Genomic DNA, 56733 nt, shown 5'->3' on the forward strand with positions numbered 1-56733 from the left:
ACGGACATGGTCCGCATCTCCGACGCCCGGATGAGCGGCACCAGCTACGGCACCTGCGTGCTGCACGTGTCCCCGGAATCCTTCGCGGGTGGCCCGCTGGCACTGGTGCGCGACGGCGACCTCGTCGAGCTCGACGTGCCCAACCGCAAGCTCGATCTGCACGTCGATGCCGCGGAGCTCGAGCGCAGGCGCTCCGAGTGGCAACGACCGGAGCCGACCTTCGCCCGCGGCTACGGCAAGTTGTTCGGAAAGCACATCACCCAGGCGGACAAGGGCTGCGACTTCGACTTCCTCGAGGGAAGCGGCGGAGCCCCCGAACCGGCCATCCACTGACTCGGGAGAGCTGATGACCAACAGCGTGCAGGCGTTGCGCGGGGTCACCGCGATCACCGTGACACCGTTCGACGGGGCGGGCGCACCGGACTGGGACGCCTACGCGGCGATCGTGGCGCGGATGGCCGGGGCGGGCGTTCCGGTGATCACCCCGAACGGCAACACCAGCGAGTTCTACGCCCTCTCCCGCGCCGAATGGCAGCGAGCCAACGAGGTGACCGTCAAGGCCGCGGGCGACTCCGCGGTGATGCCGGGCATCGGTTACGACGTGGCCACCGCCAAGGACATGGCCGAATCGGTGCACCGGCTGGGCGCGCAGCTGGCGATGGTGCACCAGCCGGTGCACCCGCACCAGTCGGTGGCGGGCTGGGTCGCCTACAACCGGGAGATCGCCGAGTCCGCGCCCGGACTGGGCTTCGTGCTCTACGTCAAGGACGCCCGCATCGACGCCGACATGCTGGGGTTCCTGTTCGACGCCTGCCCGAACGTGGTGGGCATCAAGTACGCGGTGCCGGATCCGCTGCGCTTCGGCGACATCGTGGCCGAGATCGGGCCCGACCGGGTGGCCTGGTCCTGCGGGCTCGCCGAGCGCTGGGCGCCTTCGTTCTGGCCGCTGGGCGCGGCCGGGTTCACCTCGGGCGGGGTCAACGTGGCACCCGAGCTGTCGATGGACTACCTGGCAGCGCTGCGCTCCGGTGATGCCGAGCGGGTGCGCCGGCTGTGGGAACTGATCTCGCCCTTCGAGCGGATGCGCAACGCCGACGCCACGGCGGGCAACGTGGCCGTGGTCAAGGAGGCACTGGCTCAGCGGGGCCTGTGCACCGGCACCGTCCGGCCACCGGCGGGCACGCTGACCGCGCAGCAGCGCGAGCAGGTCGGCGCGATCCTGGCGGACTGGGCCGCTGCCGGGTACTGAGCGCCGAGATGCGCGGTGGTCGCACGAATCCGCCGCGCACGCGGGAAGCACGAGAACCGTGTGCGGCGAGCCCCCAGCTCTCGCCGCACACGCCCGTCCCGCAGGGTCGCCGCCCCCGAGCAGCGCCTGCGGGTGCTTCCTTCCCGCCCCTAAGACGCTCGCCACTACCGGCGGGTTGTCACCTCTTGCCGCTTTTCTCGAAAACCACGATCCGGACGAACGCAACAGCGGGCCGCCCCCGCGTGGGAGCGGCCCGCTGCAGCGACCCCTGGCTATCTGCCGTAGTGATAACGGCAAGCCGCGATCCGGATCTCGTCGTCCGCGATCTTGTAGACGAGCCGGTGTTCATCGGTGATACGACGCGACCAGTACCCCTGGAAGCCGTGCTTGAGAGCTTCCGGCTTGCCAATGCCTTCGTTCCCGTTACGAGCAATATCCCTGATCAACGCGTTGATGCGCTTGAGGACCTTGCGATCCTCCGTCTGCCACCAGACATAGTCTTCCCAGGCAGCCTCGTCCCAGAGGAGTTTCATTCGTCCTCGACGAGCTCGTGGTGGCTACCGCCTCCGGACTCAAGGCGCTCGATCGACCCGATGAGGCGCTGAGCGTTCGCCGGACTCCGCAACAAGTAGGCGGTTTCCCTGAGTGACTCGTAATCGTCCAGGGACACGAGAACGACCGGCTCGTGACCAGCACGGGTGATCACGACCTCTTCACGGTCATTAACGACCGAGTCCAGTGTCTCAGCATAGTGCGCCCGAGACTCCGAGTAGCTGATCGTACGCATACGCACCTCCCTTGTACAGAAAACTGTACACCTCGGAGGCTCGGGCTGCAATCGGCGTCCTGACAGACAAACGCAAAGGCGGGCCGCCCCCGCGTGGGAGCGGCCCGCCTTTGCGTGGGTGGTCAGCCGAGTTCGATGATGAGGTCTCCGCCCTCGACCTGCTGGACCTTGCCGATCGCCAGGCGCTTGACCTGGCCGGACTGCGGCGCGGTGATCGCGGCCTCCATCTTCATCGCCTCGATCGTGGCGATCGTCTGGCCCGCCTCGACCTTGTCGCCCTCGCCGACCGACAGCGTCACCACACCTGCGAACGGCGCCGGGACGTGGCCCGGGTTGGAGCGGTCGGCCCGCTCGGCGGCGGGCAGCGCGCTGGCCACCGACCGGTCGCGAACCTGGATCGGCCGCAGCTGGCCGTTGAGCGTGGCCATCACGGTGCGCAGCCCGCGCTCGTCCGGTTCGCTGATCGCCTCCAGGCCGATGAGCAGCCGCACGCCCGGTTCGAGGTCCACCGAGTACTCCTCCCCCGGCTGCAGGCCGTAGAAGAAGTCCTTGCTGCGCAGCAGCGAGGTGTCCCCGTAGGCCTCGCGGTGCTCGGTGTACTCCTTGGTGGGCTTGGCGAACATCAGCCGGTTCAGCGTCGCGCGCCGGTCGTTGGTCAGGCCCTCGATGTCCTCATCGGACAGTTCGGCGATCTTGCGGGTCGCGGTGCGGCCTTCCAGCGCGCGGGTGCGGAACGGCTCCGGCCAGCCCGCGGGCGGCTCGCCGAGCTCGCCCTGCAGGAACCCGATCACCGAGTCCGGGATGTCGAACTTGCGCGGGTCGGCTTCGAAGTCGGCCGGGTCCACGCCCGAGCCGACCAGGTGCAGCGCGAGATCGCCCACGACCTTCGAGGACGGGGTGACCTTGACCAGCCTGCCGAGGATCCGGTCGGCCGCGGCGTACATCTTCTCGATCTCTTCGAACTTGTCCCCGAGACCGAGGGCGACCGCCTGGGTGCGCAGGTTGGACAGCTGACCGCCCGGGATCTCGTGCGAGTAGACCCGGCCGGTCGGCGAGGCCAGGCCCGCCTCGAACGGCTTGTAGACCTTGCGCACCGACTCCCAGTACGGCTCGGTGTCGCACACCGCCCGCAGGTCCAGGCCGGTGGGACGCTCGGTGTAGTCGGTCGCCGCGACCACCGAGGACATCGCGGGCTGCGAGGTGGTTCCCGCCATCGACGCGGTCGCGGCGTCCACCGCGTCCGCACCGGCCTGCACCGCAGCCATGTAGGTGGCCAGCTGGCCGCCCGGCGTGTCGTGCGTGTGCAGGTGCACCGGCAGGTCGAACTCCTTGCGCAGCGCGGAGACCAGCTTCGCGGCCGCCGGCGGGCGCAGCAGGCCCGCCATGTCCTTGATGGCCAGCACGTGCGCACCGGCGTCGACGATCTGCTCGGCCAGCCGCAGGTAGTAGTCCAACGTGTAGAGCTTCTCGTCCGGGTTGGACAGATCAGCGGTGTAGCACAGCGCGACCTCGGCGACCGACTTCCCGGTGTTGCGCACGGCCTCGATGGCCGGGCGCATCTGCTCGACGTCGTTGAGCGCGTCGAAGATCCGGAAGATGTCGATGCCGGTGTCGGTGGCCTCCTGCACGAAGTGCTCGGTCACCTCGGTCGGGTAAGGCGTGTAGCCGACCGTGTTGCGACCGCGCAGCAGCATCTGCAGGCAGATGTTCGGGATGGCCTCGCGCAGCTTGGCCAGCCGCTCCCACGGGTCCTCGGCCAGGAATCGCAGCGCCACGTCGTAGGTCGCGCCGCCCCAGCACTCCACGGACAGCAGCTCGGGCGTCATGCGCGCGACGTGCGGGGCGACCGCCAGGAGATCCTTGCTGCGCACGCGGGTTGCCAGCAAGGACTGGTGGGCGTCGCGGAAGGTGGTGTCGGTGACGCCCACGTTGTTCGACTCGCGCATCCACCGGGCGAAGCCCTCCGGGCCGAGCTCGGTGAGCTTCTGCTTGGATCCCGGCGGAGGTGCGACCGTCAGGTCGGTCTCCGGGAGCTTGCTGCTCGGGTCCGCCGCGCTCGGGCGCTCGCCGTTGGGCCGGTTGACGGTCACGTCGGCGAGGTAGTTGAGCATCCGCGTGCCGCGGTCGGCGGAGTGCCGCGCGGTCAGCAGCTGCGGGCGCTCGGCGATGAACGAGGTGGTCACCCGCCCCTCGGCGAAGTCCGGGTCGTCCAGAACCGCCTGCAGGAACGGGATGTTCGTGGCGACACCGCGAATCCGGAACTCCGCCACCGCACGACGCGCCCTGGACACCGCGGTCGGGAAGTCGCGGCCGCGGCAGGACAGCTTCACCAGCATCGAGTCGAAGTGCGCGCTGACGCTGGTTCCCGCGAACGCGGTTCCGCCGTCGAGCCGGATGCCCGCACCGCCCGGCGAGCGGTACGCGCTGATCATCCCGGTGTCCGGCCGGAACCCGTTGGCCGGGTCCTCGGTGGTGATCCGGCACTGCAGCGCGGCGCCGCGCAGCCGCATCTGGTCCTGGGTCATGTTCAGCCGCTCGAGGCTCTCGCCACCCGCGATGCGCAGCTGGGACTGCACCAGGTCCGCGTCGGTGACCTCCTCGGTGACCGTGTGCTCGACCTGGATGCGCGGGTTCATCTCGATGAACACGTGGTTGCCGCGCTCGTCGACCAGGAACTCCACGGTTCCGGCGTTGATGTAGCCGATCTTGCGGGCGAAGGCGACCGCGTCGTTGCAGATCCGCTCGCGCAGCTGGGGATCGAGGTTCGGCGCCGGGGCGATCTCGACGACCTTCTGGTGGCGCCGCTGCACCGAGCAATCGCGCTCGAACAGGTGGATCACGTCGCCGTGGGCGTCGGCGAGGATCTGCACCTCGATGTGCCGCGGGTTGACCACCGCCTGCTCGAGGAACACCGTCGGGTCGCCGAAGGCCGACTCGGCCTCGCGCATCGCGGCTTCCAGCGCCTCGCGCAGCGCGTCCGGTTCGTCGACCCGGCGCATGCCGCGGCCGCCACCACCCGCGACGGCCTTGACGAACACCGGGAAGGTCATCTGCTCGGAGGCCGCCAGCAGCCCCTCGATGTCCCTCGACGGTGCCGAGGAGTCCAGCACCGGCACGCCCGCCTCGCGGGCGGCGGCAACCGCGGTGGCCTTGTTGCCGGTCATCTCGAGGATCTTCTTGCTGGGACCCACGAAGGTGATCCCGGATTCCTCGCACGCCTTGGCCAGCTCGGGGTTCTCGGACAGGAACCCGTATCCGGGATAGATCGCGTCCGCGCCCGCTTGGCGCGCGGCGTTGATGATCTCCTCGACGGAGAGGTATGCCCGGACGGGGTGACCCGGCTCGCCGATCTCGTAGGATTCATCGGCTTTCAGGCGATGCAGCGAGTTGCGGTCTTCGTGCGGAAATACCGCAACGGTTCCCGCTCCCAGCTCGTAGGCGGCGCGAAACGCCCGGATCGCAATCTCGCCGCGGTTTGCGACGAGCACCTTGCGGAACATGCCGGCTCCCTCGGAGTACAGGTGTCGGTCGGTGTTCAGACACTACCGCGAAAATTCCCCGTAACGGGAGAACCCGCTGGGTGACGAACGCCTCGGCCAGCTCTATGACCAGCCTAAACAGCCAATCGACACAAGCGGTAACCGAAAGAACTAATGCCAAAATTTCCGCACGGAGAAGTATCGATCACCTATTCGGGCGAGCTGCGGCCCGCGACCGCCCCGATCCCCCGAACCGTGGCACGATCACGCCGGATCCGCCCGGCGAGCGTGGCTGAAATTCCGACACGCCCGAAGGCGCCAACCCTTCGAAAACCACTCGCACAACCGGACGATGCACGTCGGTTTCGGCTGCTGCGCCGCCGCGCGACGGGCGATCAGATCTCGTAGGTCGCGTCCGGGCGAGCGAGTTCCACCGGACCGGAGTACGTTTCCCTGGCCTCCGCGAGGATCGCCTGGTGATCCGTCCACGGGACCAGGTGGGTGAGCAGCAGCCGCCCCGCGCCCGCGTCGACCGCCGCTCGAGCGGCCTGGTGACCGGACAGGTGCACGCCCGCCGGCGCCGTGGGGTGCTCCTCCCAGGAGGCCTCGGCGAGGAACAGGTCCGCGCCCTCGGCGAGCTCGGCCAGTTCGCCGCACGGACCGGTGTCGCCGGTGTAGGCCAGCAGCTTGCCCTCGGCCTCCACGCGATATCCCCAGGTCGGGCACAGATGCGCCATCGGCACCGCGGTGACCTTGAACGGCCCGATGCGCACCGGTTCCTCCGGGATCGGGCGGAACTCGTAGACATCGGAGAGGTCGGTCTCGGCGAGCTCGGCCGCGGTCGGGGCGTACAGCTGCGCGAACCGCTGCGGGGCGTACTCCGGGGCGATCACGGGCAGCCGGTGCTCGCGCGTGTCGTACGGCGGGTTCGGCCGGTAGCGGCGCAGCACCGTCAGCGCGCCGAAGTCCGCGCAGTGGTCCGGGTGCAGGTGGCTGAAGAACAGCGCGTCCATCGCGAACGGGTCGAGATGGCGTTGCAGCGCACCGAGCGTGCCGTTGCCCAGGTCGAGCACGATGCGGGTGTCACCGGATTCCACCAAGTAGCCCGAGGCCGGCGAGTCCGGGCCGACGATGCTTCCGGAGCACCCGAGAACCGTCAACCTCATGCCACCGACTCCGTCCGCAGCGGCCGCACCGAATCGGCCGTCGGGGCACCGCCGAGGAACCGGCGGGCCAGCTTGGCGAAGCGCTCCGGCTCGCCGGTGACCTGGAACTCGTGGGCGGGAACGCTGCCGGTCTCGGCCAGCAGGTCGCCCTCCGTGAGCATCCGCACCACGTCCTTGGCGGTCTCCTCCGCGCTGGAGACGAGCGTGACGTGCTCGCCCATCGTCAGCTGCAGCACGCCGGTGAGCAGCGGGTAGTGCGTGCAGCCGAGCACCAGCGTGTCCACGTCGGCCTGCTGCAGCGGATCCAGGTAGTTCTGCGCCAGCCCGAGGACCTGGCGTCCGCTGGTGATCCCGCGCTCGACGAACTCGGCGAAGCGCGGGCAGGCCGCGGTGGTCAGCTCGATGTTCGGCGCCGCGGTGAAGGCGTCCTCGTAGGCGCGCGAGCGGATGGTGGCATCGGTACCGATCACGCCGATCCGCCCGTTGCGGGTGGTCGCCGCCGCGCGGCGAGCGGCGGGGAGCACGACCTCCACCACCGGGATGTCGTAGCGCTCGCGAGCATCGCGAAGGCAGGCCGACGAGGCCGTGTTGCACGCGATCACCAGCATCTTCACCCCGTCGGCGACCAGCTCGTCGGCGATCGCCAGGGTGCGCGAGCGGATCTCGGCCAGCGGCATCGGACCGTAGGGGGCGTTGGCGGTGTCCCCGACGTAGCGCAGCGTCTCGCCGGGCAGCTGATCCATGATCGCGCGGGACACGGTCAGTCCGCCGACGCCGGAATCGAAGATCCCGATCGGAGCGTTGGTCACCCGGTCAGTGTGCCAGGCTCTCGCCGCGAATCCCGTCGCCGAGTGCTGCGCGCCACCAGCCATGTGGCCAGCACCCCACCGAGCGCGCCGGACAGATGCCCCTCCCAGGAGATCCCCGGCTGGCCGGGCAGCATGCCCCAGAGCATCCCGCCCCAGTAGACGAACAGCACCACCGCGACCAGGATCTGGGCCACGCTGCGCTGGGCGAATCCGCGCAGCAGCAGGAAGACCATCCAGCCGAAGATCAACCCCGAGGCGCCGGCGTGGTAGCCGGGGACGCCGATCAGCCAGGTGCCCGCACCGGCAACCAGCCACACCACCGCGGTCACGCCGATGAACTGCCGGACACCTCCCGCCAGCACCAGCCAGCCGAGCACCAGGAACGGCACCGAGTTGCTGATCAGGTGGCCCCAGCCGAAGTGCAGCAGCGGCGACCAGGCGATGCCGTCGAGCCCGTCGACGGTGCGCGGCAGGATGCCGTTGTCGTCCAGGCGCTGCGGGGTGGCGGCGTCGTAGAACTCGATTCCGTAGAGCACCGCGAGCGCCGCGATCATGCTGAGGGCGGACCCGAGCGGGTTCGCGGGCAGCACGCGCGGCTTGCGACGTTCGATGGGGCGGTTCACACCGCCGAGCTTACGACTTCGAAGCGCGGCTGAGGTCGGGGACAACCCGTAGATTGGTGACGAATCGCCAGATCAAGATCACCTTCGCCCGCGCCGGACGCGTCCGCGCACCACCGTCGCGATATGGTTCGGCTCCGTTGCCCCGAACGGTTGAAAGGTGAAGCGTGCAGGCCCAGGTCGAGATCGCACTTTCCGCGGCCGCGCGTTGCGGGCACGCGCCGACTTGGGACATCGGCACCGGCACGCTGCTGTGGACCGACCCGCCGACCCGCTCGGTGCACCGCTACCGGCCCGGTAACGGCAACGCCAGCTTGCAGGTCCCGCAGCAGGTGGGTGGCGCCAAACCGCGCAGCCGCGGCGGCATCGCGCTGCACCTGCAGGAGGGCGTCGCGCTGTTCGACGCGCACGGTGAGACCCGCACCTGGCTGGCCTACTGGGCCAGGGACGGCTTCGTCGGCGGCGGCACGGTGGTCGACCGCCGGGGGCGGTTGTGGGCCACCACGGTCCGCGACGACGAAGGCGGTCAGGGCTGGCTCGTTCGCGTGGGGCCCGACGGATCGACCGGTGTGGTGCTCAGCGACCTGCGCGCCTGCCTGGGGTTCGGGTGGAGCCCGGAGGACACCCACCTCTACATCGCCGACGCGGGCACCGGGCGCATCGAGGTGCTCGACTTCGAGCTGTCCACCGGCGCGGCCGGGAACCGTCGCGTGCTCTGCGAGGTGGGCGGCCAACCGGCCGGCCTGGCGGTCGCGGCCGACGGCGGGATCTGGACCGCCGTGCGCGACAAGGGCGAACTGCACCACTACGCACCCGGCGGCGAGCTGATCACCACGGTCCCGCTCCCGGCGCAGCGTCCCACCGGCCTCTGCTTCGGAGGCCCGGACCTGACGGACCTCTACATCACCTCGGCCACCGAGGACATCCCCTCGCCGGCGGAGGCCGACGGCGCCCTGCTGGTGCTCCGCAACGCCCCGGAGGGCCTCCGCGCCTACGCCTTCACGGGCTGACTGACAGTTCTGCCTAAAACTGTCGCAGGATCATGTCCGTTTTGTCCGCACAGTTCTAGGCAAAACTGTCACGCCCCCGAAACGCAGCGAGCCCCCGGGTGTGGTCCCGGGGGCTCGGTGAGCGGGTCAGGCCCAGAGCTGGCCTTCGAGGCGTTGGGCGGCTTCGTCGATCGAGCCGCTGTAGGCGCCGGTCGAGAGGTACTTCCAACCGGCGTCGGCCACCACGAAGGCGATGTCGGCGGACTCACCCGCAGCCGCCGACTTCTCGGCGATCGTCAGGGCCGCGTGCAGCACACCGCCCGTGGAGATGCCCGCGAACACGCCCTCGTTCTCCAGCAGCTGCCTGGTGCGCCGGAGCGCGTCGTAGGAGCCCACGGAGAAGCGCCTGCTGAGCACGCTCTCGTCGTAGAGCTCCGGAACGAAGCCCTCGTCGAGGTTGCGCAGCCCGTAGACCAGCTCGCCGTAGCGGGGTTCGGCCGCCACGATCTGAACATCGGACCGCTGCTCGCGCAGGTAGCGCCCGACGCCGACCAGCGTCCCGGTGGTGCCCAGCCCCGCCACGAAGTGCGTGATGTTCGGCAGGTCGCGCAGGAGCTCGGGACCGGTGCCGCGGTAGTGCGCGTCGGCGTTGGCCTGGTTGCCGTACTGGTAGAGCATCACCCAGTCCGGGTTCTGCTCGGCCAGATCCTTGGCCATCGCCACCGCCTGGTTCGATCCGCCCGCGGCCGGCGACGAGATGATCCGCGCTCCGTAGGCCTGCAGCAGCTGACGCCGCTCCTCGGAGGTGTTCTCCGGCATCACGCACACCAGGCCGTAGCCCTTCAGCTTTGCGGCCATGGCCAGCGAGATACCGGTGTTGCCCGAGGTGGGCTCCAGGATGGTGCAGCCCGCGGTGAGCCGGCCCTCCTTCTCGGCCGTCTCGATCATGCTCAACGCCGCGCGGTCCTTGATGGACCCGGTCGGGTTGCGGTCCTCGAGCTTCGCCCACAACCGGACGTCGGGAGCGGGCGACAGGCGCGGCAACCCCACGAGCGGGGTGTCGCCCAACGCGTCCAGCAACGAGTCGAACCGAGCCACGAAGCTCTCCTTTTCAACTTGCCTGCGAAGCCGGAACCGCCGCGAACGAGAAGCACCGCGAGCGGCGAGTTCGCCCGGCCCGTAGCGCGGCTCGCACAGCGGCGGGATGCTCGGACGCTCCGGAACGGGTGCTCGCGCGGTGTTTCGGACCTGCACCGACGAGAGCACCCGCGTCCCGGGAGACGTCCGAGTCCGCTACCGGCACCGCCACGCAGGGCGGATCAGCAACAGGTCTTCAGCCCATGCCGCCGGCGACGGCGGGCAGGATCGTCAGGTTGTCGCCGTCGGAGACCTGGGCCTCGAGACCACCGGCGAAGCGCACGTCCTCGTCGTTGACGTAGACGTTCACGAACCGGTGCAGGTTGCCCTCCTTGACCAGGCGGTCCTTGAGGCCGTTGAAGTTCGAGTCGAGGTCTTCGATGACCGCGGCGACGGTCTCGCCCTTGGCCTCGACCGACTTCTTGCCGTCGGTGTGGGTCCGCAGGATGGTGGGGATGGAAACGTTGACTGCCATGAGGGGAACCTCCTGTCCACAAAGGACTTGATAGGGAACGCGAACAACGGAAGGGGCGAGCCGCGGGTCAGCCGCGGTCGGGAACCTCGTCGCTACCGGTGTGGGCGAACATGTACGACTCCACGACCTCCACCGGCTCCTCGGTGACCTCGCCATCGAGAATCCGGTAGGAACGCAGCTCATGGGTCTCGGGGTCCCGCGTGGACACGAGCACGTAGTGCGCGTTGGGTTCCGAGGCGTAGGAGACGTCGGTACGCGACGGGTAGGCCTCGGTCGAGGTGTGCGAGTGGTAGATGACCACCGGCTCCTCGTCGGCGGAGTCCATCTCGCGCCAGACCTTCAACTGCTCGGCGCTGTCGAACCGGTAGAAGGTGGGCGACCGCTCGGCGTTGATCATCTCGATCATCCGCTCGGGCCGGTCGGACCCCTCCGGTCCGGCAATCACGCCGCACGCCTCGTCCGGGTGGTCCCGTCGGGCATGCGCGACCATCGCATCCACGAGGTCGCGTCGGATCACCAGCACAGCAACCATCCTAGTAGGTGGGGCACCGTGCTCTCAGCATGTGAAATGCCGAGGTCGGTGCGGGTTCGTCGTCCGGGCAAACGCCGAACCACGATGATTCATTCCACGGCCGAGGGGTAGAGGCGCGTGTAGGACGTCACCTCGGCGACCGGCTCCGCGGCGAGCACCCCGCGCACGATCGCCCTGCCGACGACCTCGGCGGCCGCGGCGGTCACCTCGTCCAGGCGCACCGCCCAGCCGGGGTCGCCGGGCTCGGGCAGCTGCGCACCGGTACCGGTGGCCAGGCCGAACATGGTGTCGCCGTCGACCAGCAGGTGCGCCGGGCGCACCGCGCGGGCCAGGGCGTCCTGGGCGGCCACGGTCAGACGCCTGCACTCCGCCTTGCTCAGGTTCAGATCGGTGGCGACCACGCCGATGGTGGTGTTCAGCGGCCGCGCGATCGGCCCGTGCCTGCCCGGCCGGACCTCGTGCGCGGCGCGGGCGGCCTCGACCTCGGCCGCGTCCGGCGCGCGCAGCCCTTCCACCGGCAGCCAGGGCAGGCCGCTGTCCGGGTCGACGGGAGAGCCGGAGGAGTTGACCGCGACCAGCGCTCCGATGGTGCTGCCGTCGGCCAGCACCCCGCTCGCGGTGCCGATACCGCCCTTGACCGGCCCCGCCACGGCTCCGGTACCTGCCCCGATGTTGCCCCGCCGGGCGTCCTGACCGGCGTTCTCGCAGGCCAGATAGCCGAGCTCGGCGTCCGGCCAGTTGCCCCAGTCGTTCATCGGCAGGTCGAAGATCACTGCGGCGGGCACCACCGGCACCACTTGTCCCGGCGCTCCCACCGGGACGCCGTGCCCGCGCTCGCCGAGCCAGCGCATCACGCCGTCGGCGGCGGCCAGGCCGTACGCGCTGCCCCCGGTGAGCGCCACCCCGTGGATCCGCTGCACCAGGTGATCGGCCACCAGCACATCGGTCTCCCGCGTGCCGGGCCCGCCGCCGCGCACGTCGACCGCACCAGTCGCACCGCCAGGAGTCAGCACCGCGCTCACCCCGGTCGCCCAGTGCTCGTCGAGCCGCTGCGCGTGTCCCACGGACAGCCCGCCGACGTCGATCAGCGCGTCGTGCTCCCCCGGCTGCAAGCGCATCCATCCTCCTCGGCGCGGCGCACCCTCGGTCACGGCGGACGGTACCGCGCGACGCGCGCGGACCGGGCTACTCCAGCAGCGCCGAGACCATGCTGTCCTGAACCCAGGTCAGCCACTGGTAGACGCCGAGGTGCTCCCTGCGGAGATCGTCCTCGGGCAGCTCTTCGGGCATGTCCTCTTCGATGTCGAGGGCCGTGCCCAGCGCCAGGCGGACGTCGTTGATCGCCGAGAGCCAGCCGTCGGCCTGCTCACCGGTAAGCTCGACCCTGCCGCCCATCTTCGGGCAGGTCTCCAGCACCAGCGCGGCGTTGCCGGTCTTGGCCTCGAGCAGCTCGGGCTCGTGCAGCGAACGCATCGCACCGGCCGCGTCGGCCTCGTCCTCATCGGTCTCGCCGGTGGCGGGGTCGTTGCGGTAGAAGTCCGGCAGCAACCGCTCCAGTACCCGGTCCTCCGGCGGAGTCGTGGGACCGGTGCGGATTCCGGTCAGCTCGGCGAGCTCGTCCTCGGGCGCCTCGTCGGCGCGGGCGGTGAGCATGTCCTTGATCTGCCCGACCAGCCCCCGGATGACCGCGGCCTCCTGCTGGGAGAGCTCGGCCAGCACATGACCGTTCTTGCGGGTCCAGCCGTCCACTCACGAATCCTTCTGCATCGTTGCCCAGAGCCCGGCGGCGTGCAGCTTGGCCACATCGCCCTCGACCTTCTCCTTGGAGCCGGAGGACACCGCCGCTCGTCCCTTGTGGTGCACGTCCAGCATCAACTTCGTCGCGTGGTCCTTGGAATACCCAAAGACCTTCTGGAGCACGTAGGTCACGTAGGACATGAGGTTCACCGGGTCGTTCCACACGACGGTGACCCACGGCTTGTCCTCGGTGCCTGCGGCATCCGGCTCGAGTTGCGCGCGCTCGGCTTCAGCGGGCGAGGTCATGCCTCCATGTTCGCACGGCCCGGTATCGGGCGTGTCGAGTGCACCGGCGCAGTTGATTGACGCTCGGGGGCGGCGTCCCCCACGCGAACGACGTCACTCCGGATCTCCCCGCCCGCGAGACCCGCACCGCCAAGCCGGACGAGCGCGGGGGAAGAACTAATCTTGCGCCATGAGCTCTAGCACCGCGCTGCTGACCGACCAGTACGAGCTGACCATGCTCGCCAGCGCATTGCGCGACGGCACGGCCCACCGCGAATGCACCTTCGAGGTCTTCACCCGGCGGCTTCCGCACGGGCGGCGCTACGGGGTGACCGGCGGGATCGGCCGGGTGCTGGAGGCCATCGAGAACTTCCACTTCGGCGAGGCCGAAATCGCCCAGCTCGCCGACAACGAGGTGGTCGACGATCGAACGATCGAGTGGCTGCGCGACTTCCGCTTCTCCGGGCAGGTCGACGGCTACCCCGAGGGCGAGCTGTTCTTCCCCGGCTCGCCGCTGCTGACGGTGCGCGGCACCTTCGCCGAGGCCGTGGTGCTGGAAACCCTGGTGCTGTCGATCCTCAACCACGACAGCGCGATCGCCTCGGCCGCGGCCCGGATGGTCTCTGCCGCCAACGGGCGGCGCATCATCGAGATGGGCTCGCGGCGCACCCACGAGGAGTCGGCCGTGTCGTCGGCGCGGGCGGCCTACCTCGCCGGGTTCACGGCGACGTCGAACCTGGAAGCGGGACGCCGGTACGGCATCCCCACCGCGGGAACCGCCGCGCACGCCTTCACCCTGCTGCACGACTCGGAGCGCAGCGCCTTCGAGTCGCAGGTCGCCGCGCTGGGCACCGGTACCACGCTGCTGGTCGACACCTACGACATCTCCAACGGGATCCAGCTCGCGGTGGAGGTCGCCGGACCGGACCTGGGCGCCGTGCGCATCGATTCCGGTGACGTGGGCGTGCTGGCCAGGCAGGCCAGGGAGCAGCTCGACGACCTCGGCGCCACCGGTACGCGCATCGTGGTCTCCGGCGACCTGGACGAGTACGCGATCGCCTCGCTGCGCGCCGAGCCGGTGGACGGCTACGGCGTGGGCACCTCGCTGGTGACCGGCTCGGGCGCGCCGACCGCGGAGATGGTCTACAAGCTGGTCGAGGTCGAGGACCGGCCCGTGGCCAAGCGCAGCTCGCACAAGGAGTCCCGGGGCGGGCGCAAGGCCGCGATCCGCCGGTACAAGAAGACCGGGACGGCCGTCGAGGAGGTCGTGTTCCGCCCGGACTCGGCCGCCGAACTCGGTCCGCACGACCGGTTCCTGCAGATCCCGCTGATCCGCGACGGCAAGCGGGTCGAGGGTCTGCCGACGCTGGAGCAGGACCGGCAGCGGTTGCGGCACGCGCTGGTGACCCTGCCCTGGGAGGGCTTGAAGCTCTCGCACGGCGAGCAGGCGATTCCCACCACCTTCCTGCAGTCCTGAAACCGGGGCAGAATCGGGCATATGACCGCAAAAGCCTTGATCATCGTGGACGTGCAGAACGATTTCTGCGAAGGCGGCGCGCTCGCCGTCGGCGGCGGTGCCGGGGTTGCGGCGGCGATCTCGGAGCACGTGGCCTCGACGTCCTACGACCACGTGGTGGCCACCCGCGACTACCACGTGGACCCGGGCGGGCACTTCAGCGACGAGCCGGACTTCGTGCGCTCCTGGCCGCGCCACTGCGTCGCGGGCACCGCGGGCGCCGCCTTCCACCCGGACCTGGACGTCGTCCCGGTGGAAGCGGTGTTCTCCAAGGGCCAGTACAGCGACGGCTACTCCGGTTTCGACGGGTCCACCGGCGAGGAGTCCCTGCACGACTGGCTGACCGAACGGGGCGTGACCGAGGTCGACGTCGTGGGCATCGCCACCGACCACTGCGTCCGCGCCACCGCCCTGGACGCCGCCGAGCGCGGCCTGCGGACCGACGTTCGCCTGGACCTCACCGCGGGAGTTGCCCGCCGCACGGTCGACACCGCCCTCGACGACCTCGCCAACGCGGGCATCACACTCCTCGGCACCCCGGTCGTCCGCACCTGACCCGACGATTCCCCTGGAGATCGGGGGTCGGAACCACCTGGGAGTCGTTGCCTCGTTCTCGGGGGTTTCCGGGGTCGTGGTGGTGGCGGAGGGTGACGGGGGTGCGCGGTAGGTTTTGGCCGTGCCCACCTCTGTCCCGCATTGGAAAGACCCGGACGCGTTCGCGGCGGACGCCGACGACGAGCTGCCCCCGGAGATCGCCGCCGACCTGGCGAAGGGCGGCACGTCCTCGCGGGACGAGCCTGCGTTGCCGCTGGCCAAGAAACCGCAGGACATCCCGGACCTGGAGACCCTGCTCAAGATCGCCGTCTCCTCCGTCGGCGGCACGCCGCGCGACGGCCAGGCGAAGATGGCCTCGGCCGTGCAGCACACGATCGGCACCGGCGAGCACCTCGCGGTCCAGGCGGGCACCGGAACCGGCAAGTCGCTGGCCTACCTGGTGCCCGCGATCCGGCACGCCGTCGCCGAGGGCAGCACCGTCGTCGTGTCCACCGCGACCATCGCCCTGCAGCGCCAGCTGGTCGACCGGGATCTGCCGCGCCTGTCCGAAGCGCTCAAGGACGCGCTGGGCAGGCGTCCGACCTTCGCGATCCTCAAGGGTCGCCGCAACTACCTCTGCCTGAACCGGATCCACGGCAACGCGCCCGAGGAACCGGACGAGGACGCGCTGTTCGACGCCTTCGCCGCCTCCGCGCTGGAACGCCAGATCAAGCGGGTCCAGGAGTGGGCGACCGAGACCGAGACCGGTGACCGCGACGAGCTCGTGCCCGGCGTCACCGACCAGGCGTGGCGGCAGCTGTCGGTCACCGCCAAGGAATGCCTCGGCGTGCACCGCTGCCCGGTCGGCGCCGACTGCTTCGCCGAGAAGGCCCGCGGCGAGGCGGGCCGGGCCGACATCGTGGTCACCAACCACGCGCTGCTGGCCATCGACGCCCTCGACGACCGCCCGGTGCTGCCCGAGCACGACGTGGTGCTGGTCGACGAGGCCCACGACCTCGTCGACCGGGTCACCTCCGCGGCCACCGGCGAACTCACCGGCGGCGCGGTCAAGCAGGCCGCGCGCCGCTGCGGCCGCGCCATCGACGAGCAGACCGCCGACAAGCTCTCCGAGGCGTCCGAAGGACTCGAACTCGTCCTCGAGGACGCCTCCCCCGGACGCCTGGAGGAGATGCCGGAGGCCCTCGGCGGCGCGCTGACCGCGGTCCGCGACGCGGCGTGGGCGTGCATCAACGCGCTCGGCCCGGAGCGCAAGGAGGACGCCGACGGCAGCACCGCGCGCAAGCTCGCGCACGCCGTCACCGAGGAGGTGCACGACACCTCCGTGCGGTTGCTGGAGGCCTTCGAGTCGGACAAGGCCCACGACGTGGTGTGGGTGGCCGCCGAGCCGAACCGCTCGCCGGCTGTCCGAGTGGCACCGATCGGCGTCGGCGGGCTGCTCCGCGAGCGCCTGTTCGGCCAGCGCACCACGGTGCTCACCTCGGCGACCCTGGAGCTCGGCGGTTCGTTCGACACGCTCGCGAAGCAGTGGGGACTGCCACCGCAGCAACGGGCCGAGCCCACCGAGGGGATGGCCACGGCCAAGGAGGCCCCGTCCGACAGCGGCCCGCTGAAGTGGACCGGCCTCGACGTCGGATCGCCGTTCGAGCACCAGCGCAGCGGCATCCTCTACATCGCCCGCAAGCTGCCGCAGCCCGGTCGCGACGGGATCCCGCCGCAGGTGCTCGACGAGCTCACCGAGCTGGTCGAGGCCGCGGGTGGCCGGACGCTGGGGCTGTTCTCCTCCAAGCGGGCGGCCGAGCAGGCGACCGAGCAGTTGCGCACCCGGCTGTCCACGCCGGTGCTGTGCCAGGGCGAGGACACCACCTCGCTGCTGGTCCAGCGCTTCGCCGACGACCCGGCGACCTCGCTGTTCGGCACCCTGTCGCTGTGGCAGGGCGTGGACGTGCCCGGTGAGTCGCTGTCGCTGGTGGTGATGGACCGGATCCCGTTCCCGCGCCCGGACGATCCGCTGGCCTCGGCTCGTCAGCAGGCGGTCACCGAGCACGGGGGCAACGGCTTCCTCACCGTGGCGGGCACGCACGCGGCGCTGCTGCTGGCCCAGGGCGCGGGTCGCCTGCTGCGCTCGGCCGCCGACCGGGGCGTCATCGCGGTGCTCGACCCCCGCCTGGCCACCGCCCGCTACGGCGGTTTCCTGCGGGCCTCGCTGCCGCCGTTCTGGACCACCCACGACGGGGACGTGGTCAGAGGCGCGCTCCGCCGCCTGACCTCGGACTGACGCAGCCTCCTGGCCCGCGCGGACCGCGTCGCGGGTGACGCACGACTCAGACCGGAGCTTTCTGCTCCCGCCGGGCAGCCGGGTAGGTTGTGCGGGATTTGGTCGGGCCGACCTGACGAGAACCGCTGATCGATCCGCTTGGGAGATGCCGTGCCCACACCGACCGCGCCGGCCGCGAACCTGGCTCGCACCGTGGTGTTCGCCGCGTTCATCGCCATCCTCGGACTCTTCCCCGGCTTCTACCTCGGCGCGGCGGCCGTCCCGATCGTGCTGCAGAACATGGGCCCGCTGCTGGCCGGCAGCATCCTCGGCGCGCGCCGGGGGACCAGCGCCGTGCTGCTGTTCCTGGCGCTGACCGCGCTCGGCCTTCCGCTGCTGTCCGGCGGGCGGGGCGGGATCGCCCCGTTCTTCGGCCCCAGCGGCGGCTTCCTCCTCGGCTGGATCCTGTCCGCCCTGGTCGTGGGCCTGATCGTGCGGCGCTCGGCGAAGCCGGGCGTTGCCGTTCTGCTGCTGGCCAACCTCGCCGGGATCGCCGCCGATTACCTGATCGGCATCCCCTACTGGGGTCTGATGATCGGCGATATCCCCTCGGCCGCCGTCCAGTCGCTGGTGTTCCTGCCCGGTGACGCGGTGAAGCTCGTGGCGGTGTCGCTGATCGCGGTCGCGGTGCACCGCGCCGTGCCGCAGGGCCTGACCGGAACGGCGCGGCAGAGGGTCGAGAGCTGACGGTGTTCCCGATCCTCGGGCGCGAGCCCACCTCCGGCATCGCGGGCGAGCTGACCGCGTCCCAGCTGGCGAGCACCGCGCGACGCGTCGGCAGGCGGCTGCCGCCCGGTTCTCGAGTGGCCATCTCCGGCACCGACGAGACAGCGCGGCTGGTCCACTTCCTCGGCACCGACCTCGCCGGGTGCGCTGCGCTGCTGGTCGATCCCGAATGGCCCGATCCGGCCGCGGTGCTCGCCGACGCCCGCCCCGACGTGTGCCTCGACGTGACCGAACCGCTCGGGGAAGACCTGGGCACCGAGCTGCCGGTGGGCGACGAGTCGACCCGGTTCTACCTGCCGACGACCTCGGGCAGCACCGGCAGGCCGAAGGTGCTGGCCCGCTCGCGGCGTTCCTGGCTGCGCAGCTTCGAGGCGCTGGACGTCGAGCTCGCAGCCGATGATCGGGTGCTGATCCCCGGCCCGCTGAGCTCCTCGCTGTTCCTCTTCGGTGCCCTGCACGCCCTGCGCGGGGGCGCCGAGTTGCGGCTGCTCGCTCGCTGGTCGGCTTCGGCAGCGGCCGAGACCGCGCGGGAGGCGACCGTGACGCACCTGGTTCCCGCCCAGCTCTCGGCGCTGCTTGCGGTGCTGGAGCGCGACCCGGTGCTCCGCGCCGAATGCCGGCTGCGGCTGGTGGTCTGCGGTGGGGCGAAGGTGGATCCGGGGCTGGCGGATCGGCTCGCCGAGGTGCTGCCGGACTGCCGCCTCGTGGAGTACTACGGCTCGGCGGAGCACTCGCTGATCGCCCTCCGGCGCGGCGATCGGCTGCTGCCGGTGGTCGACGTCGAGGTCAGCGACGGACTTCTGCACGTCCGCTCCGAGCTGTCCTTCGACGGCTACCTGGAAGGCGGCGAGCTCGTCGCGCCCGAGACCACCAGCACCGGTGACCGGGCGATCCGGCATCCGGACGGGTCGCTGGAGATCCTCGGCCGGACGGCGGGCGTGATCGACACCGGTGCGCGCCTGGTCTCGGCCGAGCGGGTGGAGGCGGTGCTGCGCGAGCTGGACGGCGTGCTCGACGTGGTCGTGACCGCGACCGCGCACCCGCGCTTCGGATCGCTGGTCACCGCCGTCGTCGAGGGCGCGCCGCAGCTGTCCGACCTGCGCGCCGGGGCGCGCGAGCGGCTGCATCCCGGCGAGTTGCCGCGCCGCTGGTTGACCGTCGAGGCGCTGCCGCGCACCGCCTCCGGCAAACCCGCCCGCGCGCTGATCGACGAACGACTCCGCTCCGGGGAGCTGCCGTGCCCCCGGTGATCATCGCTGCGCGCCGCACGCCCATCGGCGAAGCGGGCGGAGCGCTCGCCAACCGCACGGCCGACGAGCTGGCGGCACCGGTGCTGCGCGCGGTCCTCGACGACGTCGGGATCGAACGCGTCGACGACGTGCTGCTGGGCAACGTGCTGGGGCCCGGTGGAAACCCGGCCAGGGTCGCCGCGCTGCGGGCAGGACTGGGCGAGTCGATCCCCGGCATGACGATCGATCGGCAGTGCGCGAGCGGACTCTCGGCCATCACCACCGCTGCCTCGATGGTCGCGGGCGAGGAGTTCTTCCTGGCCGGAGGCGTGGAGAGCCCGTCCACCGCGCCGTGGCGCGCGTGGCGGCCCCGCACTCCCACCGAACCGCCTCGGTTCTACCAGCGCGCACCGTTCGCCCCGGCCGAGATCGGCGACCCCGACATGGGACCGGCGGCTGATCTGGTCGCCGCCGAGGCCGGTATCGGCAGGCATCGGCAGGACGCCTTCGCCGCGCGCAGCCACGCCCGCGCCGTGGCCGCCCGGGACGCGGGCCGCTTCGACGACGAGCTGGTGCCGATCGGTTCTTCCGACGCGGACGAACGGCCGCGCCGGGGATTCACGCCGGAACGCCTCGCCCGGTTCCGCCCCGCTTTCACCCCGGACGGCACGACGACGGCGGCGAACTCCTGCGGTATCAACGACGGTGCGGCCGCGGTGCTGATGACCAGCGAGGAGCAGCGCGCGAGGCTGGGCGTGCCGGGCCTGCGGCTGCTGGGCGCGCGGACCTCGGGCGTGGACCCGAACCGCCTCGGGCTCGGTGCGGTGCCCGCGATGCGCGCGCTGCGCGAGCGGCACGCGCCGGAGGTCGTGGAGTTCAACGAGGCCTTCGCTGGGCAAGCGCTGGCGTGCCTGGACGCGGCCGGCATCGACGAGGAGATCGCGGGACCGGACGGCGGTGCCATCGCGCTCGGACACCCCTGGGGCGCGTCGGGTGCTGTGCTGGTGGTCCGGTTGTTCAGCCGGATGGTCCGCCAGGACGGGCCGCGAATCGGAATGGCCGCGTTGTCCTCGGGCGGCGGGCTCGGCGTGGCGACGATGTGGGAGCGAGTGGGTTGATCGAGTTCGAAGGCGTCGGGCACGACTACGACGGGCGCACCGTCCTGGACGGGGTGAATCTCGAGCTCGCCGAGCGGCGGGTGGCCTTCGTGGGCGCCAACGGCTCCGGCAAGTCCACGCTGGCCCGGATGATCAACGGCCTGGTGCGTCCCGGGCGCGGCCGGGTGCGGGTCGACGGGGTGGATCCGGTGCGCAACGGCCGCGAGGTGCGGCGTCGCGTCGGGTTCGTCTTCACCCACCCGGACAGCCAGATCGTGATGCCGACCGCGGGCGAGGACGTGGCGTTCTCGCTGCGCAAGCAGGGCCTGTCCAAAGCGGAGCGGACCCGGCGGGCGGTGGAGGTGCTCACCGAGCACGGGCTGGGCGGCTACGCCGAGCATCCCGCGCACCAGCTCTCCGGCGGGCAGAAGCAGCTGCTGGCGCTGTCGTCGATGCTGGCTCTGGAGCCGGACGTGCTGGTCTGCGACGAACCGACGACGCTGCTGGATCTGCGCAACAAGCGGCACTTCGCCGAGGTCCTCGCCGGGTTGCGCCAGCAGGTCGTGCTCGTGACCCACGACCTGGAGCTGCTGGCGGACTTCGACCGCGTGGTGGTGCTCGACTCGGGCCGGGTGGTCGCCGATGACGAGCCGCGCGCGGCGGTGAGCTTCTACCGGGAGCTGGTCGGGTGAACCCGCTCGGCCTCTACGAACCCGGCGGCAGCATCGCGCACCGCCTCGGTGCGGGCTGGAAACTGCTGTCGCTCCTTGTCTTCGCGGTGCTGACCTTCGCGCTCGGCTCCCCCATCGGCCTGGCAGTGCTGGTCGCGGTGGTCCTCGCCGGTTACGCGCTGGCCCGCATCCCGCTGCGCCGCTGCTGGCAGCTCGCGCGGTTCCTGGTGCCGGTGACCGTCATCGTGTTCGGGCTGCAGTGGTGGATGCTGGGCTTCGATCGCGCGACGGTGATCAGCCTGCGGCTGTTCGCGGCCCTGGCCGCGGCCAACCTGTTCACCCTGGTCACTCGGGTGGACGACCTGGTCAGCGCGGTCGAGCGCGCCTTGGGGCCGCTCCGCCGCTTCGGCGTCCGCCCGGAGTCGGTCGGCCTGCTGGTCGGCCTCACCCTCCAGGCGGTGGCCGCCCTGTCGACCATCGCGGCCGACGTCCGCGAGGCCCAGCGTGCCCGCGGCGCGGACCGCTCGGTCCCGGCCTTCGCGGTCCCCTTCCTGGTCCGCACCCTCAGGCACGCCGATCACCTGGGCGAAGCCCTGGCAGCCCGAGGCGTCGGCGACGAGGACTGACAGTTTTGCCTAAAACTGTGAGGCGCCAGAGCCTCACAGTTTTAGGCAAAACTGTCGCCGCCGCCGGGCCACTGGGCCAGGACTGTGACCGTGCCCGGGTCCACCTCGGTGAAGCCCGCGTCGCGGACCATCGCGACGCGGTGGTCGCGCCAGGTCGTTTCCGGGTCGTCCGCGGGGCGGAGCTCGGACCACGTCGCCGGGTCGGCCCGGCGGACCGAGCACCGGTAGCCCGCGTCGGCCCAGGTGCGCAGCTCGGCATCCATGCCGTCGCCGTGCAGCAGCGCGGCCAGGATCATCGTGGCGTGACCGACCTGCGCCGCGGACTTGCCCGCGCTCATCGGCACGTCCGGGTGCAGCCACAGCACCGGCGCGTCCGCGGCCACCGGGCCCGGGTCGTCGGCCTCCAGCTCGCTGCCGGAGATCTGCAACCTGCTGAGCTCCTTGGGCATGTCGGCCACCCGCATCGGCAGGAACGCGCGGACCTGCGCGCCGCCCACCGCGACCGTCCTGCCCGGCAGCTGCTGGACCGCCTCCCAATGCGCCCCGCGAGCGCGCCGGGCGACCTTGCGGATGCGACCGGAGATCCAGCCGTGCATCGCCTCGTGCCACTCGCCGCCCTCGGCGCAACGCTCGTCCAGGCACACGGCCAGCGCCGCCGCCGCAGCGGCTTCCAGCAACGCCGTGCGGTCCGGCGGGTCGTTGCGCTCGATGCGCAGCACCATCGGCATCAGCACGACGTCGTCCGGGTCCTCGTCGGAGGTGTCCGCGGTGGCCGCGCCGGACAGCGACAGCCACGAGGCGTACCGGGCGACGAGCGGGTCGAGCACGTTCAGCGCGTCCGGCTCAACCCCGCTCGCCGCACCGGTGTTCCGAACCTCGGCCAAGGTCACAGCTCCAGCGGAACGCGCCGCAGCTCGCCGTCCTCGGCATCGGCGGCCTCGATCTCGGCGCGCGTCAGGCCCAGCACGAACAGCACGGTGTCCAGGAACGGGTACGACAGCGCGGTGTCGGCGACCTCGCGCAGCGCGGGCTTGGCGTTGAACGCCACACCCAGGCCGGCCGCCGAGAGCATGTCGATGTCGTTGGCCCCGTCACCGACCGCCACGCACTGCGCGGACGGCACGCCGTACTCCTCGGCGAACCGGCGCAGCGCCTTGGCCTTGCCCGGCCGGTCGACGATCTCGCCGATGACTCGCCCGGTCAGCTTCCCGTCGACGACCTCCAGGTCGTTCGCGGCGCTGAAGTCCAGCCCCAGCTCGTCGACCAGGGCATCGATGATCTGGGTGAATCCACCGGAGACCACTCCGGTGTGAAAACCCAGCCTGCGCAGGGTGCGGATGGTCGTGCGCGCGCCGGGCGTCAGCTCCAGCTCGGCGGCCACCTCGTCGAGCACGGTGGCGGGCAGGCCCTCTAAGACCGCGACCCGCTGGCGCAGCGACTCGGCGAAGTCCAGCTCGCCGCGCATCGCCCGCTCGGTGACCTCGCGGACCTTGTCCTCGCAGCCGGCCCGCCGGGCCAGCATCTCGATGACCTCGCCCTGGATCAGGGTGGAGTCGACGTCGAAGACGACCAGTCGCTTGGCGCGCCGGGACAGCCCCGTGCGCTCCACGGACAGATCCACACCCGAGCGCGCGGCGATGTCGGCCATCGCCTGGGTCAGCGCCTCGTCGTCGTCCCAGTCGGGAGCGGAGACCTTCAGCTCCAGCCCGGTGACCGGGTAGTCGGCGACGCGGTGGATGGCGTCGATGTTGACGCCGATCTCCGCGAGCGCCCGGGATACCTCGCTGAAGTGGCGGGCGGTGACCGGCTGGCCGAGCACCACCACCACGTGCGTGGAACCGAGCTTGTCCGCTTCACCGTCCTCGGCGTCGATGGTCACCTCGACGCCCATGCCGACGGTGGCCATCGCCTGCTCGATGGACTCCTGCAGCTTCTCCGGATCGTTTTCGGTCGATACCAGCACGCCGAGCACCAGTCGATCGCGGATCACGACTTGCTCCACGTCGACGATGTCCACGCCGTGACTGGTCAGCGCGGCGAACAGCACTGAGGTAACGCCGGGCTTGTCCTTGCCGGTCACGGTGATCAGCACGGTGGTCGCATTCGAGCTCACGACTGCGGTTGTTCCCCTCTGTCCGAGAAAGGTGGGCAAAAACGCACGAGCCCCGGCAGGCCATCGGCCCGCCGGGGCTCGCCGTCGAGCTAGCCCTACCTTGGCACAGTCGTACCGTTCGGGGCTATCGACGAAATCACTTCTCGGTGGTGTCGTCCCGGTCCGAATCGTCCTTCGTCTTCGGCGGCTGGACCGTCGCGGTCTTGGCCCCCTCGTGCCCGTGGGCGAGGGTCTTGCCGGTGAAGGACAGGTGGGACTCGAGCCGCATCCGCTCGGTGATGTGCGGGTAGTGCAGCTCGAACGCCGGGCGCTCGGAGCGGATCCGGGGCAGCTCGGTGAAGTTGTGCCGCGGGGGCGGGCAGGAGGTCGCCCACTCCAGCGAGTTGCCGTAGCCCCACGGGTCGTCGACGGAGACGACCTCGCCGAAGCGGTAGCTCTTGAACACGTTGTAGAGGAACGGGAGCATCGAGGCGCCCAGGATGAACGCGCCGACCGTGGAGATCGTGTTCAGCATCGTGAACCCGTCCGACTCCAGGTAGTCGGCGTAGCGGCGCGGCATGCCCTCGTTGCCCAGCCAGTGCTGCACCAGGAACGTGGCGTGGAAGCCGATGAAGGTCAGCCAGAAGTGCAGCTGCCCGAGCCGCTCGTCCATCATCCGGCCGGTGATCTTCGGGAACCAGAAGTAGATGCCCGCGAAGGTGGCGAACACGATCGTGCCGTAGAGCACGTAGTGGAAGTGCGCGACCACGAAGTAGGTGTCCGAGACGTGGAAGTCGACCGGCGGCATGGCCAGCAGGACACCGGTGAGACCACCGAAGAGGAAGGTCACCAGGAAGCCGACGCTGAAGATCATCGGCGTCTCGAAGGTCATCTGACCCTTCCACATGGTGCCGATCCAGTTGAAGAACTTCACACCGGTCGGGACCGCGATCAGGAAGGTGGTGAACGCGAAGAACGGCAGCAGCACGGCGCCGGTGGCGTACATGTGGTGCGCCCACACGACCACGGACAGCGCGGCGATGCCGAGCGTCGCGTAGACCAGGCCGGAGTAGCCGAACAGCGGCTTGCGGCTGAAGACCGGAAAGATCTCCGAGACGATGCCGAAGAACGGCAGCGCGACGATGTAGACCTCGGGGTGCCCGAAGAACCAGAACAGGTGCTGCCAGAGGATGACGCCGCCGTTGGCCGGGTCGAACACGTGCGCACCGAGGTGCCGATCGGCCATCAGGCCCAGCAGCGCGGCGGTCAGGATCGGGAACGCCAGCAGGATCAGCAGGCTGGTCACCAGGATGTTCCAGGTGAAGATCGGCATCCGGAACATCGTCATGCCCGGCGCGCGCAGGCAGACCACGGTGGTCAGCATGTTCACCGCACCGAGGATCGTGCCCAGACCGCTGACGGCCAGACCGGCGATCCACATGTCCGCGCCGTGGCCCGGCGAGTGCAGGGCGTCCGACAGCGGGGTGTAGGCGAACCAGCCGAAGTCGGCGGCACCGCCTGGCAGGATGAACCCGCTGACGACCATCAGGCCGCCGAACAGGTACAGCCAGTAGCTAAATGCGTTCAGTCGCGGGAACGCGACGTCCGGGGAACCGATCTGCAGCGGCAGGATGTAGTTGGCGAAGCCGAACAGGATCGGCGTCGCGTACAGCAGCAACATCACCGTGCCGTGCATGGTGAACAGCTGGTTGTACTGCTCCTGCGAGAGGAACTGCATTCCCGGCACGGCGAGCTCGCCCCGGATCAGCATCGCCATCAGGCCGCCGACCAGGAAGAACGCCATGGACGTGACCAGGTAGAGGATGCCGATTTGCTTGTGGTCCGTGGTGCGGAACATCCGCGCCAGGAACGACCCCTTGACCGTTTTGCGCACCGGATAAGGGCGCGTGGCGATCGGCTGTGGCGCGACGGCCGTCACGGTGCCTCCTGCACTCCCTTGAAGCCTGCTCGGGCCCGCCTGTCGTCCGGGCCCGCCCCGACCCCTTCTGGGTCGGTTGACAGCACGCGATACCCGGCAGGCGCCCTGCAGGCGGACGATCGCATGTGCTGCCGATCCGGAATACTAGTCCTGACCTCTGGCCGCGATGCGGCCGGGCCGTAGCCACCCTATTCATCCCGGCCTGGGCAGTCACCCGTTGTGAGATCGAGCAGACAATTCGCGATCATGCCCGCCCGTCACCGACGTGCGCGCACAGCACTCGGCGGGGCCCGTTAGCCTGAGGGCCAACAGGTCCGGCCGCCCAGCCTGCGTTCTGCACCGGGCAGCACTGGGACGAAGTCCACCAGATCCTGGAGGGGAAGCACGTGCGGAAGAGCACGATCATCGGCGCTGTGCTGATCGGCGGTATTGCGCTGGCGGGCTGCTCGCCCGCCGAGTACGCCAGTGAGCAGCCCCCGGGCCCGGGCACGCCGCCCGCGAACGCCCCGCAGCGCGTCGCCGACCCGGCCAAGGCCGAGACCGAAGCCCACGGGCCGGCCGCGAAGCTGCTGCTCAACCGCGAGCAGCTGAACCAGCTCGCCGAGCTCGCCGAGGCCAACGCGCAGAGCCCGCAGATCAAGCAGCTGGCCGCCGAGCTCAGCGGCCAGCTGGACCCGCAGCTCGCCGAGCTCAACGCGCTGGCCACCGAGGCGCCCGAGCCCCCGGAGTCCAACCTGGGCGGCACCACCGGAGCGGCGTTCGACCCGCAGTGGAAGCGGGAAGTGCGCGAGCTGGTCGAGAAGGGCAGCGCGCTGGCCGAGGACGCCAAGGTTAAGCCCGAGCTCCGCGAGATCGCGGGCGAGATCATCTCGCAGCGCGAGCAGCTCGCGCAGAAGCTGGACGCGCTGGGCTGACGCCTCGCGCCTTTTCGAGGTCCCCGTGACTGCGCCGGTCACGGGGACTTTCGCATTTCCGGGCCCGGCCCCTTCCGCTCCGCGAGGGCAAAACCTACTATGAGTAGGCTACTGCGAAGTAGGTAATGCCGCGGGACCTCAAGGGAGAGCGAGATGCGCAACATTGCCGGCAAGGTCGTCCTGATCACCGGGGCCGCGCGAGGTATCGGCGCGCAGACCGCCCGGGAGCTGGCCGGGCGCGGCGCCAAGCTCGCTCTGGTCGGGCTCGAACCCGAGGCCCTCGCCGAGGTCGCCGCGGAGCTCGGCGAGCAGCACTACTGGGCCGAGGCCGATGTCACCGACCCCGAATCGATCGAGGCGGCCGTGGCGGGCGCGGTCGACGCACTCGGCGGCATCGACGCGTGCGTGGCCAACGCCGGCATCGCTCCCGTGGGAACGGTCCGCGAGGGCGACCCGCGCGGTTTCCTCAAGACCATCGACGTCAACGTCAACGGCGTGTTCCACACCGCCCGCGCGGTGCTGCCGCACCTGGTCGATCGGCGCGGCCACCTGCTGGTGGTCTCCTCGCTGTCGGCCTTCACGCCGATCGGCGGGATGGCCGCCTACACCGCCAGCAAGTCCGCGGCCGAGTCGCTCGCCAGCGCGCTGCGCATGGAGGTGCTGCACCTCGGCGTGACGGTGGGCAGCGCGCACCCGTCCTGGGTGGACACCGATCTGGTGCGCGACGTTGCCTCGGACCTGGAGACGTTCACCCTGATGCGCAAGCGGCTGCCCTGGCCGATGCGCTCGATCACCACACCGGAGAAGTGCGCGAAGGCCTTCGCCGACGGCGTCGAGAAGCGCAGCCGCCGCGTTTACGTGCCGCGCTCGATCGTCCTGCTGCACTGGCTGCGCAACCTGAACTCCTCGCTGCTCATGGAGCAGGCCCTCAAGCCGCTGCTGCGCAAGATGATCCCGAAGCTCGAGCAGGAGGCCCGCGAACTCGGCCGCTACATGAGCGAGCGCAACCAGAAGATCAACTCGTAGCAGGCTCGGCGCGGTCCGAGGGGCGCGACGGGAGTGCCCCTCGGACCGCCTCAGCCGGCCCGGGGGCGGGCCAGCCGGTCGGTGCGCCGTCGCATCCCGGACGGCTGGTGGAAGGTCTCTGGCCAGTGGCCGACGACGTCGCGGTGGACCGGCACCTCCCGGCGGACGGGCGGCGGCGCGGGAGGCCGCGCGTGCGCTGGCGCGCGTTTCGCTCCTGCTCGAGCTTCTCGATGAGCAGCCAGACCGTCCGGTCGTTCTCGCCGGTGGAGCGGTGCTGCGCGCGCACCCCGGGCGAGAACCGCTGCGGGAGCTGCACCAGCACACCACCGACGGCCGCCCCCAAGCTGTTGCAGACGATGTCGTCCGTGGAAGCCACCCGGCCGCTGATCGCCAGGAACTGGACGAGTTCGATGAGCGTCGAGGTGACCAGCCCGCCGAGCGCGATCTTGCCGATGTTGTCGAACCAGTCCAGGCGCTGCGGCACCAGCAGCGCCAGCGGAAGCAGCAGCACCAGGTTTCCGCCGAGCTGGATCCACGGTTCCGAATCCCCCGGAATCGCGGTCAGCGCCGCCTCGACGTCGTTTCCCAGTTTCGGGCGAACCGGATCGGGCGGCGGGAACTGCGGCGTGAAAACCAGATATCCGACACAAAGGACGGAATACACCAGAGCGCCGTCGACGAAGGGCTCGCGCAGTCCGATCGGCGCGGTGGAATAGCCGCGCGCGAACGCGGAGACACCACCCGCGATGACAGCCACCAGAAGCAGTAGCGTCAGCGCGGGGACGAATCCATCAAATGCCACGAGAATCTGCTGCACGTTCGCCGCACTTCCTCTGGCCGCCAGCGCCAGAACTCAAGCCGTCCGGCACGTCGAAAACGACCCGCCGAAGGCTGGAACCGTTGGGAATTCGCATTTCCAGCGGTCACCGTCGACCGGGTTTCGCGATGCTCGTTCACCTGCGGCAGCGGCCGGACGCCAGTTCGGGGATCCGCGACGTCCGGCCGCCCCGACCCCCGCCACCTCGCGGCGGCGGGACGGGATTTCGCGAGGTCGCGGGCACTCCGGTAGCGACGACGCCCGCGTCGGGGTTGGGGCCTCGCCGCTCGCCGGACCCGCTGCCACCGCTAGTCCCGCGACTGGCCGGGCAGGTCTGTGGTGAATCGACTCCGTTCCGGACCGAAGCTAGCGGCCAGGCGGGACCGAGCCATCCCCCTGGCAAGAAAGCGCCAGCCCTCGAAGAACTGTCCCGGATGGACACGAAAGGGCGACGACACACCGTGAACTGCGATTCCCATCCGAAGCGGTCCACGCGTTCCCAAGCGCGCCCGGATATTCACACCGTTCCCGCGAAGCGCGTTGCGGTGAATTTCGCGCGGCAACCGTTGAACATCGCATTTAACACCGTGCAGAACATCACACCGAAGATTGGTCCACACACCCAAACACAACTGCTCGAATCCGCCGATCCCGCATCGAACCGAAGAATTTTCACCGAAAGAGAAGGAGCCCGACGCCCGAAGTACCGGGGGAACGCATTCCGCCGAACGCCGGACACCCGGGCAGGGACACGGCAGCCGAACCGGATCACGAATATCCGGTTTGAGAAGGTGACGACGTGACTGCAGTCCGGATCGAAGCGGTGAGCCACTCCTACGGCTCGCGAAATGCTTTGGCACGGGTGAACCTCGAGCTGTCCACCGGCGTGACCGCCCTGCTGGGACCCAACGGCGCGGGAAAGAGCACGTTGCTGGGGCTGCTGTCCTCGGCGTTGCGGCTCCAGCGCGGCACGATCGAGATCGACGAGCTCAGCCCGGACCGCGACGCGCGGCGCTATCGCGAATCGATCGGTTTTCTGCCCCAGCAGTTCTCCGTGCCGAACCACCTGACCTGCGCGGAGTTCCTCACCCTCACGGCCTGGTGGCGGCGAGTCGGCAGGCGACGCCGCCCGGAACTCGTGCGCGAGGCGCTGGAGGCGGTGGCCCTGCAGGACCGGGCGTCGGCGAAGATCCGCTCGCTGTCCGGCGGGATGCTGCGCCGCTTGGGCATCGCCCAGGCCATGGTGAACTCCCCGCGAGTGCTCCTGCTGGACGAACCCACCGTCGGACTCGATCCGCGGCAGCGCGCCGGTTTGCGGGAGGTCATCACCGAACTCGGCCGGACTCGAACCGTCCTGGTCAGCACCCACCTCACCGAGGACGTTGCCGCGGTCGCCGACCGCGTCGCGGTGCTCGACGAAGGCCACGTGACCTTCGACGGAACGCTGGCAGACCTGGCGAAGACACCGGCCCCCACCGCCACCGACCTGGACCGGGCATACGAAGACCTCGTCACGGATGGTGATCTCACGTGAACCTCGCAGGGATCATCGCGCGGCGCAGCGCTGCGCTGCCCGCCGCACCGCTGATCTTCGGCTTCGCCTGGTACGCGGGCGGAGCGCAGGAGAACGTCTGGTCGGACGATTGGATGTCGGGGTCCGGCCAGGTCAACACAGCGCTGCTGTGGCCCGTCGCCCTGGTCGCGGCGGTCGCGGCGTGGGACACCTCGCGCGTGCGCCGCATCGGCGCGGACACGCTGGAACGCACCTACCCGCGTTCCGGACTCGCCCATCTGCTGCTCAGCGACCGCAGGTGGCGAAGCGGATCGGCGTGCTCGCCGCGGTGGCCCTCGTCGTCGGCATGACCTTCTTGCAGCGCAGCGACTCCCGGCTGACAACCGCGCGGCAACCCGCCGAGGCCGTCTGCCGCACCGAGGCCGAGATCACCGCGTGCATGTGGCCCGAGCACGGCGAGCATCTCGACCGTTGGCTGAAGATCGCCCGGCGCTACCGCGAGACCTTCGCCGACATCCAGCCGAGGGCAACGTTGTTCGCCGAGAAGGGCACCAAGTGGACCGGCCCCGAGCCGATCCCGATCGGCTCCATCGAGCCGGGCACCAGCGATGAACACCTCGTCGAGTCCCTGGTGACATCGACGCTGCGCCGACCGCCGGACTGCGCACGTCTCCCGTCCGACCAGCCCGGCATGACCTCGTACGGCCCCTACCCGGGCATGATCGGCCGGGATCTCGCGGCAGCGTGGATGAAGCACCGGATCCGTCCTCATCTGCCACCGCAGGGGCTCGGAGTTCCCGGACGCGAGGAACAGGTCGAGCGATTGCTGGCCGCACCGGAGGCGATCCAGGTCGACTCGGTGCGACGAGCGTTGCAGGCGGGCGACGAATGCGAGAACCCGATGCCGGAGCTGCCGTGACGGTGCTCGTCCTGGCGTTGCGCGCGTGCCACTGGCCGCTGTTCGTCGCCGCCTCCGCGCTTCTGGCCGCGGTGAACGCTCTCTTCGGCGCGGAACAGCTGCCCGTTCCGCGCCCGAACATCGGGGCGCTCGACGTCCCGTTGGGACTGTTCAGCCCGCTGGTTCTGGCGTGTCTGCTCGGGTTGCATCTGAGCGCGGTGACGACGTTGTGGAGCACCGGCCCGCGCAACCACGCACTCGTGCGGGCAGGACGGCTGACCGCTGCCCTCCTGCCCGCCGTCCTGGCCTGCGCACCGCTCCTGCTGCACGGTGCCGAACTCTGGACGTCGGCCACCCGCAACACCCTCGGGCTCGGTGCGATGGCCCTCCTGGTCACCGTGGCCGCCGGACCCACCCGCTGCTGGATGCTGCCGTTCCCGTACCTGCTCGCCGCGCTGCTGCTCGGCACGCAGCGCAGTTCGACGGCCGGCGGATCCGACGCGACCTGGTGGGCCTTCCCGCTGCAGGACGCGGGTGATCCGCGCGGGATGCTGCTGACCGCGGTCCTGCTCGTCGCCGGGATCACCGGCTACCTGCGCTTCGGCGCGCGGGCCGAGCGGTGATCAGTCCTTGTTGCGGCGGAACAGCTTCAGCAGCGGGTCGTAGCGGCGGTCGGCCAGGCGCTCCTTGAGCGGGATCAGCGCGTTGTCGGTGATGTGGATGTGCTCCGGGCAGACCTCGGTGCAGCACTTGGTGATGTTGCACATGCCCAGGCCGTGGTCCCCGCGCGCCTCCTCCGGGCGGTTCCGCGCCTCGTCCAGCGGGTGCATCTCGAGCTCGGCGACCCGCATCAGGAATCGCGGCCCGGAGAAGTTCTCCTTGTTCTCCTCGTGGTCGCGGATCACGTGGCAGGTGTCCTGGCACAGGAAGCACTCGATGCACTTGCGGAACTCCTGCGAGCGCTCCACGTCGACCTGCTGCATCCGGTACTCGCCGGGCTCCAGGTCGGGCGGGGTGAACGCGCGGACCTCGCGGGCCTTGACGTAGTTGTAGGACACGTCGTTGACCAGGTCCTTGATCAGCGGGAAGGCCCGCATCGGGGTGACCGTGATGGTCTCGTCCTCGGCGAAGATGGACATCCGGGTCATGCACAGCAGCCGCGGGTGGCCGTTGACCTCGGCCGAGCAGGAACCGCACTTGCCCGCCTTGCAGTTCCAGCGCACCGCCATGTCCGGTGCCTGAGTGGCCTGCAGCCGGTGGATGATGTCGAGGACCACCTCGCCCTCGTTGACCTCCACGGTGTAGTCCTGCAGCTCACCGTCCGCTTCGCCGCGCCACACCCGGAAGTGCGCCTGGTATGTCATCAAGACTCCTCTGTCCGGACGTCCGCGAGCTCGTCCTCGGTGAAGTACTTGCGCAGTTCCTCGAGCTTGAACAGTTCGAGCAGGTCGGGACGCATCGGTCGTTGCGGCTGCTCGGTGACCTCGATGCCGTCGCCGGAGATCTCGCAGCCCAGCAACCTGCGGCGCCACTTCGACTCCATCGCCGGGTGGTCGTCGCGGGTGTGCCCGCCGCGGCTCTCGGTGCGCAGCAGCGCCGCCCGGGCCACGCACTCGCTGACCAGCAGCATGTTGCGCAGGTCGATGGCCAGGTGCCAGCCGGGGTTGAACTGCCGGTTGCCCTCGACCTGCAGGTGCTCGGCGCGCGCCACCAGGCCCCGGAGCTTCTGGAGCGCCTCCTGCATCTCCTCGCCCTTGCGGATGATCCCGACCAGCTCGTTCATCACGCCCTGCAGCTCGGAGTGCAGCGCGTAGGGGTTCTCGCCCGGCCCTTCGCCGGGGTTGAACGGATCGGCCGCCCGCCGCGCAGCGGCGTCCACATCGGACTCGGTGATCGACGGCCTGGCGTCCAGCGCGCCGAGGTAGCCCGCCGCGCCCGCGCCCGCCCGGCGGCCGAAGACCAGCAGGTCGGACAACGAGTTGCCGCCCAGCCGGTTCGAACCGTGCATCCCGCCCGCGACCTCGCCGCAGGCGAACAGCCCCGGAACCTTCGAGGCCGCGGTGTCCGGGTCGACCTCCACGCCGCCCATGACGTAGTGGCAGGTCGGACCGACCTCCATGGCCTCGGCGGTGATGTCCACATCGGCCAGTTCCTTGAACTGGTGGTGCATGGACGGCAGCCGCTTGACGATCGTCTCGGTGGACAACCGCGTGGCCACGTCCAGGAACACCCCGCCGTGCTGCGAGCCCCGGCCTTCCTTGACCTCGTTGTTGATCGCGCGGGCGACCTCGTCGCGCGGCAGCAGCTCGGGCGGGCGCCGGTTGTTGTCCGGATCGTCGTACCAGCGGTCGGCCTCGGCCTCGCCGTCGGCGTAGTTGTCCTTGAACACCTCGGGGATGTAGTCGAACATGAACCGGGCACCCTCGGAGTTGCGCAGCACTCCCCCGTCGCCGCGCACCGACTCGGTGACCAGGATCCCGTTCACGCTCGGCGGCCACACCATGCCGGTGGGGTGGAACTGCACGAACTCCATGTTGATCAAGCTCGCTCCGGCGCGCAGCGCCAGCGCGTGCCCGTCGCCGGTGTACTCCCAGGAGTTCGAGGTGACCTTGAACGACTTGCCGATCCCGCCGGTGGCCATGATGACCGCGGGCGCGTCGAAGAGCACGAACCGCCCGGACTCCCGCCAGTAGCCGAAGGCACCGGAGATCCGATCGCCGTCCTTGAGCAGCTCGGTGACCGTGCACTCCTGGAAGACCTTGATGCGCGCCTCGTAGTCGCCGTGCTCGGCGTGGTCCTCCTGCTGCAGCGAGACCACCTTCTGCTGCAGCGTGCGGATCAGTTCCAGACCGGTCCGGTCGCCGACGTGCGCCAGCCGCGGGTACTCGTGCCCGCCGAAGTTGCGCTGGCTGATCCGCCCGTCCGGGGTCCGGTCGAACAGCGCCCCGTAGGTCTCCAGCTCCCAGACCCGCTGCGGGGCCTCGCGGGCGTGCAGCTCGGCCATCCGCCAGTTGTTCAGGAACTTGCCGCCGCGCATGGTGTCGCGGAAGTGCACCTGCCAGTCGTCGCGGGAGTTGACGTTGCCCATCGACGCCGCGATACCGCCCTCGGCCATGACGGTGTGCGCCTTGCCGAACAACGACTTGCAGACCACCGCGGTCCGCAGCCCCGCCTGCCTGGCCTCGATGGCCGCGCGCAGACCCGCGCCACCGGCGCCGATCACGACCACGTCGTACTCGTGCCGTTCGATCTCCACATCGAGTCCTTATCGGTTTTCCGTTGCCTGCCGTCCTCACCGCTCGCGCCACCGAGGGGCGCCGAGCGCGCTCCCGGCGAGGATGTCGGGCGCTGTGAACTTCTGGTTTCCTCAGGAGGAGATCCCGCTACCGGGGACGCGCTCGGGTTCCGCCACCCGCACGGCAGATCACCTCGGAATTCGTCAGTTGAACAATCTGAGGTCGGTGATGGCTCCGGTGGCCACCAGCATCACGTAGAGGTCGACCAGCGCCACCGAGGCCAGCGAGGCCCAGGCCAGCAGCATGTGCCTGCCGTTGATCCTGCTGATCTTGGTCCACATCCAGTAGCGCACCGGGTGCTTGGAGAAGTGGTTGATCCTGCCGCCGATCAGATGCCTGCAGGAGTGGCAGGACAGCGTGTAGGCCCACAGCAGCACCACGTTGATCACCATCAGCACGGTGCCGAGCCCGACGCCGACACCACCGTCGGTTCCCTTGAAGGCGATCACCGTGTCGTAGGTCAGCACCAGCGCGACGATCATCGCCGCGTAGAAGAAGTACCGGTGCACGTTCTGCATGATCAGCGGGAACCGCGACTCGCCGGTGTACTTGCCGTGCGGCTCGGTCACCGCGCACGCCGGCGGTGAGGCCCAGAACGAGCGGTAGTAGGCCTTCCGGTAGTAGTAGCAGGTCAGCCGGAAGCCCAGCACGAACGGCAGCACGAAGATCGGCGGCGGCACGAACGGACCCAGGTCCGGTGCGGGCTGGCCGAAGTGGCTGGCGCCGGGTACGCAGGCCGCCGACAGGCACGGCGAGAAGAACGGCGCCAGGTAGTTGTGCTCCGGAACCCAGTAGTAGGCGTTCATGAAGGTCCGGACCAGGCCGTAGATCACGAAGGCGCTCAGCCCGAGGAAGGTCAGCAGCGGCGGGATCCACCACCGGTCGGTGCGCAGCGTGCGCGCGGAGATGCGGGCTCGACCGGTGGTCGGGGGTGCGGACATACGCTGACCTCGTTGTCGTGTGTCGTCCGGCGGTGCTCACCTGAGGTCGCCCATTGTGGATCACATCACAGGGGCGTGAGTAGTCCCCCACCCGGCGCAACCTCCGGGTGCACACGATCGAGTCCGCGTCTCGCCACGAGCGGGCGACCGCGCGAGGTCAGCCGCGGCCCTGGCCGCCGATGCCCTCGTCGTCCACGTCCTCCCACAGCGACGGGTCGTAGGGGGTGTCCGGCACGACCACCATCTCACCGCGGCCGACGCCAGCTTCGCGGCGCGGCGACGGAACGACGGAGGCGAGCTCGGCGGCGTCGATGTCCAGACGTTCCAGGTCGTTCTGGATCCGGCGCACGGCCGCGTCGTCGCCGTAGCGGGACCGCAGCGCGTTCGCGCTGGTGCGCAGCTGGGCCAGCACGCGCTGGAAGTCGGTCAGTTCGGTGGTCGTCGAGGCCATGGGCGCACACCTCTCGACTAGTGGTGGCTTGTCGCCCTCCGACTCTGCCCGCATCTGGCGATTGTGACAAGTGCCACATTCGTAGATCTTGGCCCTCGGTCGATCAGGACTCCGCGCGCACCCGGCTGACGAACGGCAGCTTCTCCTGGCACGGCGGCCCGGAGATGGCCCGGCCGATGCGCTGCGCGGCCCAGCCCAGCACCACCAGCAGCGACAGCGAAACCGTCAGCACCACCGCCGAGGCGGCGGGCCACAGCTCCCTCGGCACCGCCGGCGCGGCCTCGCGCTGCAACAGCTCGAACTCCGGAATCGCGTCCCTGCGGAACTCCCGGTCCACCGAGGTGTCCAACGGCGCGTACCTCGGCAGGTCGATCGGCACCGCCACGATCGAGCGGCCGTGGTGCAACCGCAGCATCGTCTTCCAGCCGCCCTCGAGCGGCACCGGCTCGCGAGTGCGGAACACGCCCGGCGAGATCTCGCGCAGCCGGTCGACGTGCAGATCGCCACCAGCCCAACCGGTCACGTTCAGCCAGGTCGGGTTCTCGGCGGCGTCCGGCGGAGAGATGCGGATCTCCGCCTGGTGGGTATTCGGATCCAGCGCGACGCTCGCGGTCACCCCGGCGGGCGCGGAACCGATGGCGCCGTTGGCCACCGCCAGCACGATCGCCGCCAACGCCCCCGCGAACGCGCCGTTGCGCACCACCGCGCGCGGCAGCTCACCGCGCAGCGCCTGCACCAGCAGAGCGCCGAGCAGACCGCCGGCCACGCCACCGACCAGCGACATCGCCACGCCCTCGACGAGCATGTCCGGCTCCCAGGGCAACCGGAAGGCCGCCCGGGTCCACAGGTATTCGCTGGTGAAGCCGATGGTGCCGATCAGCAGCCCGGATGCGGTGCCCAGCAGCAGCGGGCGGCGCATCAGCGCCACGGCGGCGATCTCCACGCACAGCGCCTCGACGACGTAGAGCGGGATGCCCGAGCTCAGCTGGTCGAAGGCGGGCCCCAGCAGCAGCGCGATCCCGCCGCGGACCAGGACGTAGCAACCGACTGCGAACAGCGCACCGCCGCGGCCGACCCACATCCGCGCGGTCACCAGCGCGCAGCCCGCCGCGATCGCGATCAGCAGCGGGTGGAAGACCATCCGGAACTGCGGGACGCCGAAGTCGAACTCCGTCTGGAAAACCGAAAGGCCCAGCAGCAGTGCGCCGCTGAGCATCCCGCGCCGCAGGTAGTTGGCGCGCATCGTCTCGGCTCTGCCGGTGCTGACGAACCGGCCCTCGCGCTCCAGTAAGGACACCGCTATCAGCGAGAACCCGGTGCCACCGATGAGCATCAGGGTGGTCGGACCCCACAGCGTGACGTCCTCGCCGTAGATCCGGTGCCAGATGCCGTCGAGCGGGAACCCCAGCAGCGCGTACCCGCCGGTCGCGGCCAGCACCACTCCGCTGGTCGGCGCGTGCCAGTCGCGGGTGATGCGCACCGAGGCGCGGCCGGGGCGTTCGCCCAGCGGCAGCACGCTGGCCAGCACTCCGGCGGTGAACAGTCCGAAAAGCCCGCTCAGCAGCGGGACGTGCGCGAGGCCGACCAGCGGGCCGGCCTGCCCGTGGGTGATCCGCAGGGCGATGCTCCAGTACAACCCGACCAGCGCGACTACCAGCGAGGGCAGCGCGAGCACCAGCGGCAGGGCGGACCAGCCGGGCAGTCCGCGCAGCAGCCAGATGCGCTCGGCGCGCTCGGCCGTGCGCGCGAGCCACGTGACGCGGCCGGTTCGGTGACCGTAGCCGAGCGCCAGCAACAGCACGGCCAGCAAGGCCGCACTGCCCGAGGCGATGAGGACCTGGTCAGGCCCCGCATCAGCCACCGGCACGCGGTCCGGTGGCAGCCGCATCAGCGAGGTCATGTCGAGATGGAACACGAGAACGTGCCCCGCTGTCACCCCCTACTGTGACATCGAGCATTGCCATGATCGTAGTTCACCCGAAGGAATCAACGCGCAGTGCGTCACCCGCACGAAAGCCGTTCGTGCGCGGACCGAATCGGACCCGGCCGCGTGTTCGCCCCGAACCGCGACCCGTTGCGAAGCTAGCATGTCCGGCGTGGCGCGAGGGCCGAAAACAACCGGACGGACCAGCGCCTCGCGACCACACCGTCCACAGTGGATGATTGCTCGCGCAACGGGTGGTCGCCACGTCGGTCTTCCACCACGCGGAGGGTTGAGCAATTCGCTGGGAAAACTTCCCCGTGACCCTTGTGACGCGCCGTTCCGCGCACAAGACTCCAATACGGTTCCCGAATTGAACGCAGTGACTGCGAGGCAGCTTTGAGCATTCTCGGCACCCGGGTCCAACGTGTCGAAGACCCACGCCTTCTCACCGTCGGCGGCACCTACGTCGACGACCTGCGCGAACCCGCGCTGCAGGGGGCGCTGCGCGTCGTTTTCGTGCGCAGCCCGATGGCCAACGCCACCATCACCGAGATCGATACCGAGGAAGCCGCGGCCTCCCCCGGTGTGCACGGCGTGTTCACCGCCGACGACGTGGATCTGCCGCCGTACGAGTCCGGCGGCAGCCTCAGCGGCCCCACCCCGCCCGGTCTCGACCGGCCGCACCTGGCCAAGGGCGTCGTGCGCTACGCGGGCGAGCCGGTGGTCGCGGTGGTCGCGGAGAGCACCGCGCAGGCGCAGGACGCGGCCGAACTCGTCTCCGTGGACTACGAGCCGCAGGACGCGATCATCGACCTCGACGAGGCGATCGCGGGCGAGCGACTGGTGTTCCCGGAGGCGGGCACCAACGTCATCGGCACCGCGGGCGAGCTCGACGAGACGCTGTTCGACGACTGCGAGGTCGTGGTGACCAAGCAGATCCACAACCAGCGGGTCGCCGCGGCGTCGTTGGAAGGTCGCTCGGCGGCGTGCGCTTGGGAGGGCGACAAGGCCACCTTCTGGCTGTCCAACCAGAACGCTCAGGCCTGCCGCGACGAGCTGATGGCCAACATCGGCCTCTCGCAGGAACAGATCCGGGTGATCACCCCGGACGTCGGCGGCGGCTTCGGCGCGAAGATCGGCTCCGAGCAGGAGGCCGCGCTGCTGTCGCTGCTGTCCAAGCGGGTCGGCAAGCCGGTCAAGTGGGTCGAGACGCGCAGCGAGAACCTGGTCGCCATGACCCACGGCCGCGCGCAGCGGCACCAGATCACCATCGGCGGTACCCGCGACGGCCGGGTCACCGCCTACCGGCTGGAGATCGTGCAGGACGTCGGCGCCTACCCGCGGATGGGCGCGTTCCTGCCGGTCTTCACGCAGATGATGGCCAGCGGCGTCTACGACATCGCCAAGGTCGAATCGCAGGCGCGCACCGTGGTCACCAACACCACGCCGATCGGCGCCTACCGCGGCGCCGGGCGCCCGGAGGCCACCGCCGCCATCGAGCGCGCGATCGACCTGTTCGCCGCCGAGATCGAGGTCGACGCGGCCGAGGTCCGGCGGAAGAACCTGATCAAGCCCGAGCAGTTCCCGTACCAGACGCAGGGCGGGATGCTCTACGACTCCGGCGAGTACATCAAGGGGCTCGACTCGGTCCTGGAAACCGCCGGATACGCCGGTCTCCGCGAGGAGCAGGCCAAGCGGCGCGCCGAGGGCGCGGTCAAGCAGCTCGGCATCGGGCTGTCCAGCTACGTGGAGATCACCGCCCCGAACAACACCGAGGGCGAGAGCGGGCACGTCGAGATCAACCCGGACGGCAGCGTCCTGGTGCTGACCGGCTCCTCCCCGCACGGGCAGGGCCACTGGACCAGCTACGCGATGCTGGTGAGCGAGCAGCTGGGCATCGACCTGGACAAGATCGAGGTGGTGCACGGCGACACCGACCGGATCCCCAACGGCGTCGGAACCATGGGCTCCCGGTCGCTGCAGCTCGGTGGTACCGCGGTGCACCGCGCCTCGGTCCAGGTCAAGGAGCAGGCCCGCAAGCTCGCGGCCGAGATGATCGAGATCGATGAGGCCGACCTGGAGCTCACCGACGGCAAGTGGCAGGTCCGCGGCACGCCGAGCGTGTCGGTGAGCTGGGCGGATCTCGCGCAGCGGGCCGGCGCGGACCTCTCCGCCGATGTGCACTACGTCGAGGACCGCCCGACCTTCCCGTTCGGCAGCCACCTCGCGGTGGTCGAAGTGGACACCGAGACCGGCAAGGTCGACTACCTGCGGCACGTCACCGTCGACGATGCGGGCGTGATCGTGAACCCGGTGCTCACCGAGGGCCAGCGGCACGGCGGCATCGCGCAGGGCGCGGCGCAGGCGCTGCTGGAGGAGGTCTCCTACGACGAGGACGGCCAGCCGCAGAACGCCAGCTTCGCCGACTACGCCATCGTCAGCGCCGCCGAGCTGCCCAGCTTCGAGCTGCTCACGATGGAGACCCCGACCACGCTGAACCCGTTGGGCGCCAAGGGGATCGGCGAGGCGGGCACCATCGGCGCCACACCCGCGGTGCAGAACGCGGTGGTGGACGCGGTCGCGCACCTCGGTGTCAAGCACATCGACATGCCCACCACCCCCGAACGGGTGTGGACTGCCATCAACCGGGCATAACAACGCCGCCGACTTCGTTCGAGGTCGTTGATCGCCGATCAGCGACCTGAGGACCACGCTTAGGAGTTCGTTCGTGCAAGTTTCGATCAACGTCAACGGCGGGCAGCAGAGCCACGAGGTCGAGGACCGCACGCTGCTCGTCCAATACCTGCGGGACGACTGCGGTCTGACCGGCACCAACATCGGCTGCGACACCACTTCCTGCGGCGCCTGCACGGTGCTGCTCGACGGGGAGTCGGTGAAGTCCTGCACGGTGCTGGCCGCGCAGGCCGAGGGCCAGGACGTCACCACCATCGAGGGCCTCGGCGAGGGCGAGGAGCTGCACCCGATGCAGCGCGCCTTCCAGAAGGAGCACGGTCTGCAGTGCGGCTACTGCACGCCGGGCATGGTGATGGCCTCGGTGTCCCTGGTCGAGGAGAACCCGAACCCCACCGAGGAGCAGGTGCGTTCCGGCCTGGAGGGCAACCTCTGCCGCTGCACCGGTTACCACAACATCGTTCAAGCCGTGCTGACCGCGGCCAAGGAGAAGCAGGGGGCCGCCGAATGATCCCCGCCGCGTTCACCTACAAGAAGGCCAACACGGTCGACGAGGCGCTGAACCTGCTGGCCGAGCACGGCGATGACGCGAAGCTGCTGGCGGGCGGTCACTCCCTGCTCCCGCTGATGAAGCTGCGGTTCGCCGTGCCGGAGGTCCTGATCGACCTCAGCGGTCTGCAGGGCCTGTCCTACGTGCGCGAGGAGGGCTCGCAGGTCCGCATCGGCGCCCTGACCCGGCACCACGACCTGGAGCACTCCGCCCTGCTGCAGCGCGAGGTTCCGCTGCTGGCGCACGCGGCGGGCACCATCGGTGACCCGCAGGTGCGCCACCGCGGCACCATCGGCGGCTCGCTGGTGCACGGCGACCCCGCCTCGGACCTGCCCGCGGTGGCGCTCGCGCTGGACGCGGTGCTGGTCGCGCAGGGCCCGTCGGGCACCCGGGAGATCGCGGCCACCGAGTTCTTCACCGACTTCTTCGAAACCGCGCTCGGCGAGGACGAGGTGCTGGTGGAGATCCGGGTGGACAAGAACCCCGCCCAGGGCTGGGACTTCCAGAAGTTCACCAAGCGCGCCATCGACTGGGCCATGGTCGGCGTCGCGGTGTCGGGCAACCGGGTCGCCCTGGTCAACATGGGCCCGACTCCGATGCGCGCCGCAGGCGTCGAGGAGGCCCTGGCCGCTGGCTCCAACCCGGCCGGGGCGGCCGAGCGCGCGGCCGAGAACACCTCCCCGCCGGACCAGCCGGGTGCCAGCGCCGATTACCGCGCGCACCTCGCCAAGGTCCTGGTCCGCCGAGCCCTCGAGGCGTCGGCGACCCGGCAGGGCTGAGCCGCCGAAGGTGTCCCCGCACGGCCCGGCGCCGTGCGGGGACGCCCTTTTCGTCGCGCGTCCGCGAGCCGCCGAGCGCTAGCGTGGGGTGATGACCGGTCGCGTTCGCGTGGGCACCTCGGGGTGGGTGTACGCGCCCTGGCGCGGGCCGTTCTACCCGCAGGAGCTGAAGCGCGCGGAGGAACTGGGGTTCCTCGCCGAGCGGATGAGCAGCGTGGAGATCAACGGCTCGTTCTACTCGTTGCAGCACCCGGAGAGCTATCGGCGCTGGGCGGAGCAGACGCCCGACGACTTCGTGTTCGCCGTCAAGGGCAGCCGGTACATCACGCACATGAAGCGGTTGCGCGACGCCGAGACGGCGTTGGCGAACTTCTTCGCCGCCGGTGTCCTGGCGCTCGGCGGCAAGCTGGGACCGCTGCTGTGGCAGCTGCCGCCATCGCTGAGCTACGAGCCCGAGCGGCTGGCGGCGTTCTTCTCCCGGCTACCGCGCAGCAGCGCGCAGGCGGCCGACCTCGCCGCACGCCACGACGAACGGCTGGCCGGCCGGGCGCTGACCGAGACCGATGCGGATCGCCCGCTGCGGCACGCGCTGGAGGTCCGCCACCCGTCCTTCGCCCGCCCCGAAGCCGTGGAGCTGTTGCGGGAGCACGGGATAGGGCTGGTCGTCGCCGACGCCGCCCGCGACTGGCCGCACCTCGAGGACGTCACCGCCGATTTCGTCTACGTGCGCCTGCACGGTTCCCAGGAGCTCTACGCGAGCGGCTACGACGCGGCGGAACTAGACCGCTGGGCCGGCCTGATCACCGGCTGGAGCCGAGGCGACCACCCCCGCACCGAGCACACCATCACCGCACCGCCCAACGACCACGAGCCCCGCGACGTCTACGCCTACTTCGACAACGACATCAAGGCCCACGCCCCGCACGACGCCATATCCCTCACCACCCGCTGCCCCTGACCGGGCCGGTGACAGTTTTGCCTAAAACTGTGCGCGCTCGGCGCCCGAAATGTCCGGACAGTTTTAGGTAAAACTGTCAGCCTCGCCGGCTCCAGCAGATCGCTGTGGCGTCGTCGTGGGGCTTCGCGCGGCTCGGGGGTGTTGTGACTTCCGATCGGCGGACCTGGGTGAGGAGTTCCTCCGGCCCGTGTTCGGTCAGCAGGTCGAGGAGGGTTGGCCAGGTGGCCTTGGCGAAGAGTTCGACCTGACGGGAGGCGCCGTCGGTGAGGAGGGCCGCGCGGCCGAACGGCGGGAGCGTGCCGTGGCGGGCCTGGTGGGCGGCTTCCGGTTCGGTCGAGGCGACCCAGAAACCGTCCGGATGGTTGCGCAGCCGGGTAACGGTGTCCAGCGCGCGGTCCGGCAGGTGGTCGAGGCGGTCGTCGATGATCGTGCGGACCTCGCCGTCGATCTCGAGAACCAGCGGGCTGTCGGCCAGCACCAGGTATTCCGTCTCCGCGCGCAGGCGCAGCACCGTCGCCGTGGCCGACGGGCTGGACGGGTTGGCCAGGTCGCAGGTATCCGCGTGCGCCGAGCAGGTGCGCTCGATCGCCTCGGCGAGCAGGTCGGCAAGCGGTGCGTCGCTGATCGTCAGCAGCCGCGCGAGCTCACCGCCGAGCCGATGCACCAGCCAGACTACGTCGTGCGCGCAGCCGCTGTCGACGCCTGCGGCAGGCGTGGCGCCGTCCAGCACGAACGCCCAGTCCGGGCCGATGGCGAAGTGGTCCTCGTTGCGCCGCCCGGGAGCTGCCAGCGTGGCACCGGTCGCGCTCAGTGGTCGTCCTCGTGGAAGAACAGCTCCTCGAGGTGGTCCGCGGTCTCGGCCACGAAGTTCAGCGGGTCGACGAACTCGTTGATGTCCAGGTTGACCAGCGGGAGCGCGTGCCGCAGCACCAGGTGATCGCCGATGATCACCGCCCCGCACACCGCCGAGACCTGACCCAGCTCCTCGAGCACCTTGCGCATGTCCGCATCGGATGCCCGGCCGACGACCGAGACCAGCTGAACCCAGTCCTCGCTGTTGTCCAGCCGCTCGTGGCACACGATCACGATCTGGCTGCGGTCGTCGTCGTACTCGACGAGGATGCGGATCTCGTCGTCACTGGACTCGATGACGCGGAACTCGACATCCTCCTCGCGCTCGTCGTCATCGGACTCCGGCGCGGGCCGGTACTCGGAGCTGATGAACGAACGCAGGTCCTGCCAGGTCGCCATGGGTTCCCTCCCGGGCGGGTTCGCGAGCCGACGCGATCTTATGCCCGCGCGCTCCCGCCGGGGCAGGGTTCCGGCGCGATCTCAGGCCGGATCGCCGCGCTCTCCGTACCAACCGGCAAGCCTGCCGCGGCGGCTCACCGCGCGAACGCGGCGCTCGGTGGCCTCCCGCTGCCGCGCGGTGGTGACGATGAACAGTTCGTCGCCGGTCTCCAGCACGGTCTCCGGGACCGGCACGAAGGTGCGCCCGTTGCGGATGATCAGCGTGACCACCCCCGGGTCCGGCAGGCGCAGCTCGCGGATGGAGACGGAGTGGAGCTCGGACCCCTCCGGCACGGACGTGGACAGCAGCTCCGCGTCCAGCACGTCCAGCGGCGCCGCTTCGACCTGGATCTCGCGGGTGGCTTCGCGGGGGAGGAGGCCGAGCCGCTTCGCCAACGGCCGCAGGCTCGGTCCCTGCAGCAGGGTGAAAACCATGACCAGCACGAACACGATGTCCAGCAAGCGGTCGCTGCCCGGGACGCCCTGCACGACCGGGAAAGTGGCGAGCACGATCGGCACAGCACCGCGCAACCCCGCCCAGGACAGGAACGCCTGTTCGCGCCACGGCATCCGGAAGCCCGCGAGGGAGACCACCACCGCCAGCGGCCGGGCCACCAGCAGCAGCACCAGCCCGACGATCAGCGCGGGCAGGGCCTCCGCGGGCAATCGGCTCGGACTCACCAGCAGCCCGAGCAGCACGAACAGCGCGATCTGGGCCAGCCAGCCGAGACCTTCGGCGAACGAGCGCGTCGCCGAGCGGTGCGGCAGCCCGCTGTTGGCCAGCACCACCCCGCACAGGTACGCCGCGATGAACCCGCTGGCGTTGAGCGAACCGGCGGCGGCGAAGGCCACCATGCTCAACCCGAACGTGGCCAGCGGGTAGAGCCCCGAGGCGGGTAGCGCCATCCGGGGCAGCGTCACCGCACCCAGCCAACCGAGGCCGACGCCGATCACAACACCCGCGGTCAGCTGGTAGCTCAGGCCCGAGACGAAGTCGACCGGGTCCAGTTGCAGCGGCACGGTGCTGAACAGCAGCACCAGGATCACCGTCGGCGCGTCGTTGAACCCGGACTCGGCCTCCAGCAACCCGGCCAGCCGCCGCGGCAGGGGGAGCACCCGCAGCACGGAGAACACCGCGGCCGCGTCGGTGGAGGACACGATCGCCCCGAGCAGCAGTGCCAGTTGCCAGTGCACCCCGAGCAGGAAGTGCGCCCCGAGCGCGGTGACCATCACGCTGATGCCGACTCCGGCGGTGGCCAGCATCCCGGCGGGCGCGAGCAGCTTCCGCACGTCCTGCCACTTGGTGGTCAACCCGCCTTCGACGAGGATGACCGCCAGCGCGGCGGTGCCCAGATTGCGCGCGAGCTCGGCGTTGTCGAACTCGATGCCGATCCCGCCCTCGCCGAGCAGCACCCCCAGCGCCAGGAACAGCAGTAGGCTCGGCAGCCCGACCCGGTGCGCCACCCGGGTCGCAACGATGCTCGCCAGCAGCACCAGGCCGCCGGCGAGCATCCCTAGGTTCAGCTGCACCAGGCTCATCAGTCCCCCACTTCCGCCCGAAGTGTCCGGTGATCCTAACCGCCGACACGGCGCTACCCCATTTCCCGCAACGGGCACGAGGCCGCATCGAGTCGGGGAATGCGCTGTTCGGAGGCCTTTCCTCGGGCACGAGGGGGCGGTGAGGGGACTCACTGGTGCACCGCTGACCGCAAGAGTTATTTTACTCTTGAGTAGATAACGCCCGGCCAAGGTCGGCCGATTGGAGACGCACCGTGTCAAACGTCCAACGCGGACAGGCCGGCGCGCGCAAGCGCGACGCCATGGGCCTGGGCCTCGCCGCTATCGCCAAGATCGCCAGCGCGCCGATCATCGACAAGGTCGGGCTGCGCAAGCAGTTCGAGAGCCTGGTGCAGAACGGCACGCGCACCGGCTTCCGCGCCGCCGGGGCGGCGTCCCGGCAGTTCAAGAAGGCGCAGAACCTGGACAAGCCCGCTCGGCTGAGCTCGGCGCCGTCGAAGGACCTCTTCGACATCGAGCCCGACGAGGAGCAGGCGCTCATCGCGGAGACGGTCCGCGAGTTCGCCGCCGAGCAGCTGCGACCGGCCGCCTCCGAGGCCGATGCCGCGCTCACCACGCCGGAGGACCTGCTGGAGCGCTCGGGCGAGCTCGGACTGACCTCGGTCGGCATCCCGGAGTCCCTCGGCGGCATGGGAACCGAGCGTTCCGCCGTGACGAACTCACTGGTCACCGAGGCCCTCGCGCACGGCGACATGGGTCTGGCCGTGGCGATCCTCGCCCCGTCGGCGGTCTCCACCGCGCTCACCCAGTGGGGCGACGAGGAGCAGCAGGCCACCTACCTGCCCGCCTTCGCCGGCGAGCACGTCCCGGCCGCGGCGCTGGCGGTGCAGGAGCGGGCCGCGCTCGGCGATCCGTTCAAGCCCGCCACCGAGGCCGAGCGCACCGCGAACGGCTACCGGCTCACCGGCGTGAAGTCGATGGTCCCGCGCGCCGCCCAGGCCGAGCTGTTCATCGTCTCGGCGGACCTGCAGGGCAACGGCCCGGCTCTGTTCCTGGTGGAGTCCTCCAGCAACGGCGTGTCCATCGAGGCCGAACCCGCGATGGGCCTGCGCGGCGCGAGCACCGGCAAGCTGCACCTCGAGCAGGTCGAGGTCGGCTCGGGCGCGCTGCTCGGCGAAGGCGCGGCCGAGGTGTTCACCGACATGGTGCGGCTGTCCCGGCTCGCCTGGGCATCGCTGGCGGTCGGCACCGGCCAGGCGGTGCTCGACTACGTGATCCCCTACGTCAACGAGCGCACCGCGTTCGGCGAGCCGATCAGCCACCGGCAGGCGGTCGCGTTCAACGTCGCCGACATCGGCATCGAGCTGGAGAGCATCCGGCTGACCACCCTGCGCGCCGCGGCGCGCGCCGAGCAAGGGCTGCCGTACGCCCGCGAGGTCGCGCTGGCCCGGAAGCTGGCCGTGGACAAGGGCATGTTCATCGGCAGCGCGGGCGTGCAGCTCCTCGGTGGCCACGGCTACACCAAGGAGCACCCGGTCGAGCGCTGGTACCGGGATCTGCGGGCGATCGGCGTGATGGAAGGCGCGGTCCTGGTGTGAGGACCGCGGGCAGCCCCGAACCGTCGAACGCCGCGGTCCTTCCGCCAGCTCCCAGAGGAGAATTCCGATGATCAATCTTGAGGTCCCGAAGAAGGCGCGCGGCCTGGTCAACCAGGCCTACCAGGCCGCCTCCGAGGTGTTCCGCCCGATCTCGCGCAAGTACGACCGCCTCGAGCACAGCTACCCCAAGGAGCTCGACACCCTCGCCGCCCTGCTGGACGGCCTGAACACCTCCGGCGAAGGCGGTGCGGGCGCCGCGGGCGTGCGCAAGGAGGAGGACAAGGCCGCCAAGGGCAACCGCAACGGCTCCAACCTGAACCTGGTGCTCGGCACCATGGAGATGTGCTGGGGCGACCTGGCGATGCTGCTGGCCATGCCGCGGCAGGGCCTGGGCAACGCGGCGATCGCCTCGGTGGCCAACGAGGAGCAGGCCGAGCGGTTCGCCAACGTTTGGGCGGCGATGGCCATCACCGAGCCGAGCACCGGTTCGGACTCGGCCAACATCACCACCACCGCCGAGCTGGACGGCGACGAGTACGTCCTCAACGGCGAGAAGATCTTCGTCACGGCGGGCGACCGCGCGGACACCGTGGTGGTCTGGGCGACGCTGGACAAGTCCCTGGGCCGCGCCGCGATCAAGTCCTTCGTGGTGGAGAAGTCCCGTCCGGGCATCAAGGTGGAGCGGCTCGAGCACAAGCTCGGCATCAAGGCCTCGGACACCGCGGTGATCCGCCTGGACAACTGCCGGGTCCCGAAGGAGAACCTGCTGGGTTCCCCGGAGATCGACACCAAGTCCGGTTTCGCGGGGGTCATGCAGACCTTCGACAACACCCGCCCGCTGGTCGCCGCCATGGCCATCGGCGTCGCCCGCGCGGCGCTGGAGGAGACCCAGCGGATCCTGGCCGAGGCCGGAGTCGCGATCGACTACGACCGCCCGGCCAACGCCCAGCCCGCGGCCGCGGCCAAGTACCTGGAGCTGGAGGCCGACTACGAGGCGGCCTACCTGCTGACCATGCAGGCCGCCTGGATGGCCGACAACCGCAAGCCCAACTCGCTGCAGGCCTCCATGGCCAAGGCCAAGGCGGGCCGCTCGGTCGTCGACGTCACCCTCGGCTGCGTCGAGCTCTGCGGAACCATCGGCTACACCGAGGAGTCGCTGCTCGAGAAGTGGTCGCGGGACGCCAAGATCCTCGACATCTTCGAGGGAACCCAGCAGATCCAGCAGCTCATCGTGGCCCGCCGCCTGCTTGGGAAGTCGAGCGCCGAGCTCAAGTGATCCCGCGTCGGCCGCCGGAGCCCGCTGCGGTTCCGGCGGCCGAGGCGCTTGCGGGCCGCGTGGTGTGGGAGTCAGCTCGAACCGCGGCGGGTCCTCCGATGTCGTCGAGCGAGGACAGCCGCAGCGCGGCGCCAACGGCGGACTGAACCGTCCTTCGGGCAATTCGGATGCCGGAGGGCGCGCTCGGGCATTACGCTCCGGTCATGGGTTTCGAGGAATACGTCACGCAGCCGTTCGTCCTGCCGCTCGAACCGGTAGACGCCGAGCGCGACGGTGAGGTGGACCTCTACCTGCCCGATGACGAGGGCCCGCAGCCCGCCGTGGTGTTCGTGCACGGTGGTCCGCTGCCGCCCGAGCTCTCCATCGCCCCGAGCGAGTGGCCGGTCTTCCGCGGCTACGGCGCGCTGGCCGCCACGCGCGGGGCGGTCGGCGTGGTCGTCGACCACGGCCTGCATTCCCCCGCCCACTACCCGAAGGCCGCGGACGAGGTCGCCGCGGCCGTCGAAACCGCGCGAGCGCACCCGCGCGTGGACGCCGACCGGATCGCGTTGTGGTTCTTCTCCGGTGGCGGCCCGATGCTGGCCGACTGGCTGCGAAACCCGCCCGACTGGGTGCGCTGCCTCGCGGCGTCCTACCCGGTCGCGGCAACGCCGCCGGAGTGGCACGTCGACGCCCGCTTCAACCCGATCGAGGCGGTCAACGCCGGTTCCCCGCCCATCGTGCTGACCCGCGCGGGCAAGGAGAACCCGGACATCGCCAGCACCGTCGAGGCCTTCGTCGAGGCCGCCCGCGCCAAGGCGCGCCTGGAGATCATCGACGTGCCCAACGGGCAGCACTCCTTCGACACCCTCGACCACACCGAGGAATCCCGTCGCGCGATCGAGCAGGCCTTCGACCTGGTGCTCCGCATCAGCCGCTTCGACTGAGCGCGTCCGCATCGCTCGACCCTCCCCCTTCCCCGCACACGTGTGTGCTAGATTTCCACTAGTTCATTAGTGGAATGACTATTTGCGCCTGGGGGTAGGCCGTGACCGAGGAAGGACCGGTGCGAACGCATCGGCTGAGCAACGGGTACCGGAGCGGCCGGGCACTTCCGGACCGCTCGCCGGAGGAGCACGAGACCGCCGTCCCGGCCGGGGCCGAGGCGGGCGCGCTGTCTGGGGGTCAGCGCGCCCGCACGGCCCCGGGACACCGTCGCCGACGCCTCCCGCGCGCGAACGCGGAGGTGGCGGCATGATCTGGGTCGCTTGGCGGCAGCACCGCACGCACGTCCTCGCCATGACCGCTCTCCTGCTGCTGGGCGGAGGCGCGATCCTGGCGTTGTGGGCGAACATGGCGCACCACATCCAGTCCGCGGGACTGGCGGAGTGCCTGACCGTCGAGTCCGTCGGCGGCCCCTGCCAGCGGGGGCGGGAGGAGTTCCAGCAGACCTGGTACGACACGCTGCGGCTCGCCCAGTTCGGCGTGCTGGCGCTGCCGGTGCTGCTCGGCGTGTTCAGCGCCGCACCGCTCTTCGCGCGCGAGCTCGAGAACGGCACGGACGTGCTGGCTTTCACCCAGTCGGTCAGCAGATTCCGCTGGATGGCGACCAAGACCCTGATGGTGCTGGTGCCCTCGTTGATCGCGGTGCTCGCGATGCAGTGGCTGGTCAACGGCTGGGTGGCCGGTGCGGGAATGCTGGGGCCGCTGCGCGCGGGGACCTTCTCCTTCCCGATCGTCGACACCACCGGTCCGATGCCGACGGCACACCTGCTGTTCTCCTTCGCCCTCGGAGCTCTGCTGGGCGCGGTGCTCCGACGCTCGGTGCTCGCGATGGCCCTGACGTTGGGCGGGCTGCTGGTGCTGCGCCTGACGGTGAGCAACTACGCCGAGAAGGCGCTGCCGCATACGCGGCTGACCTCCTCGGACGCGTTCACCCCGGCGATGCGGGCCGCGGACGTCTCCGCCCCGGACGTCAAGGTGACCGGGGCCGGGTACCTCGGGCCGGACGGGCGGCCCGCAGAACTCTCCTTGAACGCCATGCGGGCCTGCGCGAACCAGGGCGGGCAGACCCACGTCGCGTGCTTCGAGCGCCAGGGCATCGTCGCCAGCTACGCCGACGTCATCCCGATGTCGGCGTTCCCCCACTTGCAATGGGCGGAGTTCGCGATCTTCACCGCGGCGGCCGCGCTGCTGCTGGCGGCTACCGCGTGGACGCTGCGGCGACAGCGCTGAGCGGGCCCGCGGGTTGCGCGCTCGGAAGGGCTCGGGCACCTATGCTGCACCACATGATCGAGTTCCGGATCGACCGTCGTTCCGGGGTTTCCACCTACGTCCAGATCGTTCAGCAGGTCAAGCAGGCCATGCGGTTGGGATTGCTGGAACCCGGTGACCGCCTCCCCACCGCGCGCGAGGTGGTGGAGGCGACCGCGGTCAATCCGAACACCGTGCTCAAGGCCTACCGCGAGCTGGAGCGCGACGGGCTCGTCGAGGCCCGGCGCGGGGTGGGGACCTTCGTGACGCGGTCGCTGGCCAACGAGCTGACCACCGCCGAAGGACCGATGCGCAGAGAACTGGCCGACTGGATGAGCCGCGCCAAGAGCAGCGGCCTCGACACCGAAGCGGTCGACGCCTTGTACGCGGCCGTCCGAGACGAGCACTTCCAAGAGGAGTCCTGACGATGAGCGCTTTGAGCACCAGCGGACTGGGCAAGCACTTCGGCGGCCCGTGGGTGATCCGGAATTGCGAGGTGCGGATCCCCGAGGGCAAGGTCGTCGGACTGGTCGGTTCGAACGGGGCCGGCAAGAGCACGCTGCTCTCGTTGACCGCCGGCCTGACCGCGCCTTCGGTGGGCACCCTGCGGGTCTTCGGCGCCGAGGTGCGCGGCCGCATCCACCCGGACGCGGCGTTGCTCGCCCAACACCGCCCGCTGTACTCCGATTTCACCGTCGGGGAGATGGTCCGCGCGGCGGCGAAGATGAACGAGCGCTGGTCGGCCGAGCGCGTCGAGCAGGTGCTCGACGCGCACCCCGGGCTCGACCGCGACGCCCGCGTCGGTTCGCTGTCCAGGGGGATGCGCACGCTGCTGGCGCTGGCTCTGGCCCTGGGACGGCAGCCGAAGCTGCTGCTGCTCGACGAAGTGCTGTCGGACCTGGACGTCCTGGCCCGGGACGACGTCCTCAAGCTGGTCATGTCCGACGTCGCCGAGCGGGGGACGACGGTGCTGATGGCCTCGCACGTGTTCTCCGACCTGCGCGACGTCTGCGATCACCTCGTGCTGATGCACGCGGGCCGCGTGCTGCTCGACGGCGATGTCGAACAACTCCTCGACCAGCACCGCGAACTGCTCGGCCCGGCGGGCGAGGTCCCCGCGGCAGGCGCGGTGATCCACACGAGCGGGACCGCCAGGCAGCAACGCGCCCTCGTCCGCGCGCCCGGACCGGCCGCCGAGGGCTGGGCCGCCCAGAGACCCGCGCTCGACGCCCTGGTCGCCGACTACCTGCGCGCAGGCCGGAACGAGCCGTGAACCGGTACCCACGACTGATCGAGAGCTCCACCCGATCGCAGACCCGCACCGGCTCCACCCGGTGACGTGACCTCTCCGGACGTCAAGGCGGGGCAACGAATGGAGTTCGTCCCTCCCGGAAGGCGGGTTCGCGGGTTAGCGTGACCAGCCATGGGCGGGCGAAGAAGCTGGCTGTTACGGGCGCGGCGCGAGGCACGAGGCTTGTCGAGGCGGACGCTGCTCCTGCAGGCGCTGCTGCTGTGCGCCGCCACCGTCGTCCTGCTATCGATCCTGGTGACCGGCCGCTCGTCCGCACCGGTGCCGACGGTGGCGATCGCGGTCCTCTGCCTCGGGTTGCTGGTCGCCGTGCTCCTGGAAGCGCTCCGACGGCACTAGCCCCGACTCAGCGCCCGGTGAAAACGGCGTCGCGGCGCTCCGCGAAGGATCGGATCCCCTCCGCTCCGTCCTCGGTGGCCAGCAGCCGAGCGATGTCCGGGCGCAGCCGCTCGATCGCCGCGCTCTCGCCGTGCTCGCGGGCCCGGTGGGCCGAGTCCAGCACGGTGCGCACCCCGAACGGCCCGGACTTCTCGGCGATCGTGGTGGCGATCTCCGCGGCGCTCCGCACCGCCGCCGGGCCGTCTTCGGCGATCTCCTGCACCAAGCCCAATTCTGCGGGCCTCGGCCGCGTCGAATTCGTCTCCGGTGAGCACCCACCGCATCGCGTTGCCCCATCCCGCTTGTTCGGGGAAGCGCACCGTCGCACCTCCGAAGGGGTAGATACCCCTTCGGATCTCCAGCTGAGCGAAACGCGCGTCCTGGGACGCGATCCGGATGTCGGCCGCCAGCAACAACTCGATCCCGAGCGTCATCACCCAACCCTGCGCGGCGGCGACCACGGGCTTCGACCAGGGCCCGTCCAGCCGCCAGGGATCGCGCCCGCCCTCGGGCAGGGGGAACTCGCCCGAAGCCAGTTCCCCGCCCACGTCGACCATGTCGAGACCACCGGTGAAGTGGTCGCCGTGCGCGAACAGCACACCGCACCACAGCTCGTCGTCCAGCAACCCGTAGGCCGCAGCCAGCTCGTCGAGCAGCTGCGGCCGGTGCGGACGCGCGACAGTTTTGCCTAAAACTGTGAGGCCCACCGCACCCGAAACGCCCGGACAGTTTTAGGCAAAACTGTCGCGGGACGACGAGAGCGCAGGCACCAAAGAGATCACGACGTCCCTGCGCAAAGCCCCTTGAAGAAGGCAACCCGGGATCGCATCGTTCTCGACCTCTAACGGTGACGCTCGCGGGTGCCCGCCTCGGTGAGCAGCTGCGGCAGCGCGGGGAGCTTCGGGGATCCGCTGCCGGAACGTTGACCGCAGGAGCGTGCGGGGACCGAGTCCCGCAACCCGTGCATGTAAGGAGGCGAGCGCTCTGCGTGAGCACTCGCCTCCTTGTGCGTGGAGCTGAGGGGATTCGAACCCCTGACCCCTTGACTGCCAGTCAAGTGCGCTACCAGCTGCGCCACAGCCCCGTGTTCTGTTGGTCCGGGATGTTCAGCTGTTCGTCACCGCTCATCCCTTGCGCCAATACGATACATGAGCCCGCGCGCGGGCTGTTCGGGGGGCCCGACCACCGAACGCCCGGGCCGTCCGCGACGGCCCGGGCGCCGTGCGCTCACGTCACATGGACTCGCGCATGTCGCGCATGATCGCGAGCTGAGCCTTCTGAGTGGACATCATGTCCTGGGCCATCTGGTTGAGCTCCTGGTCGCTGCCGTTGAGGATCACGTCCCTCAACATCACGACCGCGCCGTCGTGGTGCGGGATCATCAGGTCCAGGAACATCCGGTCGAACTCGGCTCCGGACAGCGTCGCGAGCCGGTCCATCTCCGCCGCGGTGGCCATGCCCATCTGCTCGAGCATCTCGGGCTTGGCGAGCAGGTCCTGGTAGGCGGCCTCCGGATCGGTAACCGGCAGGCCGTTGCGGCCCTGCCATCCCTGCATCATCCGAATCTCCAGGCCCTGTTCGGTGTGGATGCGGTCGGCCAACGACTTCAGCTCGGGGTCGGCCGCGCGGTCCGGGGCCAGCTCGGACATGAGGATCGCCTGGTAGTGGTGCGGGATCATCATCCGGGTGAACTCGGCGTCGACGTCGTTGTACGTCTGAGCGGCCGCGCTCGCGGTCCCGGCACCGAGCAGGCCTGCCAGCAGAACCACCAACAGGGACAACTTTCGCAGGAACATCGCCTGCTCCCTTCCGAACGGCCTGCCGCCGGGCCCGGTGACGACCGGACCCGGCGGCAGGGCGGATCATTCGGGGTACGAGTACTGCGTCTGAGGGTTGAGCACGTCCAGCTGGACCTGCTCGGCCTGGCCCATGCCCGGACCGGTCACCTTCATGACGTCCAGGCCGCGGGTCATGTCGCTGGAGTAGACGTAGCCGTTGTAGTAGTACGCCGACCAGGAACCGCCCATGGCCAGGGTGTCCTCGTCGATCGGACCGCGGTCGAAGTAGCCGATCTCCTTCGGCGCGGTGGTGTCGGTGAAGTCGAAGAACGACACACCGCCCTGGTACCAGGACTGCACGTAGACGTTGCGGCCCGGAACCGGGATCAGGTTCCCGTTGTGCGCCACGCAGTTCTCGGTGTCGGCCTGGTTGCGCGGGATCTTGTAGTAGCTCTGGAACTCGAGCTGGCGATCGTCACCGCTGCCGGTGATGTTGTAGATCGCGTCCGCACCGCGCTTGGGCCCGACGTCGTCGTTGCAGGTCGGCGCACCGCCGCCACCGAGCTCATCGGTGAACAGGACGCTCTTGCCGTCGTTGGTGAACGTCGCCGAGTGGTAGAACGCGAAGTTCGGGTCCTCGACCGTGGTGATCACCCGCGGCTCGGCGCGGTCGGAGATGTCCATCAGCGCGCCGTCGCCCATGCAGGCACCACCGGCGAGGTCGTGCTCGGGGAAGACCGTGATGTCGTGGCAGCCCGCGGTACCCGCCGCACCGCCGTCGGGGAACAGCACCGGCTCGGCGACGACCTTCGCGTCGGCCGGACTGCCGGCCGGGACGTTGATGATCGAGATCGAGTCGTGCGGCGGCTGGCAGTTCGGGAACGCCGGGTCCGGGTTGTACGACGAGACGTAGAGGAACACGTCGTCGGTGCTCTTGCCCGGAACCATGGTGTGGGTGTGCGAGCCGCAGTTGGTCTTGATGCCCTTGACGTAGCGCGGGTTCGCCTTGTCGCTGATGTCGAAGACCCGCATGCCCTCCCAGGAGTTCGGGTCCTCGTAGGAGCCCTGCTCGCTCTGGCAGGTGGCGTCGGTGCGCGCGTAGTCCACGGACATGAACAGCAGGCTGCCGTCCGGGCTCACCGACACGTCGCCCTGCCCGCCCGGGCAGTGCACCTGGGTGACGGTCTCCGGCTTCTGCGGCTTGGAGATGTCGTAGACGGTGAAGCCGTCGTAGGTGCCCTGAATGGCGTAGTTCTGGTAGAACGCCAGATCGCTGTGCGTCGACTCCTTCAGCGGCCCCTGCCGCGGCACGTTGGCCACCGGGTGGACGTTGTTGCTGTGCTGCACGTCATCACCCGGCGGCTGGGCGGCGGCGGACGGCACGGTCAGCGCCAGTCCGGCCACGGCAGCTGCCAAGCCGAGCGCGAGCGGCCTTCGGGATCGCCGTCGGCCACGTAACTCCAGCATTCGGTCAACCTCCCTGAAATCCCCAGATCAGGACTCGCCAGGCGAGCCGGAAAATCCCGGATTTTCCGGCGAAGATCGTTACACGCCCGAGCGACCCCCAACAGGGCGCAGCACTCGGTTTACCCAGGTCGCAGCAACCACAACGAACGCTCAGCCCAACCTCGAATCCCCCGAACGACCGATCAACCCGCCTCCGACGCCCTGTGCCAGCTCGGCCATTCGACAGTTTTGCCTAAAACTGTCCGGGCATTTCGGCGCTGGATTTCACAGTTTTAGGCAAAACTGTGAAATCCTCAGCGGCGGTTGGTTCTCACCGCTGCGGCGAGCCGGTCGAGGAGGGCTTCCGTGGTGGGCCAGTCGAGGCAGGCGTCGGTGATGCTGCGGCCGTAGGCGAGCGAATCCGCCTCGCCGAGGGCGAGGTCCTGGCGGCCGGCGGCCAGGAAGCTCTCCAGCATCAGGCCGACGATGCCGCGCTCGCCGGCGGCGATCCGGTCGGCCAGTTCGGCGATGACCGCGGCCTGAAGCTCGTGGTCCTTGCCGCTGTTGCCGTGGCTCGCATCGACGACGACGCGCTCCGGCAGACCCGCCGCTCGCAGCCGGGCCAGGACGTCGGAGACGGTGGCGGCGTCGTAGTTCGGCCCGCCCGAAGTTCCCCGCAGGATGACGTGGCAGTCCTCGTTGCCCGCGGTGGTCAACAGCGCTGCCAGCCCGTCGGCGGTGACCCCGGAGAACACGTGGCTCGCCGCGGCCGCGCGGGTGGCGTCCACCGCGACCTGGACATCGCCCTCGGTGGAGTTCTTGATGCCGACCGGCATGGACAGCGCGCTGCACAGCTGCCGGTGCACCTGGCTGGCCGCGGTGCGGGCGCCGATCGAACCCCAGCTCACCGCGTCCGCGATGAACTGCGGTGTGATCGGGTCGAGGAACTCGCAGCCCACCGGAAGGCCGAGCGCGCCGATGTCGAGCAGCAAGCGACGGGCCGCGCGCAGGCCCTTGTTGACGGCGAAGCTGCCGTCCAGGTCCGGGTCGTTGATCAAGCCCTTCCAGCCGAGCGTGGTCCGCGGTTTCTCGAAGTAGACCCGCATCACCACGTGCACCT

At 70.1% G+C, this 56733-nt stretch carries 56 protein-coding genes, 1 tRNA gene and 1 pseudogene (2 of these 58 running past the window's edge); 28 read left to right on the forward strand and 30 right to left on the reverse strand.

What is annotated here, in order from left to right; translation table 11 throughout:
• Together araD and ABD289_RS19770 are read left to right on the forward strand one after the other, a co-directional pair.
• Positions 1–333 carry the 3' end of an L-arabinonate dehydratase gene (gene araD, locus ABD289_RS19765; RefSeq protein ID WP_344134845.1) on the forward strand. The gene continues 1398 nt to the left of window position 1, outside the view, so only the last 333 of its 1731 coding nucleotides appear in the window; its start codon lies off the left edge, out of view; the stop codon is at positions 331–333.
• 13 nt (positions 334–346) lie between these two features.
• Positions 347–1249 (forward strand): dihydrodipicolinate synthase family protein, encoded by a 903-nt coding sequence (locus ABD289_RS19770; protein WP_344134848.1) that lies wholly within the window; start codon positions 347–349, stop codon positions 1247–1249.
• Positions 1250–1521: 272 nt separating this feature from the next.
• Here ABD289_RS19770 and ABD289_RS19775 read toward each other — a convergent pair whose 3' ends face one another.
• From ABD289_RS19775 to ABD289_RS19800, 6 genes are all read right to left on the reverse strand, one after another.
• A complete protein-coding gene (locus ABD289_RS19775; RefSeq protein WP_344134851.1) occupies positions 1522–1782 on the reverse strand; it encodes a Txe/YoeB family addiction module toxin in 261 nt (86 codons plus the stop codon).
• Positions 1779–2036 (reverse strand): type II toxin-antitoxin system Phd/YefM family antitoxin, encoded by a 258-nt coding sequence (locus ABD289_RS19780; protein ID WP_344134854.1) that lies wholly within the window; start codon positions 2034–2036, stop codon positions 1779–1781. The genes ABD289_RS19775 and ABD289_RS19780 overlap by 4 nt, the downstream gene beginning before the upstream one ends.
• A 122-nt stretch (positions 2037–2158) precedes the next feature.
• Positions 2159–5536 (reverse strand): pyruvate carboxylase, encoded by a 3378-nt coding sequence (locus ABD289_RS19785; RefSeq protein WP_344134857.1) that lies wholly within the window; start codon positions 5534–5536, stop codon positions 2159–2161.
• A gap of 374 nt (positions 5537–5910) precedes the next feature.
• Positions 5911–6681, reverse strand: a complete 771-nt coding sequence (locus ABD289_RS19790; protein WP_344134860.1) for an MBL fold metallo-hydrolase — start codon at positions 6679–6681, stop codon at positions 5911–5913.
• Complete coding sequence (gene murI, locus ABD289_RS19795) at positions 6678–7490, reverse strand: glutamate racemase (protein ID WP_344134863.1); 813 nt, start codon at positions 7488–7490, stop codon at positions 6678–6680. Before murI ends, ABD289_RS19790 begins: the two co-directional genes overlap by 4 nt.
• Positions 7487–8113, reverse strand: a complete 627-nt coding sequence (locus ABD289_RS19800) for a rhomboid family intramembrane serine protease (RefSeq protein WP_344134867.1) — start codon at positions 8111–8113, stop codon at positions 7487–7489. The genes murI and ABD289_RS19800 overlap by 4 nt, the downstream gene beginning before the upstream one ends.
• Before the next feature lie 164 nt (positions 8114–8277).
• On the opposite strand from ABD289_RS19800, the gene ABD289_RS19805 reads away from it, so the two are divergent.
• Positions 8278–9120 (forward strand): SMP-30/gluconolactonase/LRE family protein, encoded by an 843-nt coding sequence (locus ABD289_RS19805; RefSeq protein ID WP_344134870.1) that lies wholly within the window; start codon positions 8278–8280, stop codon positions 9118–9120.
• 126 nt (positions 9121–9246) lie between these two features.
• Here the strand turns inward: ABD289_RS19805 and ABD289_RS19810 are convergent, their stop codons facing one another.
• The 6 genes from ABD289_RS19810 to clpS all read right to left on the reverse strand — a co-directional run bounded on the left by ABD289_RS19810 (position 9247) and on the right by clpS (position 13286).
• A complete protein-coding gene (locus ABD289_RS19810) occupies positions 9247–10197 on the reverse strand; it encodes a PLP-dependent cysteine synthase family protein (protein ID WP_344134873.1) in 951 nt (316 codons plus the stop codon).
• Positions 10198–10432: 235 nt separating this feature from the next.
• Positions 10433–10711 carry a MoaD family protein gene (locus tag ABD289_RS19815; RefSeq protein ID WP_344134876.1) on the reverse strand — a complete coding sequence of 93 codons (279 nt, stop codon included), beginning with the start codon at positions 10709–10711 and terminating at the stop codon, positions 10433–10435.
• A gap of 67 nt (positions 10712–10778) precedes the next feature.
• On the reverse strand, positions 10779–11234 hold the full coding sequence (locus ABD289_RS19820) for a M67 family metallopeptidase (protein WP_344134878.1): 456 nt from the start codon (positions 11232–11234) through the stop codon (positions 10779–10781).
• 98 nt (positions 11235–11332) lie between these two features.
• Positions 11333–12361, reverse strand: a complete 1029-nt coding sequence (locus ABD289_RS19825) for a P1 family peptidase (protein ID WP_344134881.1) — start codon at positions 12359–12361, stop codon at positions 11333–11335.
• Between the two features lie 67 nt (positions 12362–12428).
• Positions 12429–12992: a DUF2017 domain-containing protein gene (locus tag ABD289_RS19830; RefSeq protein ID WP_344134884.1), complete on the reverse strand. Its 564-nt coding sequence runs from the start codon at positions 12990–12992 to the stop codon at positions 12429–12431.
• A complete protein-coding gene (gene clpS / locus ABD289_RS19835) occupies positions 12993–13286 on the reverse strand; it encodes an ATP-dependent Clp protease adapter ClpS (protein WP_344134887.1) in 294 nt (97 codons plus the stop codon). It abuts the gene before it with no gap.
• Positions 13287–13455: 169 nt separating this feature from the next.
• On the opposite strand from clpS, the gene ABD289_RS19840 reads away from it, so the two are divergent.
• The 8 genes from ABD289_RS19840 (at position 13456) to ABD289_RS19875 (ending at position 21999) form a co-directional block, all read left to right on the forward strand.
• Complete coding sequence (locus ABD289_RS19840; protein WP_344134890.1) at positions 13456–14742, forward strand: nicotinate phosphoribosyltransferase; 1287 nt, start codon at positions 13456–13458, stop codon at positions 14740–14742.
• 21 nt (positions 14743–14763) lie between these two features.
• On the forward strand, positions 14764–15336 hold the full coding sequence (locus ABD289_RS19845) for an isochorismatase family protein (protein WP_344134893.1): 573 nt from the start codon (positions 14764–14766) through the stop codon (positions 15334–15336).
• Positions 15337–15457: 121 nt separating this feature from the next.
• Positions 15458–17611 carry an ATP-dependent DNA helicase gene (locus ABD289_RS19850; protein WP_425564742.1) on the forward strand — a complete coding sequence of 718 codons (2154 nt, stop codon included), beginning with the start codon at positions 15458–15460 and terminating at the stop codon, positions 17609–17611.
• A 150-nt stretch (positions 17612–17761) separates the two neighbouring features.
• Positions 17762–18337, forward strand: a complete 576-nt coding sequence (locus ABD289_RS19855) for a biotin transporter BioY (protein WP_344134896.1) — start codon at positions 17762–17764, stop codon at positions 18335–18337.
• A gap of 2 nt (positions 18338–18339) precedes the next feature.
• A complete protein-coding gene (locus tag ABD289_RS19860) occupies positions 18340–19626 on the forward strand; it encodes an AMP-binding protein (RefSeq protein ID WP_344134901.1) in 1287 nt (428 codons plus the stop codon).
• Complete coding sequence (locus ABD289_RS19865) at positions 19623–20723, forward strand: thiolase family protein (RefSeq protein WP_344135068.1); 1101 nt, start codon at positions 19623–19625, stop codon at positions 20721–20723. Before ABD289_RS19860 ends, ABD289_RS19865 begins: the two co-directional genes overlap by 4 nt.
• Complete coding sequence (locus tag ABD289_RS19870; RefSeq protein WP_344134904.1) at positions 20720–21394, forward strand: energy-coupling factor ABC transporter ATP-binding protein; 675 nt, start codon at positions 20720–20722, stop codon at positions 21392–21394. The genes ABD289_RS19865 and ABD289_RS19870 overlap by 4 nt, the downstream gene beginning before the upstream one ends.
• Complete coding sequence (locus tag ABD289_RS19875) at positions 21391–21999, forward strand: energy-coupling factor transporter transmembrane component T family protein (protein WP_344134907.1); 609 nt, start codon at positions 21391–21393, stop codon at positions 21997–21999. Before ABD289_RS19870 ends, ABD289_RS19875 begins: the two co-directional genes overlap by 4 nt.
• Positions 22000–22040: 41 nt before the next feature.
• Here ABD289_RS19875 and ABD289_RS19880 read toward each other — a convergent pair whose 3' ends face one another.
• The 3 genes from ABD289_RS19880 to ctaD form a co-directional block, all read right to left on the reverse strand.
• Positions 22041–22832: a peptidyl-tRNA hydrolase gene (locus tag ABD289_RS19880; RefSeq protein ID WP_344135072.1), complete on the reverse strand. Its 792-nt coding sequence runs from the start codon at positions 22830–22832 to the stop codon at positions 22041–22043.
• 53 nt (positions 22833–22885) lie between these two features.
• Positions 22886–24112 (reverse strand): phosphoserine phosphatase SerB, encoded by a 1227-nt coding sequence (gene serB / locus ABD289_RS19885; protein ID WP_344134910.1) that lies wholly within the window; start codon positions 24110–24112, stop codon positions 22886–22888.
• Positions 24113–24248: 136 nt separating this feature from the next.
• On the reverse strand, positions 24249–26030 hold the full coding sequence (gene ctaD / locus ABD289_RS19890) for an aa3-type cytochrome oxidase subunit I (RefSeq protein WP_344134915.1): 1782 nt from the start codon (positions 26028–26030) through the stop codon (positions 24249–24251).
• A 386-nt stretch (positions 26031–26416) separates the two neighbouring features.
• Here ctaD and ABD289_RS19895 point away from each other — a divergent pair, with 386 nt between their 5' ends.
• Positions 26417–26944: a hypothetical protein gene (locus ABD289_RS19895; RefSeq protein WP_344134918.1), complete on the forward strand. Its 528-nt coding sequence runs from the start codon at positions 26417–26419 to the stop codon at positions 26942–26944.
• A 153-nt stretch (positions 26945–27097) separates the two neighbouring features.
• On the forward strand, positions 27098–27970 hold the full coding sequence (locus ABD289_RS19900) for an SDR family oxidoreductase (RefSeq protein WP_344134921.1): 873 nt from the start codon (positions 27098–27100) through the stop codon (positions 27968–27970).
• On the opposite strand, the gene ABD289_RS19905 is transcribed toward ABD289_RS19900, so the two are convergent.
• On the reverse strand, positions 27960–28727 hold the full coding sequence (locus ABD289_RS19905) for a VanZ family protein (protein WP_344134924.1): 768 nt from the start codon (positions 28725–28727) through the stop codon (positions 27960–27962). The genes ABD289_RS19900 and ABD289_RS19905 overlap by 11 nt on opposite strands.
• 859 nt (positions 28728–29586) lie before the next feature.
• Here ABD289_RS19905 and ABD289_RS19910 point away from each other — a divergent pair.
• Genes ABD289_RS19910 through ABD289_RS19925 form a run of 4 tightly spaced genes read left to right on the forward strand, consistent with a single transcriptional unit; the run spans position 29587 to position 31821 of the window.
• Positions 29587–30321: an ATP-binding cassette domain-containing protein gene (locus ABD289_RS19910; RefSeq protein ID WP_344134927.1), complete on the forward strand. Its 735-nt coding sequence runs from the start codon at positions 29587–29589 to the stop codon at positions 30319–30321.
• Complete coding sequence (locus tag ABD289_RS19915; protein WP_344134931.1) at positions 30318–30650, forward strand: hypothetical protein; 333 nt, start codon at positions 30318–30320, stop codon at positions 30648–30650. Before ABD289_RS19910 ends, ABD289_RS19915 begins: the two co-directional genes overlap by 4 nt.
• Positions 30599–31219: a hypothetical protein gene (locus ABD289_RS19920; RefSeq protein ID WP_344134934.1), complete on the forward strand. Its 621-nt coding sequence runs from the start codon at positions 30599–30601 to the stop codon at positions 31217–31219. Before ABD289_RS19915 ends, ABD289_RS19920 begins: the two co-directional genes overlap by 52 nt.
• A complete protein-coding gene (locus ABD289_RS19925; RefSeq protein WP_344134937.1) occupies positions 31216–31821 on the forward strand; it encodes a hypothetical protein in 606 nt (201 codons plus the stop codon). Before ABD289_RS19920 ends, ABD289_RS19925 begins: the two co-directional genes overlap by 4 nt.
• Here the strand turns inward: ABD289_RS19925 and ABD289_RS19930 are convergent, their stop codons facing one another.
• The 5 genes from ABD289_RS19930 to ABD289_RS19950 all read right to left on the reverse strand — a co-directional run bounded on the left by ABD289_RS19930 (position 31822) and on the right by ABD289_RS19950 (position 37786).
• Entirely contained in the window at positions 31822–32562 is a 741-nt protein-coding gene (locus ABD289_RS19930; RefSeq protein ID WP_344134940.1) for a succinate dehydrogenase/fumarate reductase iron-sulfur subunit, read from the reverse strand. It abuts the gene before it with no gap.
• Positions 32562–34454, reverse strand: coding sequence for a fumarate reductase/succinate dehydrogenase flavoprotein subunit (locus tag ABD289_RS19935; RefSeq protein ID WP_344134943.1), 1893 nt, complete (start codon positions 34452–34454; stop codon positions 32562–32564). Before ABD289_RS19935 ends, ABD289_RS19930 begins: the two co-directional genes overlap by 1 nt.
• A 183-nt stretch (positions 34455–34637) precedes the next feature.
• A complete protein-coding gene (locus ABD289_RS19940; protein WP_344134946.1) occupies positions 34638–35435 on the reverse strand; it encodes a hypothetical protein in 798 nt (265 codons plus the stop codon).
• 157 nt (positions 35436–35592) lie between these two features.
• On the reverse strand, positions 35593–35886 hold the full coding sequence (locus ABD289_RS19945; protein WP_344134948.1) for a hypothetical protein: 294 nt from the start codon (positions 35884–35886) through the stop codon (positions 35593–35595).
• A 103-nt stretch (positions 35887–35989) separates the two neighbouring features.
• Positions 35990–37786, reverse strand: a complete 1797-nt coding sequence (locus ABD289_RS19950) for a hypothetical protein (protein ID WP_344134951.1) — start codon at positions 37784–37786, stop codon at positions 35990–35992.
• A gap of 420 nt (positions 37787–38206) precedes the next feature.
• Here ABD289_RS19950 and ABD289_RS19955 point away from each other — a divergent pair, with 420 nt between their 5' ends.
• The 4 genes from ABD289_RS19955 to ABD289_RS19970 all read left to right on the forward strand — a co-directional run bounded on the left by ABD289_RS19955 (position 38207) and on the right by ABD289_RS19970 (position 42788).
• Positions 38207–40465: a xanthine dehydrogenase family protein molybdopterin-binding subunit gene (locus tag ABD289_RS19955; RefSeq protein WP_344134955.1), complete on the forward strand. Its 2259-nt coding sequence runs from the start codon at positions 38207–38209 to the stop codon at positions 40463–40465.
• 73 nt (positions 40466–40538) lie between these two features.
• Positions 40539–41012: a (2Fe-2S)-binding protein gene (locus tag ABD289_RS19960; protein WP_344134958.1), complete on the forward strand. Its 474-nt coding sequence runs from the start codon at positions 40539–40541 to the stop codon at positions 41010–41012.
• Positions 41009–41830, forward strand: a complete 822-nt coding sequence (locus tag ABD289_RS19965) for an FAD binding domain-containing protein (protein ID WP_344134962.1) — start codon at positions 41009–41011, stop codon at positions 41828–41830. The genes ABD289_RS19960 and ABD289_RS19965 overlap by 4 nt, the downstream gene beginning before the upstream one ends.
• A 91-nt stretch (positions 41831–41921) precedes the next feature.
• Positions 41922–42788, forward strand: a complete 867-nt coding sequence (locus ABD289_RS19970; RefSeq protein WP_344134965.1) for a DUF72 domain-containing protein — start codon at positions 41922–41924, stop codon at positions 42786–42788.
• 76 nt (positions 42789–42864) lie between these two features.
• Here ABD289_RS19970 and ABD289_RS19975 read toward each other — a convergent pair whose 3' ends face one another.
• The 3 genes from ABD289_RS19975 to ABD289_RS19985 all read right to left on the reverse strand — a co-directional run bounded on the left by ABD289_RS19975 (position 42865) and on the right by ABD289_RS19985 (position 45617).
• Entirely contained in the window at positions 42865–43599 is a 735-nt protein-coding gene (locus tag ABD289_RS19975) for a protein phosphatase 2C domain-containing protein (RefSeq protein WP_344135075.1), read from the reverse strand.
• Complete coding sequence (locus ABD289_RS19980; RefSeq protein WP_344134969.1) at positions 43596–44039, reverse strand: hypothetical protein; 444 nt, start codon at positions 44037–44039, stop codon at positions 43596–43598. The genes ABD289_RS19975 and ABD289_RS19980 overlap by 4 nt, the downstream gene beginning before the upstream one ends.
• 81 nt (positions 44040–44120) lie before the next feature.
• On the reverse strand, positions 44121–45617 hold the full coding sequence (locus ABD289_RS19985) for a potassium/proton antiporter (RefSeq protein WP_344134972.1): 1497 nt from the start codon (positions 45615–45617) through the stop codon (positions 44121–44123).
• A 281-nt stretch (positions 45618–45898) separates the two neighbouring features.
• Between ABD289_RS19985 and ABD289_RS19990 the strand changes: the two genes are divergently transcribed.
• The 7 genes from ABD289_RS19990 (at position 45899) to ABD289_RS20020 (ending at position 52350) form a co-directional block, all read left to right on the forward strand.
• Entirely contained in the window at positions 45899–47194 is a 1296-nt protein-coding gene (locus ABD289_RS19990; protein WP_344135078.1) for an acyl-CoA dehydrogenase family protein, read from the forward strand.
• A 67-nt stretch (positions 47195–47261) separates the two neighbouring features.
• On the forward strand, positions 47262–48470 hold the full coding sequence (locus ABD289_RS19995) for an acyl-CoA dehydrogenase family protein (RefSeq protein WP_344134975.1): 1209 nt from the start codon (positions 47262–47264) through the stop codon (positions 48468–48470).
• A gap of 203 nt (positions 48471–48673) precedes the next feature.
• Complete coding sequence (locus ABD289_RS20000) at positions 48674–49396, forward strand: alpha/beta hydrolase (protein WP_344134978.1); 723 nt, start codon at positions 48674–48676, stop codon at positions 49394–49396.
• Positions 49397–49703: 307 nt separating this feature from the next.
• Positions 49704–50684 (forward strand): ABC-2 transporter permease, encoded by a 981-nt coding sequence (locus ABD289_RS20005; protein ID WP_344134981.1) that lies wholly within the window; start codon positions 49704–49706, stop codon positions 50682–50684.
• Between the two features lie 53 nt (positions 50685–50737).
• Positions 50738–51127 carry a GntR family transcriptional regulator gene (locus ABD289_RS20010; RefSeq protein WP_344134984.1) on the forward strand — a complete coding sequence of 130 codons (390 nt, stop codon included), beginning with the start codon at positions 50738–50740 and terminating at the stop codon, positions 51125–51127.
• 2 nt (positions 51128–51129) lie between these two features.
• The gene (locus tag ABD289_RS20015; protein ID WP_344134987.1) at positions 51130–51975 is read left to right on the forward strand and encodes an ATP-binding cassette domain-containing protein; all 846 of its coding nucleotides are present in this window, start codon (positions 51130–51132) and stop codon (positions 51973–51975) included.
• Positions 51976–52176: 201 nt separating this feature from the next.
• Positions 52177–52350, forward strand: a complete 174-nt coding sequence (locus ABD289_RS20020) for a hypothetical protein (protein ID WP_344134990.1) — start codon at positions 52177–52179, stop codon at positions 52348–52350.
• Positions 52351–52357: 7 nt separating this feature from the next.
• Here ABD289_RS20020 and ABD289_RS20025 read toward each other — a convergent pair whose 3' ends face one another.
• The 6 genes and pseudogenes from ABD289_RS20025 to ABD289_RS20050 all read right to left on the reverse strand — a co-directional run.
• Positions 52358–52612 carry a Clp protease/crotonase-like domain-containing protein gene (locus ABD289_RS20025; RefSeq protein WP_344134993.1) on the reverse strand — a complete coding sequence of 85 codons (255 nt, stop codon included), beginning with the start codon at positions 52610–52612 and terminating at the stop codon, positions 52358–52360.
• Positions 52613–52670: 58 nt separating this feature from the next.
• Positions 52671–53096: pseudogene (locus ABD289_RS25380) on the reverse strand (enoyl-CoA hydratase-related protein); the annotation flags it as partial.
• 304 nt (positions 53097–53400) lie between these two features.
• A tRNA-Ala gene (locus ABD289_RS20035) sits at positions 53401–53473 on the reverse strand.
• A gap of 148 nt (positions 53474–53621) precedes the next feature.
• Positions 53622–54185 carry a DUF305 domain-containing protein gene (locus ABD289_RS20040; RefSeq protein WP_344134999.1) on the reverse strand — a complete coding sequence of 188 codons (564 nt, stop codon included), beginning with the start codon at positions 54183–54185 and terminating at the stop codon, positions 53622–53624.
• A 66-nt stretch (positions 54186–54251) separates the two neighbouring features.
• Positions 54252–55634, reverse strand: a complete 1383-nt coding sequence (locus tag ABD289_RS20045; protein ID WP_344135003.1) for an LVIVD repeat-containing protein — start codon at positions 55632–55634, stop codon at positions 54252–54254.
• Between the two features lie 293 nt (positions 55635–55927).
• On the reverse strand, positions 55928–56733 hold the 3' portion of the coding sequence (locus tag ABD289_RS20050) for a 3-deoxy-7-phosphoheptulonate synthase (protein WP_344135006.1). It continues 283 nt past the right edge of the window; only the last 806 of its 1089 coding nucleotides appear in the window; its start codon lies beyond the right edge, outside the window; its stop codon occupies positions 55928–55930.

The organism is Saccharopolyspora halophila (genome assembly GCF_039531955.1).
In the GTDB taxonomy this organism is placed as follows: Bacteria; Actinomycetota; Actinomycetes; order Mycobacteriales; family Pseudonocardiaceae; genus Saccharopolyspora; species Saccharopolyspora halophila.

What these genes read in the sequence shown, in the direction of transcription:
- ABD289_RS19940 (WP_344134946.1), bottom strand. Translation starts at nt 35,435, where the DNA reads ATGTCCGCACCCCCGACCACCGGTCGAGCCCGCATCTCCGCGCGCACG.
- ABD289_RS19945 (WP_344134948.1), bottom strand. Translation starts at nt 35,886, where the DNA reads ATGGCCTCGACGACCACCGAACTGACCGACTTCCAGCGCGTGCTGGCC.
- ABD289_RS19780 (WP_344134854.1), bottom strand. Translation starts at nt 2,036, where the DNA reads ATGCGTACGATCAGCTACTCGGAGTCTCGGGCGCACTATGCTGAGACA.
- ABD289_RS19970 (WP_344134965.1), top strand. Translation starts at nt 41,922, where the DNA reads ATGACCGGTCGCGTTCGCGTGGGCACCTCGGGGTGGGTGTACGCGCCC.
- ABD289_RS19825 (WP_344134881.1), bottom strand. Translation starts at nt 12,361, where the DNA reads ATGCGCTTGCAGCCGGGGGAGCACGACGCGCTGATCGACGTCGGCGGG.
- ABD289_RS19980 (WP_344134969.1), bottom strand. Translation starts at nt 44,039, where the DNA reads ATGGCGACCTGGCAGGACCTGCGTTCGTTCATCAGCTCCGAGTACCGG.
- ABD289_RS19785 (WP_344134857.1), bottom strand. Translation starts at nt 5,536, where the DNA reads ATGTTCCGCAAGGTGCTCGTCGCAAACCGCGGCGAGATTGCGATCCGG.
- clpS (WP_344134887.1), bottom strand. Translation starts at nt 13,286, where the DNA reads ATGACCTCGCCCGCTGAAGCCGAGCGCGCGCAACTCGAGCCGGATGCC.
- ABD289_RS20005 (WP_344134981.1), top strand. Translation starts at nt 49,704, where the DNA reads ATGATCTGGGTCGCTTGGCGGCAGCACCGCACGCACGTCCTCGCCATG.
- ABD289_RS19840 (WP_344134890.1), top strand. Translation starts at nt 13,456, where the DNA reads ATGAGCTCTAGCACCGCGCTGCTGACCGACCAGTACGAGCTGACCATG.
- ABD289_RS20045 (WP_344135003.1), bottom strand. Translation starts at nt 55,634, where the DNA reads ATGCTGGAGTTACGTGGCCGACGGCGATCCCGAAGGCCGCTCGCGCTC.
- ABD289_RS20015 (WP_344134987.1), top strand. Translation starts at nt 51,130, where the DNA reads ATGAGCGCTTTGAGCACCAGCGGACTGGGCAAGCACTTCGGCGGCCCG.
- ABD289_RS19815 (WP_344134876.1), bottom strand. Translation starts at nt 10,711, where the DNA reads ATGGCAGTCAACGTTTCCATCCCCACCATCCTGCGGACCCACACCGAC.
- ABD289_RS19790 (WP_344134860.1), bottom strand. Translation starts at nt 6,681, where the DNA reads ATGAGGTTGACGGTTCTCGGGTGCTCCGGAAGCATCGTCGGCCCGGAC.
- ABD289_RS19775 (WP_344134851.1), bottom strand. Translation starts at nt 1,782, where the DNA reads ATGAAACTCCTCTGGGACGAGGCTGCCTGGGAAGACTATGTCTGGTGG.
- ABD289_RS19770 (WP_344134848.1), top strand. Translation starts at nt 347, where the DNA reads ATGACCAACAGCGTGCAGGCGTTGCGCGGGGTCACCGCGATCACCGTG.
- ABD289_RS19845 (WP_344134893.1), top strand. Translation starts at nt 14,764, where the DNA reads ATGACCGCAAAAGCCTTGATCATCGTGGACGTGCAGAACGATTTCTGC.
- ABD289_RS19990 (WP_344135078.1), top strand. Translation starts at nt 45,899, where the DNA reads ATGGGCCTGGGCCTCGCCGCTATCGCCAAGATCGCCAGCGCGCCGATC.
- ABD289_RS19995 (WP_344134975.1), top strand. Translation starts at nt 47,262, where the DNA reads ATGATCAATCTTGAGGTCCCGAAGAAGGCGCGCGGCCTGGTCAACCAG.
- ABD289_RS20040 (WP_344134999.1), bottom strand. Translation starts at nt 54,185, where the DNA reads ATGTTCCTGCGAAAGTTGTCCCTGTTGGTGGTTCTGCTGGCAGGCCTG.
- ABD289_RS20000 (WP_344134978.1), top strand. Translation starts at nt 48,674, where the DNA reads ATGGGTTTCGAGGAATACGTCACGCAGCCGTTCGTCCTGCCGCTCGAA.
- ABD289_RS19985 (WP_344134972.1), bottom strand. Translation starts at nt 45,617, where the DNA reads ATGAGCCTGGTGCAGCTGAACCTAGGGATGCTCGCCGGCGGCCTGGTG.
- ABD289_RS19965 (WP_344134962.1), top strand. Translation starts at nt 41,009, where the DNA reads ATGATCCCCGCCGCGTTCACCTACAAGAAGGCCAACACGGTCGACGAG.
- ABD289_RS19930 (WP_344134940.1), bottom strand. Translation starts at nt 32,562, where the DNA reads ATGACATACCAGGCGCACTTCCGGGTGTGGCGCGGCGAAGCGGACGGT.
- ABD289_RS20010 (WP_344134984.1), top strand. Translation starts at nt 50,738, where the DNA reads ATGATCGAGTTCCGGATCGACCGTCGTTCCGGGGTTTCCACCTACGTC.
- ABD289_RS19950 (WP_344134951.1), bottom strand. Translation starts at nt 37,786, where the DNA reads ATGACCTCGCTGATGCGGCTGCCACCGGACCGCGTGCCGGTGGCTGAT.
- ABD289_RS19900 (WP_344134921.1), top strand. Translation starts at nt 27,098, where the DNA reads ATGCGCAACATTGCCGGCAAGGTCGTCCTGATCACCGGGGCCGCGCGA.